The organism is Pseudarthrobacter arbutini, assembly GCF_054510915.1.
Map to the genome: position 1 here is coordinate 1 of NZ_JBTNDQ010000001.1, position 57,362 is coordinate 57,362.

Here is a 57,362-nt window from a genome sequence, read left to right on the forward strand (position 1 = left end):
TCATCAAGGTCGTCTGGGGCCGGGAGTGGGATGACCTGCTCACCAAGGACGCCGACGGCTCGCTCGTGAAGATCATGAACGAGACCCCGGACGGTGACTACCAGACCTACAAGGCAGAATCCGGCGGGTTCGTCCGCGAGCACTTCTTCGGCAAAACCCCGCAGACCAAGGACATGGTCGCGGACCTTTCCGATGACGAGATCTGGAACCTCAAGCGCGGCGGCCACGACTACCGCAAGGTCTACGCCGCGTATAAGGCAGCCACCGAATTCAAGGGCAAGCCCACCGTCATCCTGGCCAAAACGGTCAAGGGCTACGGACTCGGACCCCACTTCGAGGGCCGCAACGCGACCCACCAGATNGGTCACCGACGAGCAGCTGGAGAAGGACCCGTACCAGCCCCCGTACTTCCACCCGGGCACAGATGCGCCGGAGATCCAGTACATGATGGAACGCCGCGACCAGCTGGGCGGTTCTGTTCCTGAGCGCCGCTCCAAGCACCAGGAGATCGCCCTCCCGGAGGCAAAAACGTACGAGGTTGCCAAGCGCGGTTCCGGGAAGCAGCAGGCGGCCACCACCATGGCGTTTGTCCGGCTCCTCAAGGACCTTATGCGGGACAAGAACTTCGGCAAGCACATCGCGCCGATCATCCCCGATGAGGCCCGCACGTTCGGCATGGATGCGTTCTTCCCCACGGCCAAGATCTACAACCCCAAGGGCCAGAACTACCTGTCCGTGGACCGGGACCTGGTCCTGGCCTATAAGGAATCGGCCCAGGGCCAGCTGATCCACCCCGGCATCAATGAGGCCGGAGCCGTCGCGGCGTTCACCGCCGCCGGAACCGCCTACGCCACCCACGGCGTACCGCTGATCCCGGTGTACGTGTTCTACTCCATGTTCGGTTTCCAGCGCACCGGCGACGCCTTCTGGGCCGCCGGGGACCAGATGGCCCGCGGGTTCATCATCGGCGCCACCGCCGGGCGGACCACGCTGACCGGCGAAGGCCTCCAGCACGCCGACGGCCACTCCCCGCTGCTGGCCTCCACGAACCCCGCAGTGGTCACGTACGACCCCGCCTACGGGTACGAGATGGGCCACATCATCCGGGACGGCATCGAGCGTATGTACGGGCCCGATTCGGCTGACCGGAACCTGATGTACTACATCACGGTCTACAACGAGCCCATCACGCAGCCCGCAGAACCCGAAGAGCTCGACGTGGAAGGTGTCCTCAAGGGCATCTACCTCCTGGCTCCGGCGAAGATCGACGGTCCCCGGACCCAGATCCTGGCCTCCGGCGTCTCGGTTCCCTGGGCCATCGAAGCCCAGCGGCTGCTCGCCGAGGACTGGGGCGTCTCCGCCGACGTCTGGTCCGTCACGTCCTGGAACGAACTGCGCCGCGACGGCATGGCCGCCGAGGAAGAGGCGTTCCTGAACCCGGGCAAGCCCGCCCGTGTTCCGTTTGTGACCCAGCAGCTTGCCGGTGCCACAGGACCCGTGGTTGCGGTCTCGGACTACATGAAGGCCGTCCCGGACCAGATCCGCCAGTTTGTGCCGAACGAGTTCGCCACGCTGGGTGCGGATGGCTTCGGCTTCTCCGACACCCGCGCAGCTGCCCGCCGCTTCTTCAAGAACGACATCCACTCCATCGTGGTCCGTTCCCTGGAACTGCTGGCGCGCCGCGGCGAAGTTGATGCCCAGGCCCCGGCCCAGGCCATCGAGAAGTACAAGCTGCACAACGTCAACGCCGGTTCCACCGGCAACGCGGGCGGCGAGTCCTGATGACCTCCCGCTGACCTGCTGTCAGCGGAAATGAACGACGACGGCGACCCTCACCGAAAAGGCGAGGGTCGCCGTCGTCGTCCCCTGCCTCTCTGGACAGGAGGCAGCCTGTGATGCAGGTCCAACAACGTTGTAGCCTTTGCACAAATGGAGCTTGCCGGGCAGGCACCGTATGCTCGTAGGATGCCAGAGCCAACCACCCCGCCCGTGAAGCGCAAGCCGTCCTCGCGTAGCATGACACCGGAGAAATCCGAAACCCTGAAAAAACTCCGGGCAAGCGTGGGCCAGCTCTCCACCACCACCCTTCGGCAGCTGGAAAAGTCGCTGCCATGGTATTCGCGGCTCAGCTCCGACGAGCGCTCGGCCCTGGGCATGGTGGCGCAAAACGGCATCGCAGCGTTTGTCACCTGGTATGAGCGGCCCAGCTCACCGTCGTGGATCCTCACCGACGTTTTTGGGACGGCCCCCACCGAGCTGACGCGCTCCATCAGCCTCCAGAAGGCGCTCCAGCTCATCCGCATCGTGGTGGAAGTGGTGGAAGACCAGGTGCCGGTCATCGCCCCGGAAGCTGACCAGCCCTCCCTCCGCGAGGCGGTGCTGCGGTACTCACGGGAAGTGGCCTTCGCGGCGGCAGACGTGTACGCGCGGGCGGCCGAGTCCCGCGGTTCCTGGGATACGCGGCTGGAAGCGCTGATCGTGGACGCCATCCTCCGTGGCGAAAACACGGACGCGCTGCGGTCCCGGATCGCCGCGCTGGGTTGGAAGGCACAGGAGAGGTTCACCGTGATGGTGGGCAATTCGCCGTCTGAACCCAGTGCCAGCTACGTCAGCGAACTGCGCCGCCTGGCAGGCCGCTACGCAGAGGATGCGTTGGTGGGCATCCAGGGCGACCGGCTGATCCTGATCCTTGGCGGCGTCCAGGACCGCGAGACCGCATACCTGAAACTCAGCGAAATGTTCGCCCCCGGCCCGGTGGTCTACGGTCCGGAAGCCGGCTCCCTGCTGGAGGCCAGCGGCTCAGCGCAGTCTGCCTTTGCCGGCCTGACCGCGGCAAGGGCGTGGCCCGCCGCTCCCCGGCCCGTGGCCGCCGATGACCTGTTGCCGGAACGCGTCATCTCCGGTGACGAAGCGGCGCGACGCTCCCTGGTGAAGAACATCTACCGTCCGCTTGTCGCCGCCTCCAACGGGCTGGTGGAGACCTTGGGCACCTACCTGGAGTTGGGCCATTCCCTTGAGGCGACCGCCCGCGAATTGTTTGTCCACGCCAACACCGTCAGGTACCGGCTTAAGCGCGTCTGCGACGTCACAGGCTGGGATCCGCTGCTCCCCCGGGAGGCGTTTGTGCTGCAGGCGGCGTTGGTTGTCGGGCGGCTGTCGGCGCCGCCAAAAGCCCCGGCGGAGCGTCATCCGGCGCGGAATCAGCCGTGAGTCGTTGTAGACTTCCTACAATCTGACCCCTTGAGCTTGGTGCAGTGAAACACCGCTGGATGACCCCGTAATTTGGAAAGCTGGATACGTGCTTGCAATAGTCTGCCCTGGACAGGGCTCACAGACCCCGGGTTTTCTGACCCCTTGGCTGGAACTGCCTTCGGTAGCAGGCCATCTGGCCTCCCTCAGTGAGATCGCAGGCATCGACCTGACAGCCCACGGGACCACCTCTGACGAGGACACCATCAAGGACACCGCCGTTGCGCAGCCCCTGATTGTTGCCGCCGGGCTGGTGGCCGCAAAGTCGCTGTTCGACGTCGAACTCGGCACGCTTCCTGTGATCCTTGCCGGCCACTCCGTCGGTGAAATCACAGCCTCGGCCCTCGCCGGCGTGCTCACCGAGCAGGAAGCCATGACGTTCGTCCGTGAACGCGCCAACAGCATGGCCGCCGCCGCTGCCGTGACCCCCACCGGCATGAGTGCCGTGGTGGGCGGGGACCCTGCAGAGGTCCTGGCCGCCATCGAGGCTACCGGCGCGACACCGGCCAATGTCAATGGAGCGGGCCAGACCGTGGCAGCCGGAACCTTCGAACAGCTCAAGGCCCTGGCGGACAACCCGCCGGCGAAGGCGCGGGTCATCCCGCTGAAAGTGGCCGGGGCGTTCCACACCTCACACATGTCCCCCGCCGTGAGCGCCCTCGAGTCGCTCAAGCCGGGCCTCAAGCCGCAGAAGCCGCAGGTGCCCCTGCTGTCCAACTTTGACGGCCGGGAAGTGACCGACGGCGGCGCCGCCGTCGAGAGCCTCATCGCGCAGGTCTCCCGGCCGGTCCGCTGGGACCTCTGCATGGAAACCCTTGTGCAGCGCGGCGTCACCGGTGTCATTGAGCTGGCCCCCGCCGGCACCCTGGCCGGGCTCGCCAAGCGCGGCATGCCCGGCGTCAAGACCGTTGCAGTCAAAACCCCGGACGACCTCACGGCCGCACTGGCACTCTTCGCAGAACTGGAGGGAAACGCATGAGCGTTCCCACGCTGAAACAGGTTCCCGTAAACGAATACAGCCGCATCATCGGCCTCGGCGCATTCCGGCCTGACGTCATCGTCACCAACGACGACGTCTGCCAGTGGATTGATTCCTCGGACGAATGGATCCGCCAGCGGACCGGCATCGTGACCCGGCACCGGGCCGCTGCCGACGTCAGCGTCATCGATATGGCCGAGGGCGCTGCCCGGGAGGCCCTGCAGCAGGCAGGCATCGAAGCCTCCCAGCTGGGTGCAGTCATCGTTTCCACCGTCACCCACCCGTACGCCACGCCGTCAGCTGCCGCCGCGCTGGCTGACCGCATCGGTGCGACGCCGGCTCCGGCCTTCGATATCTCGGCCGCTTGCGCCGGGTACTGCTACGGCATCGCCCAGGGTGATGCCTTGGTCCGCTCGGGCACGGCCACCTACGTGCTGGTGGTCGGTGCGGAGAAGCTCTCCGACGTCATCGACAACCGGGAACGTACCATTTCCTTCCTGCTGGGCGACGGCGCGGGCGCTGTTGTCATCGGCCCCTCGGACACCCCCGGCATCGGACCCTCGGTGTGGGGTTCGGACGGCAGTAAGTGGGACGCCATCGGCATGACGCGTTCCATCCTGGATGTCCGGGACCTCAGCATGGCCGCCCGCCAGTCCGACGAGCCCGGCGACTTTGCCCTGCTCGAAGAAGCGCAGGAGCTCTACCCCACACTCCGCCAGGACGGGCAGACCGTCTTCCGCTGGGCGGTCTGGGAAATGGCCAAGATGGCACAGCAGGCTTTGGAGGCCGCGGGCGTCAAGGCTGAAGACCTCGTTGCGTTCATCCCGCACCAGGCCAACATGCGGATCATCGATGAGATGGTCAAGAAACTGAATCTTCCTGAATCGGTCACCGTGGCCCGGGACATCGCCGATGCCGGAAACACCTCGGCGGCCTCCATCCCCCTTGCCACCCACCGCCTGCTCAAGGAAAACCCTGAGCTCAGCGGCGGCCTCGCACTCCAGATCGGCTTCGGCGCCGGGCTGGTCTTCGGTGCCCAGGTAATCGTCCTTCCTTAGGAACGCCCCATACAGGCCGCATCCGCGGACTGCACCGTTTCCGGCATCCCCTGCCGGCAATAACAAGAAAAGGAGCCATCAATGGCTAGCAACGAAGAGATCCTGGCCGGCTTGGCTGAAATCGTCAACGAAGAAACCGGCCTTGCCCCCGAGGCTGTGGAACTGGACAAGTCCTTCACGGAGGACCTGGACATCGACTCCATCTCCATGATGACCATCGTGGTCAACGCCGAAGAGAAGTTCGGCGTGCGTATCCCGGACGAAGAGGTCAAGAACCTCAAGACCGTGGGCGACGCCGTCAGCTTCATCGCAGGCGCACAGGCCTAGCCAAGGCTTCAGCCCCTTAAGGCTGACTGGACTGCCGGTCCGTGCTCAGGCCGGACCGGCAGTCCACCACATTTTTTCGGCAGCCAGCTGCCCCACACGCGGGACCCCGCCGGACAACCGGATACGGCCTGCGCACCGACAGAGAGTGATCCAATGACACGCAAAGTAGTCATTACCGGTCTGGGTGCCACCACGCCCATCGGCGGCGACGTACCCACCATGTGGAACAACGCGCTGAAGGGGGTCTCCGGTGCCCGCACGCTCGAAGACGAATGGGTCGCCAAGTACGAACTGCCGGTCCACTTCGCCGCCCGCTGCTCCACTCCCGCCTTGGAGGTCCTTAGCCGCGTTGAGGCCAAGCGGATGGACCCCTCCACCCAGTTCGGCGTTATCGCCTCCCGTGAAGCCTGGGCCGATTCCGGCATCACCGAGATTGACCCCGACCGCCTTGCCGTTGCCTTCGCCACCGGCATCGGCGGCGTCTGGACCCTGCTGGACGCGTGGGACACGCTGAAGGAAAAAGGCCCCCGCCGCGTCCTGCCCATGACGGTGCCCATGCTGATGCCCAACGGCGTCGCAGCAGCCGTCAGCCTTGACCTTGGCGCCCGTGCTGGCGCCCATACCCCCGTTTCGGCCTGCGCGTCGGGCACCGAGGCCCTTCACCTGGGCCTGGAGCTGATCCGCTCCGGCAAGGCCGACGTCGTGATGTGCGGCGGCGCCGAGGCGGCCATTCACCCCATGCCCCTGGCCGCGTTCTCGTCCATGCAGGCGCTTTCCCGCCGCAACGATGACCCCCAGGGCGCCTCACGCCCCTACGATCTGGGCCGCGACGGCTTTGTGATGGGCGAAGGCGCCGGCGCGCTGGTGCTTGAGGCTGAGGAGCATGCCATTGCCCGCGGCGCCCGCATCTACGCCGAACTGGCCGGCACCTCAGTGACGGCCGACGCTTACCACATCACCGCCCCGGACCCGCAGGGCCTGGGCGCCACCCGCGCGCTGAAGGCAGCCATGTTCGACGGCCGGATCCAGGCCGAGGACGTTGTCCACGTCAACGCGCACGCCACCTCCACTCCCGTAGGTGACAAGCCCGAGTACACGGCGCTCCGCGCATCGCTGGGGAACCACATCGACAACGTCGCAGTGTCCGCCACCAAATCGCAAATGGGCCACCTTCTGGGCGCGTCCGGTGCCGTGGAGGCAGTACTCACCGTCCTGGCCGTGTACCACCGCAAGGCCCCGGTCACTATCAACCTGGAGAACCAGGACCCGGAGATCCCGCTCGACGTCGTCACGTCGGCGAGGGATCTGCCGGCAGGCGACATCGTGGCGCTGAGCAACTCGTTCGGCTTCGGCGGCCACAACGCCGTGATCGCTGTCCGCAGCATCTAGCAGCAGCGCGGGAACAGCAAGTACCGCAGACGAAGCAGAGGCCCCGCCATGTGGCGGGGCCTCTGCTTTTGCTATGGAGCGCCGCCTTCCGATCCGGCACGGCTGCTGCCGGGACAGCGGACAGGAAGTAAGTACGACGGCGTGATGTCCGACGGCGGTCAGCCCACCTGGTGCAGCCAGCGGACCGGTGCGCCCTCGGCTGCGTGGCGGAACGGCTCAAGTTCCTCGTCCCACGCCTCACCCAAGGCCAGGGAAAGCTCGTGGTACACGGCGGAGGGATCGCCGGCACCCGATTCGTAGGCGTAACGGATGCGGTCCTCTGAGACCATGATGTTGCCGTGGACATCCGTCGTGGCGTGGAAGATTCCCAGTTCGGGGGTATGCGACCAGCGGCCGCCGTCAACTCCCTGGCTCGGCTCTTCAGTGACCTCGTAGCGAAGATGGGCCCAACCGCGAAGTGAGGATGCCAGCAGCGATCCGGTGCCCGGGGTTCCTGTCCAGGAGAGCTCGGCGCGGAACATTCCGGGCGCGGCAGGCTGAGGGGTCCACTCTAGATCCGTCCGCTTGTCCACGACGGATCCAATGGCCCACTCAACGTGCGGGCACAGTGCTGTAGGGGCTGAGTGAACAAACAGCACACCGCGGGTCATTGCAACAGACATTCCATCCTCCATAGCTGTAGGTACGTCTTCCCCAACGACCTCTGCCAGGATGAAACTGCCCGGTGCTGTACGTTCCAGCGGCGGTGTTCCCTGATTATTAAGCTGTGTCCGGACTTGCGGGTGACGCGCGAAGCGAAATAGCTTCAAGCGAAACTTGAAAGTTGCCGGACGTGACTCTTATTGTGCCGTACGCCGCGTAATTACGCCAGTGCGATTCGCCATAGGTGACACGGTCCTGGAATTACCCCGCGTTGGCGGTAATCCCTGGCTCTCAGGCCCGGGGATGGGCCTGCTGGTAGCTGCTCCGGAGCCGTTCAACGGACACATGGGTGTAGATCTGCGTGGTGGCGAGACTGCTGTGGCCCAGTATTTCCTGGACCGCACGAAGATCCGCCCCGCCATCGAGCAGGTGCGTTGCCGCAGTATGCCTCAGCGCGTGCGGGCCGGTCGCCGAGGTGTCGCCCAAAGCTTCGAAGAGAGCATTCACCACGGTCCTGACCTGGCGCTGGTCAACACGGTTTCCTCTCGTGCCCAGGAAAAGCGCCGGTCCGCTGTGGCCGGTGGCCAGGAGCGGCCTGGCCCTGCGGAGCCAGTCGTCCACGGCCACAGCGGCCGGGACCCCATAGGGAACCGTCCGTTCCTTGTTGCCCTTGCCGACCACCCGCAGGGTCCGGCGGTCCGGGTTGAGATCGTCCACATCCAAGGCGGCCAGCTCCCCCACCCGCAGCCCCGTGGCGTATAGGAGCTCCACCATTGCCCGGTTGCGCACCGGCACCGGCGACCCGTCAGCCGCGGCTTCCGCAAGGCTGTTCAGCAGCCTGAGGAGTTGCTGGGACTGCAGCACCCCCGGCAGTGACTTTTCCGCTTTGGGAGCCCTGAGGCGCAAGGCAGGATCGGTCTCGATAAGCTCTTCCCTCATGGCCCACGTGGTGAACGAGCGCGCAGTGGCCGATCTCCGCGCAAGGGTGGCCCGGGATATCCCGGCCTGGCTCTGCGCCCCCAGCCAGCGTCGGAGGGTGCCCAGCTCGAGGCCGGGCAGATCCGTGACACCCTCGGAGGCGGCGTACGCCAGGAGGCTTCGAAGATCGGACAGGTATGCCCGAAGCGTATGCCCGGACCGGGCCCGCTCGGCGGTCAGGTATCTGCCGAAGTCTGCAAGTGCCTGCTCAAGCGCCCGGGACAGTTCCTGATTCTGCACTGTTCCACTGTCCCAGAACTCCGCGGGAATCCCGTGCCGGACACAGGCAACTACGCTAATTCCTTGGCCCTTTTCCAGCCGCCCCTTTCTGAAGCTGCGAGCCCCAGCAGGCCTAGCCTGCCCAACCCGGCCCGCACGGAGTCCGCACTGAGGCCGGCAACTGCGCAGAGCTTGTCCACGGACGTGGTGGACCGCAGCGGCAGGGCGTCCAGAAGGATCAGGTCCTCCAAGGTCAGTCCGTCATGGTCGGCCGCATGCGCTGTCCCGGGCGCCGCAAGCCCCACGCCGCTTGGGGATGCCAGTTCGGCGATCTCCGCCGCGTCAGTCACGCAGACAGCCCCGCCATCCCGGAGCAGCCGGTGGCAGCCGGCGGAGTTGGCGCTGTGCACGGACCCCGGCACAGCTCCCACCGCGCGGCCAAGCGTCTCCGCGTGGTGGGCCGTGTTCAGCGCACCGGACCGCCAGCGCGCTTCCACCACCACCGTCACTGCGGCCAAGGCCGCGATCAGCCTGTTCCGTTGGAGAAAGCGGTAGCGGGTGGGCGCCGACCCTGGCGGCACCTCTGCGAGCACCGCTCCCTGGTTGCAGACCGCCCTCAGGAGATCCTCGTTGCCGGACGGGTAGAACCGGTCCACACCGCCAGCCATCACCGCGATGGTAGGCACCGCCGCTGATCCCCCAGCCAGTGCTGCCCGGTGCGCGTGGGCGTCGATGCCGTACGCGCCCCCGGAAACCACGGTGAAGCCCCGCTGAGCCAAGGAGTAGGCGAGGTCCCCGGTCACCGAGGCGCCGTAGCTGGTGCTGTCGCGGGACCCCACCAGCGCCACGCTCCGGGCCGGACCGGGAAGCTCCTGTTCCAGGCCCCGCCACCAAAGACAGATGGGCTCCTGCATCCCAAGGTCCCCGAGCTGGGCAGGCCAGAGATCATCCGACGGGATAATCAGCCGGCCGCCAAGGCGTGCCATGGTGGCCAGGTCACGCTCGGGCGCCAGATCCGGAATGCGGGGAGCCCAGCGTTTGAGGGAGGCAGCCATCCCCGCCCAGCTGGTTCCGGCGCCGTTGTCCGCCAGCAGTCCGGTGATCTCCCGCTCCAGTGCCGGGCCGGCGGCCGCCTGGCCCGTGGCGATTTTCAAGGCGTCGGGTGCGCCGGTGGCCTGTACTAGGGCCAGTCCGGCCGCGTCCTGCGGTTCCATGAGCCGCGACAGGGCGGCCCGGGCGATCCGTTCGTTGTCCATGTGGTTTCTTCCTTCACGCAGCTGCCGAGGCAGCCTGCCGGAGGCCAAGGGCCTGGCCGATGTCGTTCGTGTCGGGCATGTCGCGCTGCGACAGGTCCGCCAGGGTCCAGGCCAGCCGGAGAACCCTGTCATAGCCCCTGGCGGTCAGCACGCCCCGCTCCAGTGAGTGGTCCAGGATCCGCGTGGCGCCGGCCGGCAGCCGCAGGGCGCCGCGCAGAATCCGGCCGTGCACCTGCGAGTTCGTTTCCATTCCCAGCGGCCGCAACCGTTCGGCCTGGCGCCGGCGCGCGTCGCCTACCCTCCGTGCCACGGCGGCTGTGTCTTCTTCGGCGCCCGCCTGGCCGAAGTCGGCCAGTGACACGCGCTCCACCTGCAGCTGGATATCCACCCGGTCCAGCAGCGGACCGGACATTCTGGCCACGTAGCGGCGCCGCATCATAGGCGTGCACGTGCAGTCCAGGCCTTTGCCCGAAGCCTTGCCGCAGGGACAGGGATTGGCGGCAAGGACCAGCTGGAACCGGGCAGGGTAGGCTGCCGTTCCTGCCGAGCGGTGAATGACCAGCTCCCCGCTCTCCAGGGGCTGGCGAAGGGCATCCAGGACGCGCCGTTCGTATTCCGGGGCCTCGTCCAGGAACAGGACACCGCGGTGCGCCCGCGACGCCGCACCCGGGCGCGGCAACCCCGATCCCCCGCCGATAATGGCGGCGGCTGTAGCCGAATGATGCGGGTTTTCGAACGGCGGCCGCCGCACAAGCTGAGCGGCGGATGAGGGAAGGCCGCAGAGGGAGTGGATGGCAGTGACTTCCATGGCCTCGTTGTCGGCAAGGTCCGGCAGGAGACCGGGAAGTCTTTCGGCCAGCATGGTCTTGCCCGCACCCGGAGGTCCGGTCAGGAGCAGGTGGTGGGCGCCGGCAGCGGCCACCTCGAGTGCACGTCTGGCTTCGCCCTGGCCGGAGACGTCGGCCATGTCAGGAACGGCCTGGGCCCCCGGTTCGGAGTCCCCGTGACCGGCCTCGTCCTCCGGCTCGAAGTCCAGTGCGAGCTCTTGCGGGTCTGCACCGAAATCGAGCGCCAGCCGCGCCAGCGTGCGGTACCCCTTGACGTTGGCTCCGGGGACCAGCGATGCTTCGCCGAGGTTGGCGTGCGCGACCACCACGTCCGGATAGCCGGCCTGCACCGACGCCATCACTGCCGGCAGGATGCCGCGCACCGGCCGTAGCCGGCCATCCAACCCGAGTTCGGCGATGAAGACGGTCCGGCCGGTGGGCTTGATGTCATTTGCGGCCCTCAGGACTGCCATGGTCACGGCAAGGTCGAAGCCGGAACCGCGTTTGGGCAGCGACGCAGGGATGAGGTTGGCCGTGATCTTTCGCCGGCTCAACGGAATTCCGGAATTTTTGGCCGCGGAACGTATGCGTTCCTTGGCCTCGTTGAGGGCGGCGTCCGGGAGGCCCAGGATCACGAATGCCGGCAGGGTCTGGCCAATATCGGCTTCTACCTCGACGATGTACCCGTTCAATCCCACCAGCGCCACGGAGTAGGCCCGGCCCAGCGCCATCTACCCCACCCCCTTGAGGTGTTCCACCAGGGGTTCGCCGCCGCCGTCGTCCACCACGGCAATGACGTCCACGCGCCGTAGCGGCATCCGCAGCTCCCGGTCCCGGCACCATGCCGAACCAAGCCGATGCAGCCGGGCGAGTTTGTCCGGCCCTACAGCTTCGAACGGGTGCCCGTAGTCCAGGGAACGGCGGGTTTTCACCTCTGCGATGACCAGGGCGTCGCCGTCCAGGGCCACAATGTCTATTTCACCCTCGGTGCAGCGCCAGTTGCGTTCCACCACCAGCATGCCGAGCGATTCAAGATAGCCGGCCGCGAGTTCCTCGCCGCGCCGGCCCAACAGGTCTTTGGATTTCATTTCTACCTCCGCAACCAGCCTGCAGTGGCAGGACAGCGGAGGACAGCAGGCTATTCGCGTATGTGGGCAACCCGGGAAAACCGCCCCAATACAGCGGGCTGTGGAGGAGCAGTGGGCCGGCGTCAGTTGCCGAGGTCAGCGTCCTTCGGCAGGGCGAGTTCCTCGTTGCGGGGCAGTTCTTCGACGTTGACATCTTTGAACGTCAGGACACGGACTGTCTTCACGAACCGTGCCGAACGGTACACATCCCACACCCAGGCATCCTGGAGCGTCAGATCGAAGTAGACCTCGCCGTCGGCGCTTCGGGCCTGCAGGTCAACGTGGTTTGCGAGGTAAAAGCGGCGTTCGGTCTCGACAACGTAACTGAAGAGCCCGACAACATCGCGGTATTCACGGTAGAGCTGCAGCTCCATGTCGGTTTCATAGTTTTCAAGATCCTCTGCACTCATGCTTCCATCTTGCACCATCCAGGGCGCCGCAGTCGCAGCGTCCGCGCCGCATGAGCCCCACACCAGTACGGCAGGCACTGGAGCGGCACGGAATCAGAGTTCGCCGCCCAGAAGGTTCCAACTCACACGGTGGTACGGTGTGGCTCCGGCGGCGCGGAGCGCGTCCCGGTGAATTGCCGTGGCGTAGCCTTTGTTGACGTCCCAGCCAAACTCGGGGTATTCACCGTGCAGGCCGCGCATCTGCTCGTCGCGTTCCACCTTCGCAATCACACTGGCTGCGGCCACGCTCAGGCACTGCATGTCCGCCTTGATCTTGGTGTGGACCGGGGCAAGGCACGCGAAATCCACGGGTGGCTCGTCAAACAGGGAAGGCTGCCCGGCGGGCGAGAGCCAGTTGTGGCTGCCATCGAGCAGCACCACATCTGGGCTGATGCCGGCCGCAAGGATGTCCTGCCAGGCGCGCGTACCGGCCAGCCGCAGCGCAGCAATAATGCCCAATGCGTCGATCTCCCGCGCGGAAGCGTGCCCGACGGCGGACGCAACACTCCAGCGTCTGACCAGCGGTTCCAGCCGTTCCCGTTCGGCGGGGCTGAGGAGCTTGCTGTCCCGCACACCGGCCAGGGGCTTCTGGGTGTGGAGGTCCACGACGGCGATTCCGACGCTCACCGGTCCTGCCAGCGCCCCCCGTCCCACTTCGTCCACGCCGGCCAGGTAACGGGCGCCCTGCGCTTTGAACGTCCGCTCATGCCGGAGCGTCGGTGCTTTGGAGCGGACCCCGTCCGTCTTGCGGGCTGGAGCCTTGGACTCGGTGGCCGGTATCACTGCGGACACCCCTAGCCTCCCGCAGGCACATTCCGGAAGACGGCCGGATAATTGTCAAGGACAGTGATCCTGTTCAGCGGCCATGCGATGACGGCGGCTTTGCCCTCTACGTCCACGAGGTCGATGAATCCGCCATTGGATTCCAGGTGCGAGCGGGAATCCGCGGAGTGGTTCCGGTTATCGCCCATGACCCAGACCTTTCCTTCCGGAACAACGACGTCGAAAGCACGGATCTGCGGTTCCTCAGCCCCGTTGACATAGGTTTCATCAATAGGAGATCCGTTGATGGTCAGTTTACCGCCGTCGTCGCAGCAGATCACCTTGTCACCGGGAAGCCCGATGACACGTTTGACGAGGTGCTGCTCGGAGTTGTCCGGCAGCAGTCCCACAAATGTCAGGCCGTCCTGGACCCAGGTGAAAGGTCCGTTCGGTTCCTCCGGTGCGGTGCTCAGCCAGCCCTTGGTGTCACGGAAGACCACAACGTCGCCGCGTGAGAGGGAAAACGGCTCCGGAACCAGCAGGTTCACGAAGATGCGGTCGTTGACGTCCAGGGTGCTGACCATGGACTCGGACGGAATATAGAACGCGCGGAACAGGAACGTCTTGATCAGGAAGGACAGCACCACGGCGATCACCACTACCGTGGCAACCTCCTTCAGCCAGACAAAGAGCTGGCTGGGGGCGGCGGGCTCGGAAGTCGGTGCCGCGGATCGCCTGCCGGACTGTGGCGCCGACGGGCTGCCATCCGCCACGCCGTCCGACGCGCCGCCGCCGGAAATCGCGTTGGCGGACATACCGTCGGTGTCGGCACCGGGGGCTCCTTCGCGAGGCGGCTCAGGTGTCCGGGGATTGTTCTCGGGCATTTACTGTCCGTCCTCTGTTGTTGATCCTGCCGCTGGCGGCCGTAGTACTGCAGCAAATCTATCAAGTGGCCAAACGATCTGGACCGGCCTGCCGATGACACGGTCCATTGGCACCATGCCTCCGCCGGGCGCACCGAGCAGGCTGCGCGAATCAGCGGACGCCGAGCGGTGGTCACCGAGCAGCCAAAGCCTTCCGTCGGGCACCAAGGCGCTGAAGACCTGCGTGCTTGGGCTGTCTCCGTCGAACAGATACGGCTCCTTGAGTGCCTCGCCGTTGACGGTGATCTTTCCGTCTGCATCGCAGCAAACCACGGTGTCCCCCGGCATGCCGATGACACGTTTGACGTACGTGGTGTCACTGCCGGCCAGGCCTAGCCACTGCCCGGCCGCTGCAAGGGAATCCACAAGGGGGCCCTTCCCACTGTGCAGGGGAGCAAACGAACCCCTGCCGTCGAAGATCACAATGTCGCCCCGACGGATGGGTTCGGCACGGAAGTCTGTCCTGGAGACCAGGATGCGGTCCCCGTTCGCAAGGACCGGCTCCATGGATTCGGACGGTATGTAATAGACATCCAGCCACAGGGAACGGACCAGCCCGCTGATAGCCACGGCCAGGAGAACTGCCAGGAACGCAAAACGCCAGCCCATTCTTCTGGGCTGGCGTTTTGTCTGGTCCATGATCCGTATTCCTGGGGCGCTGTTGCGAAGGGCTCCGGCGCTGGCCTGGTGCGGCTGGGGCCTGCTTTGTAGGTCCCTGGGGACTTACTTCTTGGGCTGGAAGTCGCGCTTTTCCTTGATCTTCGCAGCCTTGCCGCGCAGGTCGCGCATGTAGTACAGCTTCGCGCGGCGCACGTCACCCTTGGAGACGACCTCGATCTTGTCGATGATCGGGGAGTGCACCGGGAAGGTACGCTCCACACCGACGCCGAAGGAGACCTTGCGGATGGTGAAGGTTTCGCGAAGACCGTCGCCGTGGCGGCCCAGGACGAAGCCCTGGAATACCTGGACACGGGAGTTCTTGCCTTCGATGATGTTCACGTGAACCTTGAGGGTGTCACCCGCGCGGAAGACAGGAACATCGGTGCGCAGCGAGGCTGCATCTACGGAATCGAGAATATGCATAATTGCACTCCTGGTGAACGCCACAGGTCATTCACTTTGGGTCACGGCGGGCAAGCCCGGAAGTACCGGAAATTACCGCCGAAAATTAAGTGGGGCCGATTCCTTCACTGGTTGAAGGTCCCGGGGTGTCCAGCTGTTGGTTGCGCTCCCCCTGTGGCAGGTGCGGACCCAGCAGACACAAAGACTAATTTTGCCACACTCGCGGGCCTACAGCCAATCGCATTGGACCACAGACGCTCCGGTTCAGGTTGAGGCGTCGGTTCCGGTGTCCGTGCTGGTACCGGCCTGCCGCCGCGCCAGGAGGTGACCGTCGACGACGTCGTACCCGAGGTCGGCGAAAGCCGTCCGGTCGGCACGTGGCAGCTTCCCGGCGTCGAACGCTTCCAGCAGGTCCGGACGGCGTTCCGCCGTCCGCCGGTACTGCTCGTGGCGGCGCCACTGCGCGATCTTCCCGTGGTTGCCGCTCAGCAGCACTGCCGGGACATCCCGGTCCCGCCAGCTGGCGGGCTTGGTATACACGGGGTATTCCAGCAGCCCGTCCGAATGCGACTCCTCCACCAGGGAATCAGGGTTGCCCACAACGCCCGGCAGCAGCCTGCCTATGGCTTCGACCATGGCCAAAACGGCCACTTCGCCGCCGTTCAGCACATAGTCACCAAGGCTCATGGGGCGCACCGTGAAGTGCTCTTCCGCCCACTCGATGACACGCTCGTCGATGCCCTCATAGCGGCCGCAGGCAAAAACCAGCTGGTCCTCTTCTGCGAGCTCATGGGCCAGGGCCTGGTTGAAGCGCTCCCCTGCCGGAGACGGGACGATCAGAACCGGTTTGGCGGGCTCGGCCGCCGTGGCCTCGGCGCCCCGTGCGGCTTCGCCGGCTCCGGCGACAGCAGCTGCGGCAACGGCAGCCAACGCCTGCGCCCAAGGCTCAGGCTTCATCACCATGCCGGCGCCGCCGCCGTACGGGGTGTCGTCCACTGAGCGGTGCTTGTCGGTGGTGAAATCACGCAGGTCATGGACGCGCAGGTCCAACAGGCCGTCCTGGCGGGCCTTGCCAATGAGCGAGAGCTCCAGGGGCGCCAGGTACTCCGGGAAGATACTGACGACGTCGATTCTCATCTACGCGTTTTCCTCCGCTTCACCAGGGCCGGCTTCGCCGTCGTTGACCTCAAAGAGACCCTCCGGCGGCGTCAGCAGGACGAAACCATCGGCCACATTGACCTCCGGAACGATCTGCTCCACAAACGGGACAAGGATTTCCTTGCCGTCCGGCGTTTCAACAACGAGCAGGTCCTGGACGGGCAAGGTGTGCAGGGCGGCGATCTTGCCGACCACCTGCGACCCGACGCGCGCCTCGAGCCCTACCAGTTCGTGCTCGTACCAGCCTTCGTCGTCGTCCTCGTCCAGCTCTTCGGTTTCGATGAAAAGCTTGGCGCCGCGCAGGGTCTCTGCCTGGTTGCGGGTCTCGATTCCTTCGAATGCGAGCAGCAGGATGTCCTTGTTCCAGCGCGCACCCTCAACAATGAGCGGGCCAGCCGATGCAGGCTCCACCACAAACTCGGTACCGGGAACAAACCGGTCCCCCGGAGCGTCGGTCAGCACCTGGACCGTCACTTCGCCGCGGATTCCATGCGGTTTGCCGATTCGTGCCACCTGAAGCTGCATCTGTTCCTCTGTTTCGGTTGTGGATTCTCCACGGTCTTGTGGTGAAAGCACTCCGGCCCCTCCACCGTTGCTGGTGGAAGGGCCGGAGCAAAAAACTGATGTTGCCGAGCGCTTAGCGGCGGCGGTCGGTGTCGACGACGTCGACCCTGACCGGCTCGCCGTCTGCCAGTGCCGCCACAACGGTGCGCAATGCCCGTGCGGTGCGGCCCTGGCGGCCGATCACCCGTCCCAGGTCATCCTGATGAACACGAACCTCGAGGGTGTCCCCGCGGCGGTTGTTCTTCGAGCTGACCTTGACATCTTCCGGCGAATCAACGATTCCCCGGACGAGGTGTTCGAGCGCTTCTGCCAGCAATCTACTCAGCCTCGGTGGTCTCTGCCTCGGCCGGGGCCTCGGCTGCGTCAGACTGCTTCGACTTCTTGGTGATGGCTTCCGGGATGATCACGGAACCCTTTTCCGGGGCAACAAAGGCAGCCTTCGGAGCTTTGGTCTTCAGGGTGCCTTCCTGGCCCGGCAGGCCCTTGAACTTCTGCCAGTCACCGGTGATCTTCAGGATCGCGGCAACCTGCTCGGACGGCTGTGCGCCGACGCCGAGCCAGTACTGGGCACGGTCCGTATCCACCTCGATGTATGAGGGCTCTTCGGTGGGGTGGTACTTGCCGATCTCTTCGATGGCACGGCCGTCACGCTTGGAGCGTGCGTCCATGACGACGATGCGGTAGTACGGTGCGCGCATCTTGCCAAAGCGCTTAAGGCGAATCTTTACGGCCACTTTTGTGGTCACTCCTGTTTCAGAAAAGGGGTGAACCGACGTTCTGCACCCGTGGGGCGGGCCATACTTGAGGGTTCGAAGGACAGGATCCGGACGCGGAGAGAGGGGCCACGCAGATCGAGTACCTGTTTATTGTGCCAGATCAGCGTCCGGATTTCGACTTGACACGTCGGGATGGGGCAGCCGGGCGGACCCGGCGGGCCACGGCCGGCCTACGACGACCAGACATACACGCCGGTGCGTGCGGCGTCATCGACGGAGTTGGCAAGCTCAGCGAACTGCTGGACATACGTCCGGGCCTCGGCTGCGCCGAACGGCATGTCATCCTGGGCGGCCCACTTTTCAGCGACGTCGTCCAGGACATTGCCTTCGCCTTCAGTCTCGTAGCTGAGCAGGTCGGCGAGCGCACGCACCATGGCCCGCGGGACCCCGAGGAGGGAATCACTGGCCACGTCAACCATGGCCAGTTCGTAGTCCGCGCCACCGGCGTGCACCGCAACGCCGGCAAGATCGCCAAGCTGCTCGATTTCGAAATCGCTGATTCCGGGAATCCGCAGGGCCTGGCCCGCCGGGGAGCCGCCTGCGTCCAGGACGTCCGCCCGCTTCAGTGCGGCATCGTGAGTGGAAACAAAAATTTCAGTGAAGCCCATGGGAACAGCCCTCATTCCGTCGACGGTGCGGCCTGGAAGGGCAGCAGCAAGTGCCGCCCCGGCCGTTCAGAATCAGCCTAGTACAAGGCAGGCCGCACATTTGGCATCCGCACTCAGCGGACGGCGACACGGATATTGTTGCGCCACGGGTCCTCGAAGCGAAGCTCGGCGCCCGTGTGGTGCGAGGCCACGCCGGCGACCTTCAGGCGGTCGGCGAGCGCTCCGACGTCATCCCCGGAAGGGACCTCGATGAGCACTTCGCCGAGGCCCAGGGTGTTCTTGCGGGGACCGGCTCCGCGGCTGTTCCAGACGTTCATGGCCATGTGGTGGTGATACCGGCCCGCGGAGACAAACAGTGCCTGCCCGTGCCACCCGGCTGTCTTTTCGAAGCCCAGCGTACCCACGTAGAAATCGTGCGCTGACTGGACGTCGCCCACCCGGAGGTGGACGTGGCCCACGCCGGCTTCGCTGGCCCGCTGGCCGGCCACGGATTCCTGGGTCAGGTGCTGCTCGAGGTAGCGCTGCGGCGGCAGTGCCAGGCTGTCCATCACTACATCCTTCCCGTTCCAGGACCAGTTTTCGCGGGGCCTGTCCCAGTACAGTTCGATGCCGTTGCCTTCCGGGTCATTGAAGTAGAAGGCCTCGCTGACGAGGTGGTCGGCGCTGCCGGTGAAGGATCGGGGTTCGTACTGGGCGGCGGTGGCTACTGTGGCGGCCAGCGAAGCCTGGTCGTCAAACAGCAGTGCGGTGTGGAACAGCCCGGCCTCTCCCCTGCCCGGCAGATTCAAGGACGGAGCGGCCGCGAGATGGACCAGCGGGCGTTGAAGGCGGCCAAGATAGACGCCGCCGTCCTGTTCCGCGACGACCTCCAGGCCGAGCGCACGCTGATAGTAGTCGGTCATCAGCTTCATGTCGCCCACCTTGAGCATCACCGTGCCCATGGAGAGGTCGGCAGGAAGGAGATCCCGGCTGGTGGCTTCTGCAGTCATGTGAACACTCCCGGTCCGTTGGCCTTCTGATGGAAGGCGGCTATGGTTCCAATTTACTTGAAGCTTCAATTTAATTCAAGTGTCGGAGCAGACAGATTGCGACCGCTTTCCGGTGATTGCTGTCACCAGTCCACCCTCGGCCTGTGGTAGCTTCGACTTGACCACACGGGAGCCCTTGCAGGGGCTGAGATCGGGCTGACGCAGCCTGCGACCGTTGAACCTGTCCGGGTAATGCCGGCGAAGGAAGTGAGTATTCATTGAATACACAAGAAACACAGCTCATCCCTGCCCAAAATGGGGCCGACGTGGATCAAACGCTCCAGCCTGAAACCCAGTCACTGAAGTCCCACTCGCTGGCGTTTATCAACGATGAGGCCACCGGGATCCGGGTACCCGTGACCGAGATCGCCCTCGAACCGTCGCCAAACGGCGAGGCGAACGGGCCTTTCCGGACCTACCGCACGGCGGGACCGGGCAGCGATCCGGTGGTGGGCCTCAACCCGTTCCGCTCAGAGTGGATCGCAGCCCGCGGAGACACCGAGCCCTACAGCGGCCGGGAGCGGAACCTGCTCGACGACGGCAAGTCGGCCGTGCGCCGCGGCGCAGCCTCTGCGGAATGGAAGGGCGCGCAACCGGTCCCCCGCCGCGCCGTCGAAGGCAAGACCGTCACCCAGATGCACTATGCGCGGCAGGGGGTCATCACCCCCGAAATGCAGTTCATCGCCCTCCGCGAAAACTGTGATGTGGAACTGGTCCGCAGCGAGGTGGCGGCTGGCCGGGCCATCATCCCCAACAACATCAACCACCCGGAATCCGAACCGATGATTATCGGCAAGGCCTTCCTGGTGAAGATCAATGCCAACATCGGCAACTCGGCCGTGACCAGCTCCATCGCCGAGGAAGTGGACAAACTCCAGTGGGCCACGCAGTGGGGGGCTGACACGGTGATGGACCTGTCCACCGGCGATGACATCCACACCACCCGGGAATGGCTCATCCGCAACTCTCCTGTGCCCATCGGTACGGTGCCCATCTACCAGGCGCTGGAGAAGGTCAACGGCGAGGCCAACGCCCTGACGTGGGAGATCTACCGGGACACGGTGATTGAGCAGTGCGAGCAGGGCGTGGACTACATGACCATCCACGCCGGTGTGCTGCTGCGTTACGTGCCGCTGACGGCCAACCGCGTCACCGGCATCGTCTCCCGGGGCGGCGCGATCATGGCCGGCTGGTGCCTGGCCCACCACCAGGAGAACTTCCTGTACACGCACTTCGACGAGCTGTGCGAGATCTTCGCCAAGTACGACGTCGCGTTCTCCCTGGGCGACGGACTGCGCCCGGGAGCGACGGCGGACGCCAACGACGCCGCCCAGTTCGCCGAGCTGGACACCCTGGCCGAACTGACCCAGCGGGCGTGGGAATTCGATGTGCAGGTCATGGTGGAAGGTCCCGGGCACGTCCCGTTCCACCTGGTGCGGGAGAACGTGGAACGCCAGCAGGAACTCTGCAAGGGCGCCCCGTTCTACACGCTGGGGCCGCTGGTTACTGATATTGCCCCGGGCTATGACCACATCACGTCCGCCATCGGCGCCACGGAAATCGCCCGGTACGGCACGGCGATGCTTTGTTACGTCACGCCCAAGGAACACCTTGGCCTCCCGAACAAGGACGACGTGAAGACCGGTGTGATCACCTACAAGATCGCCGCCCACGCAGCAGACCTGGCCAAAGGCCACCCCGGCGCCCATGAACGGGATGATGCCCTGTCCAAGGCCAGGTTCGAGTTCCGCTGGCGCGACCAGTTCGCGCTGTCCCTGGACCCGGTCACGGCGGAGGCCTTCCATGACGAGACGCTGCCCGCCGAACCGGCCAAAACCGCCCACTTCTGCTCCATGTGCGGCCCGAAGTTCTGCTCCATGAAGATCAGCCAGGACATCAGGGACGAATACGGTTCCGCCGATTCGCAGGCGGCCATCGCCGAGGCCTACAGCGGGATGCGCGAAAAGAGTGCGGAGTTCCTGGCCGCCGGCGGGAAGGTCTACCTCCCCGAGCTTCGGATCCCGGCCGGGAGCTGACGGCTCAGGAAGCCTGAACCGAGCGTGACCTGCCGACGTCGGCGATGAAGGACCGGATGGCACGGTCACCTTCGGCAGAGTCCTGGGGCCGGTGTCCTCCCGCAGCGATGCGGTGCAGGGCACCGGTTTCCTGCAGATATCCGGCGATCTCCTCGTAGAGCGGTTCCCACCCACCCGTCAGGACCATGGTGGGGACGCCCGGAACTATGTGCAGCGGGGCCTCCCAGGACGGCGCCTGCAACCGGAGCCGGCGCGCCGACCGTTTTTCCTCCGGCGTGGCGGGCTCCTGCAGGTCCGCCGCGAACATTCGCCGCACGAACTCACGCTGGAAGTCTTCATCGCTGAGCTGGTGCCGGACGTCGAACAGCGGTTGCATCAGGGCGCGGTGTGCGGCCGTGGCCGGCAGTTCGGCGGTCAGGGACATGCACGCCGGTTCTACCAGCGTGAGGGAATATACCAGCTCGGGGCGTTCGACGGCAGCCATCATGGCCGCGATCGCGCCCTCGGCGTGGGCAACAACATGGCCCCCAGCGGCCCCGCGGCCGTCATCGGCAAGTGAGCGCAGGATGATGGCGGTGTCTTCGGAGAACGAGGACTCCACGGGTTCAGCGACGGGGTCAAAACCGTGCCGCCGCAGGAACAGGGCGTCGTACGTCAGCGCCATGCCGTGCTGGCGCAGCCACGCCGCGGCACCGAAAGGTCCGGCGCCGTGCACGAACACTACCCGCTGTTTGAACATGACCCAACCCTATTCCACGGCACCGACATCCCAATTGGGCAGGAGCCAGTGTCGTTACGAGTGCCGTGCCCACAACGACGCCTTCTGCTACCCAGTCGGGAGGGGTGGTTACTTGCCGAGGAACTTGTCGAATCCCTTGGGCAGGTTCAGCTGCGACGGGTCGAAGTCGCCGCCCTGCTGGCCGAACGCTGCCCCCGTGGGGAGCGCCTTCGCCGCGCCGGCCCGCCGGGCCTCGGCGTCCTTCAGCTCCTGGGCAGCCTTGGCAGGGTTGCCTGAGCGGGCCTTCTTCTTCGGGGCGTTCTTGCCGCCCTTCCGCGCACCGCCGGGGCCGCCCATGCCAGGCATCCCGGGCATTCCGGGCATGCCGCCGCCCTGGGCCATCTTCTTCATCATCTTCTGGGCCTGGCCGAAGCGCTCCAGCAGGCCGTTGACCTCGGAGACATGCACGCCGGAACCCCGGGCAATGCGTGCCCGGCGGGAGCCGTTGATGATCTTCGGGGCGACGCGTTCGTGCGGCGTCATGGAACGCACGATCGCTTCGACACGGTCGATCTCGCGCTCGTCAAAGTTCTCCAGCTGCTCGCGGATGTTCTGCGCACCGGGCATCATCATGAGCATCTTCTTCATGGAGCCCATGTTGCGGATCTGCTGCATCTGGGAGAGGAAGTCGTCCAGGGTGAAGTCTTCCTGGTCGGCGAATTTCTTCGCCATCCGGGCGGCTTCGTCCTTGTCCCAGTTCTTTTCGGCCTGCTCAATCAGGGTGAGGACGTCACCCATGTCCAGGATGCGGGAGGCCATGCGGTCCGGATGGAACAGCTCAAAGTCATCCACGCCTTCGCCGGTGGAGGCGAACATAACCGGCTTACCGGTGACCGACGCAACCGAGAGTGCGGCACCGCCGCGGGCGTCGCCGTCGAGCTTTGACAGCACGATTCCGGTGAAGTTCACACCCTCGTCAAACGCCACAGCCGTGTTCACGGCGTCCTGCCCGATCATGGCGTCGATCACGAACAGCACTTCATTGGGGACGATGGCGCGGCGGATCTCGCTCGCCTGCTCCATCATCTCGGCGTCAACACCGAGGCGCCCGGCGGTGTCAACAATCACGACGTCGTGCAGCTTCTGGCGCGCTTCCTCAACGCCGGCGCGGGCGACGGCGACCGGGTCACCGGCGGGGTGCTCCAGTTCCGAAGTGGCTCCGGGGTGCGGCGCGAAAACGGGCACGCCGGCGCGGTTGCCGACAACCTGGAGCTGGGTGACGGCATTGGGCCGCTGGAGATCACATGCCACCAGCAGGGGGCTGTGGCCTTGGGCCTTGAGCCATTTGGCGAGCTTGCCCGCCAGAGTGGTCTTACCGGCACCCTGGAGGCCGGCCAGCATGATGATGGTGGGACCGGTCTTGGCAAGGCGAATCCGGCGGGTCTCGCCACCGAGGATCTCTACGAGTTCCTCATTGACGATCTTGACGATCTGCTGGCTGGGGTTCAGCGCCCCCGATACCTCTGCCCCGAGGGCACGCTCGCGGACGCGGGCCGTAAACTCACGCACCACGGGCACGGCGACATCGGCATCCAGGAGGGCGCGGCGGATCTCCCGGACTGTGGCATCGACGTCGGCCTCAGTGAGGCGGCCCTTGCCACGGAGATTCTTGAAGGTTGCTGTCAACCGGTCAGAGAGTGAATTGAACACGCGCCGCGCACTTCTTTCAGTGGATTTACAGGGGGGACTCGACTATCTAGGGTACCAAGTCGGGCTTGCCGGATGGCATGCTGGCAGGGTGACCAGCCAAACAAGTGTAAAAACCATGCTCATTCTGGGTGCCTCAGGCGATCTGACCGGCCGCCTCCTGCTCCCGGGACTGGCCCGGCTGGTGGCGAGCGGCCGCGCCGATGGCCTGACCCTGGTGGGCGCCGGCTCCGATGCCTGGACGCCGGACCAGTGGCGGGCCAGGGTCCACGAAGCCTTCGCCCCCGCCGCGGAGGCCGCCGACGCGGCTGGCAAGAAGGCACTCACCGCCTTGGCGGAAGCTACCCCCTACCACCAGCTGGATGTTACGGCGGACGGAGCCCTGGCGGCATTGTTGGCAGGCGTAGAAGGCCCCACCGCGATCTATTTTGCGCTGCCTCCCCATGTCAGCCAGCTGGCCTGCGAGTCCCTGCACCGCGGCCAGGTTCCGGCCGGAACACGGCTGGTGATGGAGAAGCCGTTCGGCGCAAGTGTTGCCTCGGCCCGTTCCCTCAATCACACACTCGCCGCGCTGGTGCCGGAGGACCACATTCACCGGGTGGACCACTTCCTGGGCAAGGCGACGGTGCTCAACATCCTGGGCCTGCGCTTTGCGAACAATTTCCTTGAACCCGTCTGGAACCGCGAGCATGTGGAGAAGGTCGAGATCATCTTCGACGAGGACCTGGCACTGGAGGGAAGAGCACGGTATTACGACAACGCCGGTGCCCTGCGCGACATGATCCAGAGCCACCTGCTCCAGATCATGGCCCTGATGGCCATTGAGCCGCCGGCCACCATCGGGGAGCGGGACCTCCGGGACGCCATCGCCGCCGTGCTCCGCGCCAGCAGCATCAGCGCGCCGTACGCGAACTCCACCCGCCGGGCCACGTATACGGCGGGTTCGATTGCCGGCCGGAACGTCCCGGACTACGCGCAGGAAGAAGGGGTGGACGCAGCCCGCGGGACAGAGACCCTGGCGGAAGTCCGGGTGGACATCGACAACTGGCGCTGGAAGGGGGTCCCGTTCATCCTGCGTTCGGGCAAGGCCCTCGGGGTGAAACGCAAGGAAGCCGTGGTCACGTTCCGCCCTGTCCCGCATCTGCCGGCAGGATTTACCGGCGTGGACTCCCCCAACCAGCTGCGGATCGGGTTCGGGCCGGATACCCTGGCGTTCGACGTCGACGTGAACGGCCCCGGCAGCATCTTCAGCCTGAGCCGCACAACGCTGAATGCGGAGCTCAGCGCTTCTGAATTGCTGCCCTATGGCGAAGTGCTGGAGGGCGTCCTGAGCGGCGACCCGCTGCTCTCGGTGCGCGGCGACACCGCGGAGGACTGCTGGCGGATTCTTGAACCGGTGCTGAAGGCCTGGCAGCGGGGCACGGTGCCGCTGGAAAAGTACGACGCCGGTTCGGCCGGACCCGCCGGATGGCCGGGTTCCGCGCCGGCTGGCTAAGTGCTGGCTGGCTGAACGGCGGCTGAGTAGGCCAGAACAAACGGAGCGGGCAGGGAGCCTTTCGAGGTTCCCTGCCCGCTCTTTCGTTTGGAACAGTCTGCTTTGCCGATCAGTCAGCTTCCGGAACTGCTAGATGGCGGCGACGCCGCGTTCTCCCGTGCGGACCCTGACTGCTTCGAAGACGTCCACGGTCCAGACCTTGCCATCGCCCGCGCGGCCCGTGTTGGAGCTGGCGATGATGACGTCCAGGATGTCATCTGCCTGTTCGTCCGTGGCGAGGACTTCAACCCGGATCTTGGGCAGGAGGTCCACGTTGTATTCAGCTCCGCGGTAAACCTCTGTGTAGCCTCGCTGGCGGCCGTAGCCGCTGGCCGCGCTGACCGTCAGCCCCTGGACGCCGTAGGACTCCAGGCCTTCCCGGATGGCTTCGAGCTTCTCCGGGCGGACGATAGCTGTGATCAGTTTCATGCTTCCACGCTTTCCTTGCCAGCTGCCGGTTCGGTCTTCTTGGCGCCGGCTGCTCCGCCGTCAGCGGCCGTTCCCTTGCCCGTGATCAGTTCGTGGAGCGGCTGGAAGCTCCCGCCGTGGCCGCCCACTCCGAACTCGTACGCCGTCTCGGCGTGCAGGCTGAGGTCAACACCAACAACTTCCTGCTCCTGCGAGACGCGGAAGCCCATGGTCTTGTGGATGGCGTAGGCGATGATCGCCGTGAGGATTGCCGAGTACGCGATGGCGATGCCTGCTGCTGCGAGCTGGGCCCAAAGCTGGGCCGGACCGCCGCCGTAGAAGAGGCCGCCGCCCACACCGTCGGTGGGGAGTGCGATGAAGCCCAGGGCAACCGTTCCGATGACGCCGGAGACCAGGTGCACGCCCACAACATCCAGGGAGTCATCGAAGCCCCAGCGGAACTTGAGACCGACGGCCAGGGCCGAGGCGACACCGGCGATGACGCCGAGGCCCAGAGCGCCCACCGGGCTGACGTTGGCGCAGGCCGGGGTGATGGCGACCAGGCCGGCAACCACACCGGAGGCAGCACCAAGTGAGGTGGGGTGGCCATCGCGGATGCGTTCGGTGACAAGCCAGCCGAGCATTGCCGCGGCCGGGGCTGCGAGGGTGTTGACCCAGATCAGGCCGCCCTGCTCAGCAGTGGTGGCGGCGCCGCCGTTGAAGCCGAACCAGCCGAACCACAGGATGGCTGCACCGAGCATTACGAACGGGATGTTGTGCGGGCGGTGGTTCGGGTCCTTGCCGAAGCCGCGGCGGTTGCCGATGATCAGGACCAGTACGAGGGCTGCCACACCGGCGTTGATGTGGACCACGGTGCCGCCGGCGAAGTCGATGGCCGGGCCGAGGGCCTGGCCAATGGCGCCTTCCGGGCCGAAGAGGCCCCCGCCCCAGACCATGTAGGCCAGGGGGCAGTAAACGAGGGTGACCCAGACGGGGACGAAGACGGACCAGGCGCCGAACTTGGCACGGTCAGCGATCGCGCCGCTGATGAGGGCGACGGTGATGATGGCGAAGGTGGCGGCGTAGCCTACCTTGATGAGCCCGTCCGGGGTGGTGATGCCTTCAAGGCCGAAGGTGGCAAACGGGTTCCCGACAATCTGCAGGAAGCCCTCGCCGGAGCTCATCGAAGCGCCCCAGAGGACCCAGACCACGCCGACCATGCCGATGGAGATGAAGCTCATCATCATCATGTTCAATGCAGCTTTGGCGCGCGTCATGCCGCCGTAGAAAAATGCCAGACCTGGTGTCATGAACAGCACGAGTGCTGCTGCCACCATGAGCCATACGTGACCTGCGGTAAGTTCCATGGTGCACGTCCTCCCTATGATCGATGCTGCGGAGTGCTCCGCCTTACTAACGCCTTTTGCGTCCTGCATCGAGTCTGTCGCTGCCGTGTTTCGCCCGCGGAGGATTTACATTGCCGGATTGTTACAACAACCTCCCGGAAGTAAATGGTGCATATCTGGCTTGTTACGGTTATGTTTCACCACTCCCGCCGGCCACCGGCTGCCTACCTTGCAAGGATCCCCGCCCCATGACGGCAACATCACGCGTGAGCCGCGCCACAACACGGATCTTGTCCGTTATCCGCCCGCAGAGGCCCGCGCTTCCGCGCGACATCAAGGTGATGCTCGCTGCGGCGTTCCTGATTGCACTCGGTTTTGGTCTGGTGGCACCGGTCTTGCCCCAGTTCGCCACCACTTTCGACGTCGGGGCAACGGCCGCCGCCGTGATCGTGAGCATCTTCGCCTTCATGCGGCTGGTGTTCGCGCCGGCGGGCGGGGCCCTGATCGGCCGATGGGGTGAGCGGCCCGTATATGTGGCGGGGCTGCTGATCGTGGCGGTATCAACGGCGGCGTGTGCTTTTGCCCAGGACTATTGGCAGCTGCTGGTCTTCCGGGGGCTCGGCGGCGTGGGCTCGGTGATGTTCACGGTGGCCTCCATGGCCCTTGTGGTGCGGCTGGCGCCGCCGGAAAGCCGGGGCAGGGTATCCGGCGCTTACGCGTCCGCGTTCCTGATCGGCAGCGTCCTGGGCCCGGTGGTAGGCGGACTGCTCGCCGGATTCGGCTTGCGGGTGCCGTTCCTTTGCTACGCCGCCGCGCTGATCCTTGCTGCCGCGGTGGTGCAGACCCAACTCAGCCACGCGCCGTCCGCGGACCGGTCCACAGTGGGCCGCGCCCCGGACATGCGCTTCGCCGAGGCCTGGGGAATTGGTGGGTACCGCTCGGCGCTGCTGTCCAGCTTCGCCAACGGCTGGGCCACATTCGGTGTGCGGATGGCCACCGTCCCGCTGTTTGCCGTTGCTGCGCTGGGTGCCGGTCCCGAGGCCGCCGGCCTTGCGCTGGCCGTTTTCGCCGCGGGCAATGCCGCCGCACTGACGTTCTCCGGCCGGCTGGCGGACAGCCTGGGCAGGCGGCCGTTGATGGTCGTGGGGCTCCTGGTCGGCGGGCTCGCCACGGCCGCCATCGGCTTCACGTCCCACCTGGGCTGGTTCCTCGCCGCATCGGTTGTGGCCGGGGTGGGGTCCGGCCTGCTGGGACCTGCCCAGCAGGCCGCCGTCGCGGATGTCATTGGCAATGAGCGGTCCGGCGGGCGGGTCCTGGCGGTCTACCAGATGACCTCGGACGTCGGGGCCATTGCCGGACCGGTGCTGGTGGGCGTCCTGGCGGACCGGCTGGGCTACGGCTGGGCATTCGGCGTCACCGGCGGTGTGCTGGTGCTCGCGGCGGCCTGCTGGTCCGTGACACGCGAGCCGCTGAAACGCAGCGAGGGGTGAGGTCCCGCTGCTAAAGCCTGTGCTTAGCGGCGGGACCTCACCCCTCGTTGGTGTCGACCCGGTGTAGACCCGGTCCCTAGTTCAGCAGGGCGTCGACAAAGCTCTCAACTTCGAACGGAGCCAGGTCATCGGCGCCTTCGCCAAGACCGATCAGCTTGACCGGCACGCCGAGTGATTTCTGGATGGCCACCACGATGCCACCCTTGGCGGTCCCGTCCAGCTTGGTCAGGACGATGCCGGTGATGTTCACTACCTCGGAGAAAACGCGGGCCTGGTTCAGGCCGTTCTGGCCGGTGGTGGCGTCCAGCACCAGCAGAACCTCATCCACCTCGGCCAGCTTCTCGATGACGCGCTTGACCTTGCCGAGTTCGTCCATGAGGCCGGTCTTGTTCTGCAGGCGGCCCGCCGTGTCAATCATGACAACGTCGACTTCCTGCTCAATGCCCGCCTTGACGGCCTCATAGGCGACGGACGCCGGGTCCGCGCCGTCGACGTCGGACTTCACGGTGGGAACACCCACACGCTGGCCCCACGTGGCCAACTGCTCCGCGGCTGCCGCACGGAACGTGTCCGCCGCGCCCAGCAGGACGTCCTTGTCCTCGGCAACGAGCACGCGGGCGAGCTTGCCTACGGTGGTGGTCTTGCCCACGCCATTGACGCCTACCACCAGCACGACGGCCGGCTTCTCCGCGTGCCGGTCGGTGCGCAGGGCGCGGTCCATCGTGGGATCCACGAGCTTGATCAGTTCCTCGCGGAGCAGTGCCTTGACCTGCTCAGGGGTCCTGGTGCCGAGCACTTTCACGCGCTCCCGCAGTGCGTCGACCAGCTGCATGGTGGGTTCAGTGCCGAGGTCGGCCAGCAGGAGGGTCTCCTCCACTTCGTCCCAGACGTGTTCATCGATCTTGTCGCTGGACAGCAACGCAAGCAGGCTCTTGCCGAGGATGTTGTTCGACCGGACCAGGCGCTCACGGAGGCGGGTCAGACGGCCGGCGACGGGAAGGGGCGTCTCAACCTGGATGGTTTCCAGGCCCGCCACGTCATCAGGTACATCGGTGACTTCGAGGTCTTCGAGGTCGACGCCGGCGGGAGCGTTTCGCTCGGCCGGAACCACCGGCGCGTCCTCGAGCAGTGTTCCCCCGCCTTGCGGGGTGGCGGGATCGTTGGCGTCGCGCGTCCCGGGGTACTGGGTGATGTTCTTCCGCGTCTTCAACAGGACCGGGATCAGCCCGCCAATAACCGCCAGGGCAGCAACAATGGACAGAATAATGGGGAGGATGTCATTCACCCCCCTAGCTTCTCACAAACGCGGCAGGCGTTCGGGGCTGCCACCTGCGCGGACGTTATACGTCGGCGCCCAGCCGCTGGCTGATGACCGTGGACACGCCGTCCCCGCGCATGGTGACGCCATACAGCGCATCAGCCACTTCCATGGTCCGTTTCTGGTGGGTGATCACGATCAGCTGGCTGGACTCACGGAGCTCTTCGAAGATCGTGATGAGCCGGCCGAGGTTGGTGTCATCAAGGGCCGCTTCAACCTCGTCCATCACATAGAACGGCGAGGGGCGGGCCTTGAAGATGGCCACCAGGAGGGCGACGGCGGTGAGCGACCGTTCGCCTCCTGATAACAACGATAGGCGCTTGATTTTCTTGCCGGCAGGTCGCGCTTCGACTTCTATTCCGGTGGTGAGCATGTCCGAAGGGTCTGTCAGGACCAGCCGGCCTTCGCCGCCGGGAAAGAGGCGCTCAAACACGTGGACGAACTGGTCCCGGGTGTCCTCAAAGGCCTCGGTAAAGACCCGCTGGACCCGATCATCCACTTCCTTGATGATGTCCAGCAGATCCTTACGGCTGGATTTCAGGTCCTCCAACTGGGTGCTGAGGAACTGGTGGCGTTCCTCCAGGGCCGCAAACTCCTCCAGCGCCAGCGGGTTGACCTTGCCCAGGGCTGACAGGTCCCTCTCGGCTTTCCGGAGGCGCTTCTCCTGCTCCTCGCGGACAAAGGGCTTGCCTTCGGGGACCGGTGTGCCGTCGTCGTCCACGGGTGTCCGCAGTGCCGCCCATTTGTCCCCGCTTTCCTCCGCGGGGTCGGGCACGGGAACGTCCGGGCCGAAGTCCGCCACCAGCACGTCGGGGCTGATCCCGAGTTCCTCGATGGAACGTGTTTCCAGGGCTTCAATCCGTGCCCGCTGCTGGGCGCGGGCCAGTTCGTCCCGGTGAACCGAGTCGGTCAGCTCTGCCAGTTCGCGGGCCAGCGCATCATTGGTTGTCCGGGTCGCCAGCAGCGCACGGTCCCGCTCTTCCCGGTTCTCTTCGGCGAGGTCACGTTCATGCCGGGCCAGCTCAACAGAAACATCGATGAACCGGATTGCCAGCTCCACCGCAGCGGAGACGGCGGCCGCCCGTCTGGCCTGGATCCGACGGCAGCGCGCCCGTTCGGCTGCCTCTTCACGCGCCCGTCGTTCGGTGGCCGCTGCCCGCTCCAGCGAGAGAGCCCGGTTGCGGGTGGCGGTCAGCTGCTCTTCGGTGCTGCGCAGCGAGAGCCTTGCGTCCATCTCCGCAGACCTGGCCAGCGATGCGGCCAATGCGAGCGCATCGCGCTGTTCGGTGGAGGGTTCCTCTTCGGCGGGCGCCTCCTGCGCCGCAGCCAGCCGCGCCGCAACGGCGGCGAGCGCCTGTTCCTCGGTAACAACATTGGCCTCGGCCCTGGCCAGCGAAGTGGCCAGCCTGTCGCTTTCGCCGACGGCGCTGCGCAGGATGGAGTTCAGGTGGCCGAGCTTTTCGGCCACGGCCGCGAGCCGGGCGTCAGAATCGTGCAGGCGGTCCAGGGCAGCTTCTGCCCTCGTCCGGGCCTCGGCGCGCCGGACCGCGGCGCCGGCCAGGGCGAACCTGTTCCGTTCCAGATCCGCGGTGACACCGGCCAGCCGGGCCTCAGCGTCGTCCACGGCGGCCTGCACCTCAAGCAAGGACGGCGCCTTCGCCGAGCCTCCGGTCACCGTGAGGGCGGTAAACACGTCCCCGGCCCGGGTCACGGCTGTCAGGTCCGGGCGTTCGGCAACCAGCAGCCTCGCACCATGCAGGTCTTCAACAACTGCCACCCCGGTCAGGAGCGCGGCCACGGCGGGTGCGGTCACGCCTCCGCCGGATGCCAGGTCCACAGCCCAGCGTGCGCCTGCCGGCAAGGGTCCGCCCGTGCCGGAGTTTGCGTCCCGCATGGGCACAGCAGACGCCAGCAGCAGGGAAGCACGCCCCGCATCGTCGTCCTTCAGAAGTTGCACCACGACGGCGGCCACGGCTGGATCCCGGACCACTATCGCTTCGGAGGCGTCGCCCAGTGCCGCGGCAATAGCCGTCTCATAACCCGGCTGAATGGTGAGGCCCGAGGCAAGCGTGCCCACAACGCCATCCAGCCCGGAGTTGAGGGCGTGCGCCGCGCCGTCTTTTCGGTTAAGGCCGAGCTGCAGTGCGTCCCGTCGGGCCACGAGGGCGTCACGTTGGCGGACGGCTTCTCCCCCTGCGGAGGTCAGATCGGCAATGTCCTGGACGACGGCGTCGAGCTCTGCGCTGGCGTCCTCGTAGTCGGCGTCGAGGCTTTCCTCCCCCTCTTCGACCCCCGCCACCTGGGTTTCCAGGGCGGTGAACTCCGACTGGGCGCGGCGGCGGCGTTCCTGTCCGGAGGCGAGTGATTCCCGCAGCCTGCCCAGTTCGGCCTGCGCTGATTCAACCCGCGATCTTGCCGCACCAACTTGTCCGGCAAGTTTCGCCAGGCCCTCGCGCCGGTCCGCTGCGGCCCGCAGGACGGCAGTGAGCCTTTTTTCCTCGGCAGACGCCTCGAGTTCGGCCCCGGTCTTCGCAGCCGTCGCTGAGTCCAGCGCGCTGCGCCGGTCCAGGATGTGGCGCTCCAGCTCCGTCAGCTCGTCCCGGACCCGGACGGCCTGCCGTTCCAGCTGCTCAGGATCCCTGCCCGAGTACGGTTCAGCATCAACAGCGCCCAGCAGCCGGCCGCGTTCCTGGGCCAGCGAGCCCAGCGAACGGAGCCGTTCCCTGGAAGCGGAGAGCCGGTACCAGGTATCCCGCGCGGCGTTGAGCTTTGGCGTGGCCTCGGCGGCGAGCTGTTCCACAGCTGCCTGCTGGCAGCGCCCCTCCTCCAGCTGCTGCTCCACTACGGCACGGCGGGCCTTCAGCGCCGTTTCGTCAGCCACGTCCCGCTCGAGTGAACTCTGCTGCTGGACGAGGTCGTCGGCCAACAGCCGTGCGCGTGCGTCCCGGACATCGAACTGGACCCGCTGGGCGCGGCGCGCCACATCAGCCTGCTTGCCGAGTGGTGTGAGCTGGCGCCTGATCTCCCCCGTCAGGTCGCTCAGCCGTTGCAGGTTCGCCTGCATGGCCTCAAGCTTGCGGACCGTTTTTTCCTTGCGGCGGCGGTGCTTGAGGATCCCGGCCGCTTCCTCGATGAAGCCGCGGCGGTCCTCCGGAGTGGCGTGCAGGACCTTGTCCAGCTGTCCCTGGCCCACGATGACATGCATTTCCCGGCCCATACCGGAATCCGAGAGCAGTTCCTGGATGTCGAGCAGGCGGCAGCTGGCGCCGTTAATGGCGTATTCAGAGCCCCCGGCGCGAAAGAGGGTCCGCGAGATGGTGACCTCGCTGTATTCGATGGGCAGCGCCCCGTCAGTGTTGTCGATGGTCAGGGACACATGGGCCCGGCCCAGCGGCGGCCGCCCGGAAGTCCCGGCAAAAATGACGTCCTCCATTTTGCCGCCGCGGAGCGTTTTGGCTCCCTGCTCCCCCATCACCCAGGAGAGGGCGTCCACCACGTTGGACTTGCCGGAACCGTTCGGCCCCACCACTGCCGTGACTCCGGGCTCAAAATCGAAGGTCGTGGCCGACGCAAACGACTTGAACCCACGGACGGTAAGGCTTTTGAGGTGCAAGGTGTTTCTGGTCTCCTGAATGGCTGAAGCGGCTGCTTTGCTGCCCCAAATCTACTGCGTCCCTGCGGGTTTCCACGGATTTCCGGGTGTCTGTCCCTGCACCGGGCAGCGCCCGATCATGGCCGGCAGGGCGACGGCGGCCTACCAGCGGCCGTTGCGCGGGCGCGGCTGACAGACCGGGCAGGTGTAGGACGAGCGGTTCATGAACAGCTCGCGGCGGAGTATGGAGTTAATCCCGACGGCGGCGCAACGGCTGCAGGGTTTCCCTTCCCGCCCGTAGGCGTTCAGGGAGCGGTCGAAGTAACCAGAGGCCCCGTTGACGTTGACGTACAACGAATCAAAGCTGGTACCGCCGGCAGCAAGTGCGTCCAGCATGACTTCGCGCGCGCTGGTGATGAGCCGTTCCGCGTCGCCGCGTCGCAGCGTATCGGTGGGCCTGGCGTAATGCAGTTTTGCCCGCCACAGGGACTCGTCGGCATAGATGTTGCCGATGCCTGATACGAGACCCTGGTCCAACAGTGCGCGTTTGAGGCCCGTCTTGCGCTTCCGCAGCCGGCTGTAAAAAAGGTCAAAGGAAAACGCCGGGTCCAAGGGATCCCGGGCGATATGGGAGGCTTCCTCGGCGATCAACGCAACGGGAGATTCCGCCTGGCCGCCCGGGCCGCCGTCGTCCGTGGGAACCATGCCGGTGACGAACAGGCCGCCGAAAATCCGCTGATCCACAAACCGGAGCTGTTCAGGCATATCAGCCACGGGACTCAGGCGCAGCCTGACCTTGAGGTGTTTCTCGTCCGGCACATCGCTGTCCTGCATCAGGAGCTGGCCGCTCATCCCGAGGTGGGCCATGAGTGCGACGGTCGACGTGCCACTGGCGCCGGGTGTCTCACTCAGCGGCATCCAGAGGAATTTTCCCCGGCGCACCACGTCCACGACCGTGGCACCCTGGAGGTTGCCTCTGAAATCCTCGGCGCCCAGGGCATGGCGGCGGAGCGAACGCGGGTCCAGCACTTCCACCGATGTGATGGTCCGGCCGCGGACCCAACTCACCAGTCCGCGGCGGACTACTTCGACTTCAGGCAGTTCGGGCACGGCTCAGCCTAGACGCTGCGGGAGGACTCTGGTGATGCGCCCTCCGCCGCTGGGGCCACGGCGGCTCCCGCGCTTGGGGAGAGCTGCCGCCAGGCGTCCGCGGCAGCTTCCTGCTCCGCTTCCTTCTTGGAATGGCCTGATCCGTTGCCGTACGGTTTGCCACCGATGTTCAGGACAGCTGTAAAAGTACGGGCGTGGTCCGGCCCGGTCCCCTCAACGGCGTAGTAGATAGTGCCCATCTGCCGGCTGGCTGCCAGTTCCTGGATGCTGGTCTTCCAGTCCGTGCCGGCGCCGAGTGCGCCCGCATCCCTAAGGAGCGGCCCAATCAGGCGCATGACCAGCTGGCGGGCAGTCTCAATGTCGTTGGACACGTAAGTGGCACCAATGAGTGCCTCCATGGTGTCCGCCAGGATGGAGGCCTTGTTCTTGCCCTCGGTGAGCTTTTCGCCCTGCCCCAGGTAGATATAGTCCCCGATGCCCAGGCTGCGGCCGATGCCGGCGAGGGCGCGCGTGCTGACAACCGCAGAGCGGCGTTTGGCGAGGTCGCCTTCGGGCAGTGTGGGGTTGTCCCGGTACAGGGCATCGGTCACGGAGAAGCCCAGGATGGAGTCGCCCAGGAATTCGAGCCGCTCGTTGGTGGGGATGCCGCCGTTTTCGTAGGCGTAGGAACGGTGTGTGAGAGCAAGACGAAGCGTCCCGGCGTCAATGGAGACACCGAGACGCTTCAGAAGCTCTTCAGTTGAAGACATCATGTCAGCCCAAGCGGCCGATTAGACGTCTGCTACCTTGCGGCCCTTGTACTCAAGGAACAGCGCGGTGCCAGCCGAGTCGGTAACGACCTTTGCCTGGTGCGGCAGGCTGTAGGTAACCTGGCCGTTTTCGACAGTCTTCACCAGGTGGGGGGCAGTTGCCTTCCACTGGGAGCGGCGGGCGCGGGTATTCGAGCGAGACATTTTCCGCTTCGGGACAGCCACGGCTAACTCATTTCTCTCTAGACAAACACGTACAAATCAGTTTTGCCGGTCAGGCTTAGCCAAGTCGGCTAGGGCAGCCCAGCGAGGATCTACGATCTCGTGGTGATGCCCCGGCTCGTCTTCCAGGCGGACTCCACATTCGGAGCAAAGGCCCTGGCAGTCTTCCCGGCACACCGGCTGGAACGGCAGCATGGTTACAACTGCGTCCCGCAACACCGGCTCAAGATCGATAACATCGCGCTCGACTCGATATTGCTCTTCTTCGTCTTCTTCGTCCGACAGCACAACGCCCTCGTAGAAGAAAAGTTCTTGCACATTGACCTCAAGGTCATACGCAAGGGGATCCAGGCATCTGCCGCATTCGCCTTTTACTTCGGCGACTGCGGTTCCTGATACCAGGATTCCTTCGTGTACGGCCTCAAGCCTCAGATCCAGCTCGATGTCCGAGCCTTCCTGAACGCCAATGAGTGCCACACCAAGATCACTTGGTGCGGGTACATGTTCCTTCAGTGTCCGCATGCTGCCCGGGCTGCGCCCGAGATCCTTGACGTCGAACGCCAAGGGCGAACTAGCATCTCGTTTAATGAGAACTCCTGTTGAACATATGACCGACGTACCATCTTAGCCTGAAGAACCGCAGGGACTCAAACCAGGCGACGGACGGCCGTCGAAGTACCGGACTAGCCTACCCTCTTGGCGGCTGATCCGGCGCAGACCCGCCCGCGAGCAACCTTTTATGTACCGACCGGGGCACATAGTCGGACACGCTGCCACCCAGACCGGCCACCTCTTTGATCAGGGTGGATGACAAATGCAGGTAGTGCGCCTCCGCCGGCAGGAACACCGTTTCCACGCCGCTGAGCTGGCGGTTCATCGTGGCCATCGGAAGTTCGTAGTCGAAGTCTGAGGATGAGCGGAGACCTTTGACGATCGCGGAGACACCGCGCTGGCGGCAGTACTCGGCCAGGAGACCGTCGCCCACCGGTTCCACCACAATGCCTTTGAGGGATGCCAGGGTTTCGCGCGCCATATCCAGACGGTCCCCCAGACTGAACATGTACTTCTTCGCATAGTTGGTCGAAACCGCCACGATCACCTCATCGAAGAGGCCGGCGGCACGGGCGATGACCTCGAGATGGCCGTTGTGAATGGGGTCAAAGGATCCGGGGCAGACAGCGCGTCTCATGCACCGAACCTACCGCATGGGACGGCCGGGATACCATGACTGGATGCATCCACCACGGGACCTTTCCATGCCCACCGTGCCTGCCCCGTGGCAGCGCACCGCCTCAGGCGCCAATCTGCTGGGACCTGCCGGCCAACTGGGCGTCACCATCTTCGAAGAGATGACCACGCTGGCGGCGCAGACCGGCGCCATCAACCTCGGGCAGGGCTTTCCTGACGAGGACGGACCGCGGGAAATCAAGGCGGCAGCGATGGCCGCCATCGAAGCCGGGGCCAACCAGTACGCGCCCGGCAAGGGCATCCTGGAACTGCGTGAGGCCGTGGCTGCCCACCAGGAGCGGTTCTATGGGCTGGCCCCGGACCCGCACACAGAGGTCATCATCACTACCGGCGCCACAGAGGGGATCGCCGCAACGTTGCTGGCGTTCGTCGGCCCTGGCGATGAGGTGCTGACGTTCGAACCGTTTTATGACTCGTACGGCGCCGTCATCGGCCTGTCAGGCGCCACTCACGTCACCGCCCCGCTGCTGGCTCCCGACTTTTACCCGGACATGACGGCCATGGAGGCGGCCTTCACCGACCGCACGAGGGTGGTGCTGTTGAACAACCCGCACAATCCCACCGGTGCCGTCTTCCCCCGCCATGTTCTGCAGCGCGTCGTTGAGCTTGCCGCAAAGCATGACTGCCTCATCATCACCGACGAGGTGTACGAGCACCTCACCTTCGGCGCCAGGCACATTCCTGTCGCCACCCTGCCGGGTGCAGCGGAGCGGACCATCACCATCTCGTCCGCCGGAAAGACCTTCTCCTTCACTGGCTGGAAGATCGGTTGGCTGACCGGCCCGGACCATCTGGTGGCGGCTGTCCGGACGGTCAAGCAGTTCCTGACTTACAGCTCCGGTACACCGTTCCAGGCGGCCATTGCGACCGGCCTCGCACTGCCGGATGAGTTTTACCAGGGCGTTGCGGCCACTCTCCAGAAAAAACGGGACATCCTCAGCGAAGGCCTTCGCGCCGCAGGATTCGACGTTTACACGCCGCAGGGAACTTATTTCGTCAACGTGGACACCGCACCCCTTGGCATTGGCGACTCCGTGGACCTGGCCCGCAGGCTGCCCGGACTGGTGGGAGTGGCCGCGATCCCCGTCCCCGTCTTCTGCCACCCGGAGGGCGCGGAACGGACACGGAGCCTGCTCAGATTTGCGTTCTGCAAGAAAGTGGAGCTTCTCGAGGAGGCCGCCGCCAGGCTGGCGACCCTCAGCGGAAAGCTCTGATGGCGGAGCCCGGCGGCACGCGTTCCACGCGGTTCCTGCGGACCACGGGACAGCACGCGTCCATCGAGCCCGATGCTTTCACCGACGGCGGCTACATCCTGAGCATCGGCGGGGCCGAGCAGTCCCATGTTAACCTGGCGCATCCTGAGGAGATCTTCTACGAGTACCTGCGACGGATCGGCCACATTGTGGACCTCGCCGCTCCCGAAGGCCGGCCAATCACCGCGCTCCATCTTGGGGCCGGAGCCCTGACCCTTGCGCGCTACATCCAGGCGACGAGGCCCGGATCCGTCCAGTATGCGGTGGAGCTGGAACGCGAGCTCCTCGACTTTGTCCTGCAGCAACTCCCCCTGCCTGACGGTACCGACCTGCACACCGTCATCGGCGATGCCCGCGACGCCCTGGCGGACCTGGACCCGGCACTTCAGTTCGACGTCGTGATCCTGGACATCTTCTCCGGACCGGAAGCCCCGGCCCACATCGCCTGCCAGGAGTTCTACCAGGAGGCCCGTGCACGCCTTGCACCGGAAGGCATGCTGATCGTCAACGTCGGCGATGGACCCGGCCTGACCCTGGTACGAAGCCAGGCCGCCGCCATGCGCCGCGCCATGAACGACGTGGCGGCCTTCGCCGAAACCGGGATGTTCGCGGGCCGCTACCCAGGCAACATCATCCTCGCCGGAACGCAGGCGCCCTGGCCCGAAGCCTGGACAGCCGAACTGACGGCACGCGGCCCCCACCCCGCGGAGGTTCTCGCCGGCGTGGACCTGGATAAGCTGGCCGGCTGAGCCGCGGACTCCCCGCGTCCCAGGCGTCCCGGGCCGGGCCCTAAACCTGCTTCGGCGACTGCTCCTCAAAAACAACGTCCGGCGTGATGGCGTCCGGCACAAATGGCTCCGCGAACCAGAGCCGCGTTTCGCCGTACTTCTTCTCGGCAAACCGTTCCAGGCCGGCGGGCCAGAACGGCTCCGGTGAACGCGAGGACCGCTCCACCACTACCACGGCCGCCGGAGCCAGATGATCGGCGAGTTTGCCCAGCACCGCCGACAGGGCAGGGTCATCCAGCGGATAGGGCGGGTCCAGGAACACCAGGTCCCAGCTGGCCGTCTCCGCCGTGCGCTCCAGGAAGGACTCCACCTTGGACCGGTGGACGGTCACTGCCTTGCGTCCCAGCACGCCGTTGATCAGGTCCGCGTTGCGTTGGCACACGGAACTGGCCTTGGCATCGAATTCCACGAGGTCGACGGCCTCAGCGCCCCGGCTGCCGCTCTCCACGCCCAACGATCCGGACCCTGCGTACAGGTCCAGGACCCGTGCACCGGCAATGATCCCGAAGGCGTCGAGCCGGGAGAACAGTGCTTCCTTCACGCGGTCGGTAGTGGGCCTTGTCAGGGAGCCGGGGACGCTGACGAGGGGGGTCCCGCCTGCGTCGCCCGCGATGATGCGGCTCATGGCCGCCTCCTATCCGCGCTCAAGGAACGCCTCCTTCTCGGGGTTCAAGTACTCGTCAATGGCCTCCGCCAACCGCGGATGCCGCGCCAGGGCTGGATCCGAGCCCACAATTTCCTGGGCGTCCTGGCGCGCCTGCGCAATGATGTCCTCGTGTTCCAGCACGCGCAGCAGTTTCAGGGTGGAGCGGCCGCCGGACTGCGACGCGCCCAGGATGTCGCCCTCGCGGCGCAGCTTCAAATCCTCCTGCGACAGCTCGAAGCCGTCGGTGGTTGCCGCCACGGCATCGAGCCGGCGCCGGCTCGGGTGCCCGCGTTCGAGGTTGGTGACCAGCAGGCACGTTCCGGGAAGCCCGCCACGGCCCACCCGGCCGCGCAGCTGGTGCAGCTGGGAAATGCCGAAGCGGTCGGCGTCGAGGATCACCATCAAGGTGGCGTTATGGACGTCGACGCCGACTTCGATAACGGTGGTGGAGACCAGGAGCTTGGTCCGGTTGGCGGTGAAGTCGGCCATCGCGGCGGACTTCACCGCGGTGTCCAAACGGCCGTGCATCGGCCCAAGGGGCACACCGGCCAGGGCCGGCTCCTGCTGGAGATGTTCGACGACGGCGGTCACCGACGCGAGCTCCCGCCCACCGCCATCGCTCGCCAGGTCAGCGGCGGAAGGTTCCGCTTCCCCCGGGCTGAAGTCGCCGTCGTCGTCCGTTCCGATCCTGGGGCACACCACGTACACCTGGTGCCCGGCGTCGATCTCCTCGCGGGAACGGGACCAGATGCGGTCTGCCCAGCCGGGGTTCTCGGCGAGGCCCACCACATGCGTGGAAATCGGCGCCCGGCCGGCCGGGAGCTCGTCCAGGACGGACGTTTCGAGGTCGCCGAAGACCGTCATGGCCACGGTGCGTGGAATGGGCGTGGCCGTCATGACCAGCAGGTGCGGCGGTTTGTTGGCCTTTGACCTGAGGACGTCCCGCTGCTCCACACCGAACCGGTGCTGTTCGTCCACGACGATCAGGCCAAGGTCGTAGAACGCGACGTTGTCGCTGAGCAGCGCGTGCGTGCCGATCACAATCCCGGCGGCGCCGGATGCGGCGTCCAGCATGGCCCGTTTCCGGGCGCCGGTGGGCATGGAGCCGGTGAGGAGGGTGACCTGCACCGCCCCTTCGGCCAGGCTGCCCAGCAGCCCGTCCGCGGACAGCATCGGGTCGCGGGACAGGGGGCCCAGGGTCCGCCGGATGGATTCGAAGTGCTGGGCGGCGAGGACCTCGGTGGGCGCCAGGAGGGCCGCCTGCCCGCCGGCATCCACTACCTGCAGCATGGCCCGCAGCGCGACGATGGTTTTGCCCGAGCCGACCTCACCCTGCAGCAGCCGGTTCATGGGGCTGTCCTGCGCCAGCTCCGTGGCCAGCGTTTTTCCGACGGCGGCCTGGCCGCCGGTGAGCGTGAAGGGCAGCTGCCTGTCGAACGCCGCCAGCAGCCCGTCGGAGGCCGGGCGCCGTGCCGTGGCTTCCTCGGCCGCAAGCTGGGCACGGCGCCGCGCCAAGGCCGCCTGCAGGACCAGGGCCTCCTGGTAGCGCAATCGCTCCTGGGCCTTCATCCAGTCAGCCTGCGATTCCGGCCTATGGATGAGCCGGTAGGCCTCGGCCACGGGAAGGAATGTCTCCCTACGGGCCACCGCCTCCGGCAGCGGATCCGGCAGGGCATCCAGATCCACCGTTTCCAGGAGCGTGGCGATGACTTTCTGAATCGACCAGCTGGTGAGCTTTGCGGTGGCCGGATAGACCGGGATGGGCATCGCGGCGAGCTTTTCGGGGTCCATGGCCGGCATGTCCGGGTCCTCGTCGAGGAGGTGGAAGTCCGGGTTGGTCAGGCCCAGGGACGCTCCGTAGCGCGTCACCTTGCCGGAGAACATCACCCGCCGGCCCGGCAGGAGCTGCGCCTGTGCCCGGTGTCCGCTAAAAAAGGTGATCTTGAGAGTTCCGTGCCCGCTGCCGGGGCCGACCGCGGAAAGGCGCGGACGGCCGTGGGAGGCGGCGTCGTCGGTGATCACCACGTCCGTGATGGAACCACGGCGCGTATGCATCTTGCGCGTGCTGTTGGAGAGCACGCGCGCAAAAAGCGTGACCTCTTCATCCAGCGGCAACTCGCTGATGGGCGTCAGTTCACCGCGGTTCAGGTAGCGGCGCGGGAAGTAGTTCAGGAGGCCGCCGACTGTGGCGATGCCCAGGTGCTTCTCAATGGCCGACGCTGACCGCTTTCCGATCAGGCGTTCCAGGCCCAGGTCCAGTTCAGCGCTCATGCCCACTGGAGTTCACCGGAGCTGGTTCGGGTTCGCGGGCCAGGGCGAGTTCGCTGACCGAAATGTCGCTGGGCTCGCCGAGGGAACGGATCAGGGCGACCGCGGGTGCGGCGTCGGGGACGTGGACGTGGACGCGCCACCGGTAGCTGCCCTCAGCATCGGCCATGCTGTCCACCTGGCTCATGATGACGGACTCGCCGACCTCGTCGAGCCGCTGGCGCAGTGTGGCCGCGCTGAGCGGCGAAAGGCTGATGGTGCACATGACCTCAACGCCGTCATCAGCCGGCATATCAGCGTGGATGTGGGGGTCCTGGACGTCGAAGCCGTGCAGCCCGTCGAGGAGTTCGCCCTGCAGCTCCTCGCCAAGAACGGCGGAGCGGAGGCAGTCGAGGATGAGCAGCATACCAACGCCCCCGGCATCGACCACATGCGCGGCTTCAAGGGCCGCCAACTGGCTCTCGGTGCTGACTACTGCTTTCAGCGCGCCGTTGACGGCAGCGTCGAGGGCTTTGCCCAGGGCTTGGTTGCTGTCGTCGCCGTTGTGTCCAGCGTCCACTGCCGCGGCGGCCCGGGCCGCGGCTTCCATCACCGAAAGCATGGTTCCGGGGACGGGGTCGCTCAGCGCGGACCAGGCCCGGATCTGGGCGCGGTTCAGCGCGGCGGCCAGGAGGGTTGAGGTCAGTCGGGTGTGACCGGCCAGGGGCTCGGCCGCGGCGCAGAGAAAGACTGAGAAGAGGGTTCCGGAATTGCCGCGGGCCTGCTCCATCGCTGCCCTTCCGGCACGCGCCAGCACCGCTCCGACATCCGCCTGGCCGGCGTTAGCCGGGACTGCCGCGCCTTGGCCCGCAGGGCCGGTGTGCAGGGCACGGGCGGCCGCCCGAACGGTCAGGTAAAGGTTGGTGCCGGTGTCACCGTCCGCCACGGGGAAGATGTTGATGGCATTGAGGCGGTCGCTGTGGTTGGCAATGGCGGTTTCAGCCTTGTCCAACCACCGCTTCATCGCTTGCGCGTTGGCGGCAACCTTAGTCTGCAAAGTGATCCCATCCCCCGGTGCCAACGGCGTGGCCCGCAATTGTGACGCCCGGAAGTGTGGCGCTTCCCAAGGCTTGTACTGAGCCTATCGCAGTGAATCCGGCAGGCAGCTGAACGCCGGCCGGGAATGTGGCCAGCAGCCCGTGGTCCTCTCCCCCGCCCAGCACCCAGGCCATGGGGTCAGCGCTGAGAAGGTCCGACGCCGGACGAAGGGCTTCCGCGAGAGGCTTCAACGCCGCGGGGTCAAGGTCAAGGACGACGCCGCTGGCGGCGGCGAGGCGGCCGCCGTCGCGCACCAGGCCGTCCGATATATCCAGCATGGCAGTGGCTCCGGCTGACCTGGCCAGCGGCCCCGCGGACAGTGGCGGCCGTGGCCTGCACTGCACTTCCACGAACACCCGCTCCGCGGGCGCCAGGGATTGCACAGCAGCCTCTGCTTCCAGGAGCGCAAGCCCGGCCGCGGCCCGGCCCACCGTACCGGCCAGGGCCACAACGTCGCCGGCACGGGCCCCCGACCGCAGGACCGCGTTGCCGCCAGCCAATGAGCCCAGCACGGCGACCGTCACGGAGATTTCCCTGCCGCGGCCCAAATCGCCCCCCGCCACCGAACAGTCTGTTGCCCCGAGTTCCCGGATTCCCGCAGTCAGGCCGTCGGCCAGGTCCGCCACCCAGCTGACAGGCGTGTCGGGCGGCAACGTCAAGCTCACCACCAGCGACGTGGCCACGCCGCCCATGGCGTTGATATCGCTGAGGTTCTGGGCCGCCGCCTTCCAGCCGACGTCGAAGCCCGTGGTGCGGTACCCGCTGGGCCATTGGAGCCGGAAGTCCTGGTCCTGCACCTGGGTATCGATGCTGATTATTGTCCTGCCATCCGGAGCGGCGATAATGGCGGCATCGTCGCCCGGGCCAAGCAGGGTTGCCGAACCGTGCGTTCCGGCCATTTCCAGCCGCGGAAAGATCCGGGCCAGCAGTTCGGCTTCGGACAGCGCGGCGACAGTCAGCGTTTCTTCAGTCAACGGAATTTCAGGCACGCCCCTACGCTACAGCGCGGCACCGACATTGCTGGTCCGCCCCTTGTTGTGGAGTTCCCCGCGACGGGCGTCCGGTCCTTCCTGCGTCCCGCTCCATACGGCGGCGACGCTAGGCTGGATGGATGCGCAATCCCCGTTTTCCCTTGCCTGTCCGCGTGTCCGGAATCCTGCTGACCGCGGCCCTCACTGCAGCCGCTTTGTCCGCCTGTGCCCCGACGGTGGATGTCACCGCCGCAGGCGACGCGGCGAACCCGGCCTGCGCTCCGATGATGGTGGCCCTTCCGGACGCCATCGGCGATGCTGCCCTGAGGAAAACCAACAGCCAGGCCACCGCCGCCTGGGGGGACCCGTCTCAGGTGATCCTGCGCTGCGGCGTCAACGTTCCAGGCCCGACGACGGACCGGTGCGTGAGTGTCAACGGCATCGACTGGGTTATCAAGGAGGGCGATCCGGTGTGGACGCTGACTACCTTCGGCCGCGAACCCGCCACGGAAATCCTGATGGATCCGGAGAAGATCAGCTCCGCAACCGTCCTGGCGGATCTTTCCGCCTCAGCCGGAAAGATCCCGGCCAGCCGGAACTGCGTGGGTCAGGAAGACCTGCAGAACCTGCCGTCCAGTAAATAGGTCTCGGTGGTGGGCCCACGCCGGCAGGGTTCCCTGGCCGAAGCGGAGCGAGGTTAGGGTCCCGGTGGTGGGCCCACGCCGGCAGGGTTCCCTGGCCGAAGCGGAGCGAGGTTAGGGTCCCGGTGGGGACGGTCAGCGCAGGCCGGTCTTCCGGTTCAAGGCCAGATGGATCAGCTCATCAATCAGGTCCGCGTAGTTCAGGCCTGATGCTGCCCACATCTGCGGGTACATGCTTTTGGGCGTAAACCCGGGCATGGTGTTGATCTCGTTGATGATCAGTTCGCCGTCGGGCGTGTAGAAGAAGTCCACTCGGCTCAGGCCTTCCGCACCCACAGCGTCGAAGGCAGCTGCGGCGAGTTCCCGGACCCGCACGATGGCTTCCTCGGGAATGTCGGCGGGGCAGCTCAGCGCGGCGGCGTCGTCCTCAACATACTTCGCGTTGAAGTCGTAGAATTCGTGCGTTCCGGCGGCGACGGAAATTTCGCCCGGCATGGACGTCCGGGGGGAATCGGTCCCGCGTCCTTCCAAGACCGCGCACTCAATCTCACGCCCTACGATGCCAGCCTCGATGACCAGTTTGAGGTCGTGGCGCCGGGCTTCCTCGACGGCGGCGTCGAGTCCCTCGAGCGAGTCCACTTTGGAGATCCCCATGGACGAACCCGCCCGCGCCGGCTTGACGAACACGGGAAAGCCGAGCTGGTCCACCTGCTTGCGGACGGCCTCCGCGTCCTTGACCCACTGACGGTCCGTGACGGCGATGTAGGGCCCCACGTGCAGCCCGGCGGCCTCGAACACAACTTTCATGTAGTGCTTGTCCATGCCCACAGCCGACGCAAGCACGCCGGCGCCGACGTAGCGCGTGTCGGACAGTTCCAGGAGCCCCTGGATGGTGCCGTCCTCGCCAAAGGGACCGTGGAGAAGGGGAAACACAACGTCCACCGTCCCGAGTTCCTGCGGTACCTGGTTCGGTGAGGCGACGATCAGCTGGTGCTCGCCGCCGATCTCGGCCAGTGTCACCGTTTCCGACGACGGCGGGACCTCCGGCAGCGACGACGCGGACAGCGACCACTGGGCGGTATCCCCCGCAGCCAGCACCCACTGCCCCGACTTGGCGATGCCGATGGGGATGACATCGTACTTGTCTTTGTTGATGGCGCCCAGGACGCCGGCGGCGGTCACGCAGCTCACGGCATGTTCACTGGACCGGCCACCAAAAAGGACCGCGACGCGGGGTTTGGCCCGGGGGGCGGAGTCCGCTGCGGTCAGGTTATCGTCGGACATCAGTAATCGCCTTCGGGTTTCAGGTCCCGGGCCAGCAGCAGCGGCCCCAGTTGGTCAACGGACAGTTTGCCGGCCAGGACGGCTACGACGGCGGCAGTGATGGGCATTTCGACGCCCAGTTTCCCCGCAAGTTCATGCACAGCCTGGCCGGATTTGATGCCTTCGGCTGTTTGTGTCATCTGCTGCGCCAACTGCTCAAGGGTAAGTCCCTGGCCCAGCATCCGGCCGGCCGTATGGTTTCGCGACAGAGGTGAGGAACACGTCGCCACCAGATCCCCCAGGCCCGCCAGCCCGGCCATGGTCCGTGCCTCGCCACCAAGGGCAAGGGCGAGCCTGGATGTTTCGGCCAAGCCCCGGGTGATCACGGAGGCCTTGGTGTTGTCCCCCATCTGTTTACCTTCACAGATGCCCACGGCCAGCGCTATGACGTTCTTGACGATGCCGCCAATTTCCACGCCGACGACATCCGCCGTGGTGTACGGACGGAAGTACGGTGCGGTGCAGCTCCTCGCGATCCAGCCCGCGGCCGCCGCATCGGAACAGGCCACCACAGAAGCAGTCGGTTCCTCCCGGGCGATCTCCATGGCCAGGTTGGGACCGGAAACCACGGCAATGCGGTCCTTGGGAATCCCCAGTTCGTCGCTGATCACCTCACTCATCCGGGAGTCCGTGCCGAGCTCCAGGCCCTTCATCAGGGACACCACCATGGCGTCAGCGGCGATTAGCGGCTTCCATTCACGGAGCTGGAGTCGCAGTGACTGTGCAGGAACGGCCAGGACCACCAGGTCCGCGCCCGCCAGCACCTCGCTGACGTCTGTGGACGCTGTGATGCTGGGCGGCAGCTCTGTGTCCTTCAGGTACTGGACGTTTCGGTGCGTGCTGTTGATCTGCTCCACCACTTCGCTGCGCCGGCCCCAGATCCGGATGCTCCGCTGTTCCCCCGCTGCCCGAGCCGCATCGGCGAGGATCTTGGCGAACGTGGTACCCCAGGAACCGGCGCCCAGGACGGCGACAGACCGGGCGGAACCCTGACGGCTTCCGTCAGCCATCAGGTGGCATCCGCGGCGTCGTCAGGATTTTCCCGCACAACGAAGCGACCGTGCGTGGCTTGATTGTGCTTGGAAGGGTCCCAGCGTTCAGCGGGCGGCTCCTCCCCGCGGATGTCGGCCAGCAAACCGGTCACGGCATCCATGATCTTCTCGGTAGCCGCGGTCAGCGTTGCTTTGTCCAGTGGCCGGCCCATGAACTGGCTGAGGTCAACGGGCTTGCCCACCATCACCCTGGACGTCCTGCGCGGGAAAAGGTGGAACCGCTTCGCATAACGCGGGAACACCTCATGGGCGCCCCAGTGCGCGATCGGTACCACGGGAATGCCGCCTTCCAAGGCAAGGCGGGCAGCGCCGGTGTGGCCCTTCATCGGCCACAGCCCAGGATCGCGGGTGAGTGTGCCTTCGGGGTAGATGATGATGGCCCCGCCGTCCGCCACAATCTCCTTGGCGAGCTGCAGCGAGCGGTTCGCTCCCGCCGTCGAGCGTTCCACCGGGATCTGCCGGGTGGCCCGCAGGACCGCGCCCAGGACGGGAACCTTGAACAGCCCGGCCTTCGCCAGGAAGTGCGGGGCGCGGTTCTGGTTGTAGAGAATGTGCCCCACGATCAGCGGATCGATTTCCGTGCAATGGTTAGGCGCGGCAATAAACCCGCCGGCGGGGAGGTTCTCGAGGCCTTCCCACTTCTTGTTCATCATTGCGTTCAGCACCGTGCGCACTATGGCCGCGACCACAACGAATGTGGCCTGGCTCTTGGCCGTTTCCTTCACGTACCCACCGCTACTTTGTCGAGGTGATGTCGAAGTCGGCGCCGAGGCCGGACAGCTTTTCGGTGAAACGTTCGTAGCCGCGGTTGATGATGTCGATCCCGGTCACGCGCGACGTGCCCGAAGCGGCCAGCGCCGCGATCAGGTGGCTGAAGCCGCCACGCAGGTCCGGTACGTCGATGTCGGCGCCCTTGAGCTGGGTGGGACCGGAGATGACGGCGGAGTGGAGGAAGTTGCGCTGGCCGAAGCGGCACGGCACGCTGCCCAGGCACTCGCGGTGCACCTGGATGCTGGCTCCCATCCGGATGAGCGCATCGGTGAAGCCGAACCTGTTTTCGTAGACGGTCTCATGGACGATCGAGACGCCTTCGGCCTGGGTCAGTGCCACCACCAGCGGCTGCTGCCAGTCGGTCATAAAGCCGGGGTGCACATCCGTTTCCAGGACCAGCGGGTTGAGCTTGCCGCCCCGGTGGTAGAAGCGGATGCCGTCCTCGCCGATGTCCATGCCGCCGCCTACTTTCCGGTAGGTGTTCAGGAACGTCATCATGTCCCGCTGCGAGGCGCCCTCGACGAAGATGTCACCGCGGGTCACCAGTGCTGCCGAAGCCCACGACGCCGATTCGTTGCGGTCCGAGAGTGCGCGGTGGTTGTAGCCGCCCAGGTCCCGGACGCCTTCAATGCGGATGGTCCGGTCGGTCTGGACGCTGATGATGGCGCCCATCTTCTGCAGCACTGCGATGAGGTCGATGATCTCCGGTTCCGTGGCGGCGCCGGAAAGCTCCGTGATCCCTTCGGCGCGGGTGGCGCTGAGCAGCACCTGCTCCGTGGCACCCACCGAGGGGTAGGGCAGATTGATCTTGGCGCCATGCAGGCCCTTGGGCGCAGAGATGTGAATGCCGCCCGGGCGCTTTTCCACCACGGCGCCGAACTGGCGGAGCACGTTCAGGTGGTAGTCGATGGGCCGGTCACCGATCTTGCAGCCGCCAAGGTCCGGAATGAAGGCCTCACCGATCGCATGGATCAGGGGTCCGCAGAGCAGGATGGGGATCCGCGAATCACCGGCGTGGGCATCGATCGCCGTGCTCGGGGCGGTTTTGGCCGCCTTCGGATCCAGGGTGAGGTCACCGCTGACGGGATCCTTGACCACCGTCACTCCGTGCAGCTGCAGGAGCGAGGTGACAACCTCGACGTCCTTGATCTCCGGAACGTTCCGCAACACCGACGGCTCGTTGCCCAATAATGCTGCCACCATGGCCTTGGGAACAAGGTTTTTGGCCCCCCGGACGCTGACGCGGCCTGTAAGCGGGACTCCGCCGCGGATTGTCAGAACACTACTCATATACCGGTTTCCTTACGATTACTCGCCCCAAAATCCTTACAAAGGCTCCAGCTAAGCATAGGAGGTTGCGTTACCGAACCGAAATACGGGCGCCGAAAGCCTCCGGCGCGGCGCCGTACAGGCGGCTCCGTCCGGGGCGGGAAATTCCGCGCTCCCGCTCAGGAAAGGCGGGCCGGAAGCGTTGTGGGCCTAAAGGCCGGACGGGTGGCCTCGAAGGCAGTGATGTCCTCTTCGTGCTGGAGTGTCAGGCCAATGTCGTCCAGGCCCTCCAGGAGGCGCCAGCGCGTGTAATCGTCGATTTCAAAGGGTGCCACGATGGTGCCGCAGATGACAGTCTTAGAGACGAGATCAACGGTGACTTCGGTGCCGGGAGCGTTCTCGAGCTCTTTCCAGATCAGCTCGATGTCGTCCTGGGCGAGCTCAGCGGCCAGCAGACCCTGCTTGCCGGAGTTGCCGCGGAAAATATCGGCAAAGCGGGACGAGAGGACCGTCTTGAAGCCGTAGTCCTTCAGGGCCCAGACGGCGTGTTCACGGGACGAACCGGTGCCGAAATCCGGGCCCGCCACCAGGACGGAGCCGGCGTTGAACGGCGCCTGGTTCAGGATGAAGGCCGGGTCCTTGCGCCAGGCGGAGAACAGTGCGTCCTCGAAGCCGGTGCGGGTGATCCGCTTGAGGTAGACCGCGGGGATGATCTGGTCCGTGTCAACGTTGCTCTGGCGCAGCGGCACGCCGATGCCGGTGTGAGTGGTGAACTTTTCCATGGCGGCCTCCTAGGCTGCGTCGGTGCGGATGGCGGCGGATTTGGGAGCCGGATCGAGGTCCGACGGCGAACTCAGGGTGCCACGGATGGCCGTGGCCGCTGCCACCACCGGCGATACCAGGTGAGTGCGGCCTCCCTTGCCCTGCCGGCCTTCGAAGTTTCGGTTGGACGTCGAGGCGCAACGCTCGCCCACCTCCAGCTGGTCCGGGTTCATGCCCAGGCACATCGAGCAGCCGGCGAAGCGCCACTCGGCGCCGAAGTCCTTGAAGACCTTGTCCAGGCCTTCGGCCTCTGCTTCCAGCCGCACGCGGGCCGAACCGGGCACCACCAGCATCCGGATGTTGGGGTCCTTCTGGCGCCCGCGGATGATGTCCGCAGCGGCCCGGAGGTCCTCCATGCGCGAGTTGGTGCAGGAGCCCAGGAAGACCGTGTCCACCCGGATGTCTTTCATGGGCGTACCGGCGGTCAGTCCCATGTACTGCAGGGCGCGTTCGGCGGCAGCCTTGGCGTTTTCGTCGCCGAAGTCCTCCGGGGACGGCACCCTGGCGGAAAGCGAAACACCCTGGCCCGGGTTCGTGCCCCAGGTGACGAACGGCTCCAGCGTGTCGGCGTCCAGGGCCACCTCGACGTCGAACGTGGCGTCGTCGTCGGTCCTCAGCGTGTTCCAGTACTCGACGGCGGCATCCCATTCGGCGCCCTTTGGCGCGTGCGGGCGGCCATTCATGTAGTCGTAGGTGATCTGGTCCGGGGCCACCAGGCCGGCGCGGGCACCGGCTTCGATGGACATGTTACAGATGGTCATGCGGGCTTCCATGGACAGCGCGCGGATGGCGGAACCGCGGTATTCCAGGACGTAGCCCTGGCCTCCGCCAGTGCCGATCTTGGCAATCACGGCCAGGATGATGTCCTTGGCGGTAACGCCCGGGCGCAGCGTGCCTTCGACATTGATGGCCATGGTTTTGAACGGCTTCAGGGACAGCGTCTGGGTGGCCATGACGTGCTCCACTTCGGACGTGCCGATGCCCATGGCCAGGGCACCGAACGCGCCATGGGTGGACGTGTGGGAGTCACCGCAGACAACGGTCATGCCAGGCTGCGTGAGGCCAAGCTGCGGGCCAACCACGTGCACAATGCCCTGTTCCGCGTCGCCGAGCGAGTGCAGGCGGACGCCGAACTCCGCGCAGTTGTTGCGCAGCGTCTGGATCTGCGTGCGGCTGGTGAGATCGGCAATGGGCTTGTCGATGTCCAGCGTGGGAGTGTTGTGGTCCTCCGTGGCGATGGTGAGGTCCGGGCGGCGCAGCTTGCGGCCCGCCAGGCGCAGGCCCTCGAAGGCCTGCGGAGAAGTCACCTCATGGACAAGGTGAAGGTCAATGAAGAGGAGGTCGGGCTGGGCATTGGCTCCTTCGCCCTCGCCTTTGCGCACCACATGTGCGTCCCAGACTTTCTCGGCCAGTGTCTTTGCCACGGCCATCTCCCTTCACTGCTGTTTGGCTGTTTGGTTCCACTGAACCAGCACGGCTGCATTTTGTGCCAGCCCAAAGATTTGCATCTCAGATAATGAGACGGCAATATCATTACATGGACAATTCTAGTGGAGTCGGCGTCATTGATAAAGCGGCCCATGTGCTTGATGCATTGGAGGCCGGACCCACCACGCTGGCACAGCTGGTGGCCGCCACGGGCCTGGCCCGGCCCACCGTGCACAGGCTCGCCCTGGCCCTGATCCATCACCGGCTGGTAAGCCGCGACATCCAGGGCCGGTTCGTCCTCGGCAGCCGCCTGGTGGAGCTGGCCTCCGCCGCCGGCGAGGACCGTCTCATCGCTTCTGCCGGGCCGGTCCTGATGCAGCTGCGCGACGCCACCGGCGAAAGCTCCCAGATCTTCCGCCGCCAGGGCGAATGGCGTATTTGTGTCGCCTCCGCGGAACGCCCCATCGGCCTGCGCGACACCATCCCCGTCGGCACCAAGCTTTCCATGAAGGCCGGCTCCGCCGCCCAGGTGCTGCTCGCCTGGGAAGACCACGACCGGCTTCTCGAGGGCCTGCAGGCCGCCCGTTTCACGCCCACCGTGCTGGCAGGCGTACGACGGCGGGGCTGGGGACAGAGCCTCGGCGAACGCGAGCCCGGGGTCGCCTCAGTCTCGGCACCGGTCCGGGGACCGTCCGGACGCGTGATCGCCGCGGTCTCGATCTCCGGCCCCATCGAGCGGCTCACGCGCCAGCCGGGCCGCCTCCACGCCGAGGTGGTTTGCACCGCCGCGCGGATCCTCACCGAGGCCCTGCGCAAGGGCAACGACTGAAGGCTCGCCTCCGTCCAGTCCTGGCTGCCCCGGCTAGGCTGTCGGCATGAAAAGCTACGCAGTCTTCCTCCGCGGGATAAATGTCGGCGGGATCAACATCAAGATGGCGGACCTCAAGACTGCGCTTGCATTGCAGGGGTTCGCGGACGTCAAGACACTGCTGGCCAGCGGCAATGTGGTGCTTGCCAGCGACGAGGATCCTGCCGCGGTCAAGCAGACGTTTGAAACGTGCCTGCGTGACGCCTTCGGCTACGACGCCTGGGTGGTTGTCCTCACGGCACGGCGGGTCTCCGAACTCGTGGCGGCCTGCCCGTATCCGGCAGACGACAAGGCAACGCACACCTACATCACGCTGGCATCGGACACCGCCATGCTCGATGAGCTTGAAGCCGCCGGCGCAGCCTTTGAAGGTACCCAGCAGAAACGGCTCGGCCCGGAGGCATTGGCCTGGCTGGCTCCAGCCGGCGGGACGTTGGACAGCCCGTTCAGCAAGATTTCGTCCAAGGCCAGGTTCAAGGCAACCACTACCACCCGGAACCTGCGGACGCTGATCAAGGTCAGGGACGCCGCAACCGCACTGGCGTAACTACCTTAGTTTCCGCCCGCAACCTTCAGTGCGGCGTTGAAGGACGCGAGCCTGCTGACCTCAATTTCAACCGGCTCCACCACGAAGTCCCGGGCAACTTCGCCCACCGCTGCCCGCAGCCGTTTCCTGGCCCGGGCTGCGCGCGCCCTCGCGGCCCCTGACCCAATGAATTTTCCAGTCAGCGCCAGGAAGATCCCCAGCACCACACCGCCGCCAATCAACAGCGTCGGCACCGGCCAGCCCTCCACCTTCGGAACCTCCGGCACGGGCAGCTGGAGATAGCCGAGCCCGGCCAGCCCACCCAGCCAGCCCAGGCCGCCCAGGACTGTCAGCAGCGCGAGCCACTGGACCACGTTGAACACGCCCCACCACCAGGACTTCCGGGACGCCATCAGGTCCGTGCCTGCGATGGCCTGGTCCAAGGCATCCGGCAACGCCTCCCGCCCTTCCCGGGCAGCACCCCTGATGGCGGCACGCCACGGTCCGGGTGCGCCCGCACTCGCCGCATCCGCAAACTCACGGACAGCAGCATCCGTCCGGGCACGTTCCGGGGCGCCCGCGGCCGGGAGCGAGGTCCGGTTAAGCTGGGACGGAGAAGAACTTCTCAGATTGAGCCGGCGGAGCGGATCAGGCCGGAACCGCACCAGCCATCGCGTCACCGGCCACCCCGTGCGGCGCGTCGACTCGATGCGGTAGGACCGCGCAACTGCGTCCACCACCACGGGCACGTTGGCGGCGGTTGCCAGCTCATCGGTGAGCCGGGATCTCGACGCCGGCCTGACACCGGCGGCTTCGCCGGCGCCGGCGGCTTCCCGGAGTTGCCCCGAGGCCCGCGAAACGTCCGCGGCCAGCCGCTGCGAAAGTGCCTGGCGCTGCACCACCACACCGCGGATGGCGCTCCGGACCTTGTCCACGCCGGTGCCCTTCAGGGCGGATGCGCCCAGGACCTGAACCTTGCCCAGCCCGTCGCGGGCAAGGATCCCTTTCAAGGACTCCAGCACAGGCTGCACGTCCCGTTCGGGCAAGCGGTCCACCTGGTTGAGGACCACCAAGGTCACGGCACCATGGGCGGACAGGGGCGCCAGGAAATCGTTGTGGACCGCCGCATCGGCGTACTTTTGCGGATCCAGGACCCAGACCAGGACATCAACCAGGCCAACCATGCGCTCCACGATCTCGCGGTTCGCGGCCCTGGTGGAATCGAAGTCCGGCAGGTCCAGCAGGATCAGCCCCGTGCCCTCGTCCGCGAAGCCTGCCACTGGCTCCGCATGGTGGCGGTTGCCCACCTCAAGCCAGTCCAGCAACGGCTCGCTGCCGTCCGCTCCCCAGACACCAGCCAAAGGTTCCGACGTTGTGGGGCGGCGGGCGGCCGCCGTCGCGATTTCAGCGCCGCTGACCGCGTTGAAGAGTGACGATTTTCCGCTGCCGGTGGCACCGAAGAACCCAACAACGGTGTGATCAGCCGACAGTGACCGCCGGGAGCTCGCGCGTTCGAGGAGCTGGAACACCTCCTCGAGTGCAGCATCCGGCAAGACGCCTTCGGCGAGTTCGCGGGCATCATTGAGGGCTTCGAGCCTGCGGTCCAGCTGCGACGCTTCACGGGCTACGCTGTGGCGGCTCATGCCTTGTCCGCCAGCCGGGCCAGGGCAGCGGCGTGGTCGGTCAGGATCCGGCCGGTGTCCGCGCCGCCCTCCGGCAGGCGTTGGATGAATTTCTCCTGCTCTGCCTGCAGCAGCCGCTGGCAACGGGCATGGAGGTCATCCCGCGCAGTCTGCGCCAGTCGGCGGACCGCGTCTTCGCCGAACACTGCCTCAAGCAGTTTCTGGCCGACGACGGCGGTACCGCCCGCCACGCCGATCTCCAGCCCGGTGAGGCCGGCGGTCATGGAAAACACCACGATCATCAGTGCGGCACCCAGCCCGTTAATCCCGAAGGAAAGCCATCTGGCCTGCGTTCGCTTGCCCTGCCCTTCCGTACGGATCAGTTCCATCAGGCCGGCCTGCCAGGCCCTGATCTCCGCTGCGGCCGCATCGGCAAAGCCGGGGCTGGTGCCGGACAGATCCTCCGTCCCCAGGAGCTCGCGGCCGGCCGGGTCCGAGCGCCACCGCTGGTCTGTTTCTTCGCCGGCGTTGGCAGCCTCATCCAGGATGACGGCCTGCAACCCCGTTTCGATGGCGGCCTCAACCCGGACGGCCGGCGTCGGCTCGCCCCGGAAGAACGCTCCCACGCGGTCCCGCAGCCGTCCGATGTTCTGCTCCAGCGCCCGGAAGAATTCCCCTGTTCCGACGAAGTCCTGCCAGCGCGCCAGTACTTCGCCACGGAGGAGGGCGCCGTCCTTTGTTGCGTCCAGGATCCGGGCCCCGGCATCGCGATAGGCGGCCTCAGCGCCTGCACGGAGCGAGGCCGCGGCACGCTCCTGCCCCTGGACCGCGTGCGCCACGGCACCGACTCGCCCGGCCAGCGCCTTCACCGTCCCGTTGAGGGTCCGGCGGGCAATTTCGGACCGCCCAGCGGCGTCGGCTGCAAGTTCCTGCAGCCAGCGCCGCAGCGGCTCCACGGCGCTCGTTGGCAGCATGCCAAGATGGTCCAGGTCCGTCTCCGGCACAATGAACAGTCCGGCATCGCCGAGGCCTTCCTGCCGCAGCAACGCGCGGAGATCGGCACTGACTTCGGCTTCCGCCTCCGCCGGCACACGGTCCAGGACCACGGCCACCATGATGTCCCGCGAGGACGCGTCCAGGAGCAGCTTCCACGGGACCGCGTCTGCGTAGCGGTTGGCAGTGGTCACAAAAACCCAGAGGTCCGCGGCGGCCAGCAATTGACCGGCGAGCCGGCGGTTGTCGTCGGAAATGGAGTCGACGTCGGGAGCGTCAAGCAGCGCGATCCCCTGCGGAACAGCCTTGTCCGCCACCAGCACCAGGGAGGAAATGGCCTCCGCATCGGGTGTTGCGCCGGCCCGGCTGGCCGGGACGGGTTCCGTGGAAACAGTCCCCCGGATCCGGTTGAGGGTGGGCAGCACACGGTGGCCTTCGAACCAGCCGGCATCGGCCGGGTGGTGCAGCAGAATGGGCTGCCGGGTGGTGGGCCTGATGGCGCCGGAGCGTGTGACCGGGTGCCCCACCAGGGCGTTGACCAGCGTTGACTTGCCGGCGCCCGTGGAACCCCCGACGACGGCAAGGAGTGGTGCGTCCAGGCTGCGGTACCGCGGCAGGATGTAGTCGTCCAGCTGGGCGACGGCGTTCCGCGTGTCCTGGCGCGCCTGTTCCACGTCCGCAAGGGCGAGCGGCAACGACACTGCGGACAGATCCCCACGCACGGCCTCAAGCAAGGCCACGGCTGGCTCCGACGCCGCGTCGGGCCGGCCCGGCTGCGTTCTCGGTGCGCGCTTAGGCGGCGGAGGCTGCGTGGGACGAAGCCCGTCTGAGGAGGTCACAGGATCATCATGCCAGCTGTGCCGGCTTTTCCACCGGGCCCCGGTTTTGTCCTATAACCCGCAGCGCAGCCTCCACAACGAAAAAACGGCCCCGGGCTGATGCCCGGGACCGTTCGTTGGTGACCCCAGCGGGATTCGAACCCGCGTTACCGCCGTGAGAGGGCAGCGTACTAGGCCGCTATACGATGGGGCCGCGTACTTCCAGGAAGTTTTCACTTCCAACCGGCGCCAGGCCGGTTTGCTAAGTGAGTATTTCATACACTCAGCGCGCGTTTCAAATCGGCGAACCGATCTGAAACCACTGATTTGCCGCGGTTAGCCTGCGACCAAACAGAGCTGGGATACCAGGACTCGAACCTAGAATGACGGTACCAGAAACCGTAGTGTTGCCAATTACACCATATCCCAATGATACTTTCGGGCCGGAGTTTCGGGCTTCAAGCCGTGCTCCGTGCGCCTCAGCACGAGAAATTACTTTACCCGAGACTTTGGGCTGGCACAAATCGGCACCGAAGACCCAAGTTCTGAACCCTTGCCAGATCACCCGGAATAAGTTTACTCTCGGTAAGTTACCCGAGAGTAACCACCCTCTGCCTTTGCTGCAGGCACTTCGGAATTTAGTTTTGCGTCCGGACTGCCGCCCCTGGTCCAGGTGGGTGGCCGGCAGATTTCACACTGCCGGCAAACCGTCGAGAGGACCCACCGTGACACAAAGTCGTGCCGCCGCGCCCACCAAGACCCGAACCCGGGCACAGCAGCTTGCCATCGCCGTCCTGGCCCTGATGCTGATTGCTTTGCTTGGGTTTTACACCCTGGTCACCGGCAGGATCACCGACGGATCGGCCAAGCTGATGGACGGTGCGGGCCAGGCCTCGGCCGGCGCTGAGCAGCTCAGGGACGGCGCCGGTCAGCTGGCGGCCGGTGCGGGCATGGCAGACACCGGTGCCGGCAAGCTCTCCTCCGGCGCCGACAAAGTCTTCCTGGGTGTCAGCGAGAAGCTGGCCCCGGGCGCTGAAAAACTGCAGTCCGGTGCAGACCAGCTCGCCGCCGGCGCTGTCAAGATCGAAACTGACGTCAACAACAAGCTCGCGCCCGGCGTGTACAAAGTGGACGACGGCGCCCGAAAGCTCGCCGCCGGAGCCACCCAGCTCGCCGCGGCACTGACGCCTACGGCCGCCGGAAATGCCGAGAACAACCTGGCGGACGGCGCGACTGCGCTGGATGCGGGTGCGGCCCGTCTGGCCTCCGGGACGGGCGAGCTGGCCGCCGGAACGGCCCAGTTGAAAGGCTACCGGGGAGCGAACAACTCCCCCGAAGCAGGCACCGGCACGGCGGCCTTGGCACAG

At 66.0% G+C, this 57,362-nt stretch carries 53 protein-coding genes, 2 tRNA genes, 1 pseudogene and 1 riboswitch (1 of these 57 running past the window's edge); of the genes and pseudogenes, 15 read left to right on the forward strand and 41 right to left on the reverse strand.

The features are described 5' to 3' along the window. The 6 genes and pseudogenes from ACX80V_RS00005 to ACX80V_RS00030 all read left to right on the forward strand — a co-directional run. Positions 1–1,782 (forward strand): annotated as a pseudogene (locus ACX80V_RS00005) (transketolase-like TK C-terminal-containing protein); the annotation flags it as partial. A gap of 183 nt (positions 1,783–1,965) precedes the next feature. Then, a complete protein-coding gene (locus tag ACX80V_RS00010; RefSeq protein ID WP_056349053.1) occupies positions 1,966–3,210 on the forward strand; it encodes a PucR family transcriptional regulator in 1,245 nt (414 codons plus the stop codon). A gap of 88 nt (positions 3,211–3,298) precedes the next feature. Further along, on the forward strand, positions 3,299–4,228 hold the full coding sequence (locus tag ACX80V_RS00015; RefSeq protein WP_485841494.1) for an ACP S-malonyltransferase: 930 nt from the start codon (positions 3,299–3,301) through the stop codon (positions 4,226–4,228). Beyond that, entirely contained in the window at positions 4,225–5,286 is a 1,062-nt protein-coding gene (locus ACX80V_RS00020) for a beta-ketoacyl-ACP synthase III (RefSeq protein ID WP_248760169.1), read from the forward strand. Before ACX80V_RS00015 ends, ACX80V_RS00020 begins: the two co-directional genes overlap by 4 nt. A gap of 81 nt (positions 5,287–5,367) precedes the next feature. Then, entirely contained in the window at positions 5,368–5,613 is a 246-nt protein-coding gene (locus ACX80V_RS00025) for an acyl carrier protein (RefSeq protein ID WP_009359314.1), read from the forward strand. 153 nt (positions 5,614–5,766) lie between these two features. After that, entirely contained in the window at positions 5,767–7,002 is a 1,236-nt protein-coding gene (locus ACX80V_RS00030) for a beta-ketoacyl-[acyl-carrier-protein] synthase family protein (protein ID WP_485841495.1), read from the forward strand. Between the two features lie 158 nt (positions 7,003–7,160). Here ACX80V_RS00030 and ACX80V_RS00035 read toward each other — a convergent pair whose 3' ends face one another. The 16 genes from ACX80V_RS00035 to ACX80V_RS00110 all read right to left on the reverse strand — a co-directional run bounded on the left by ACX80V_RS00035 (position 7,161) and on the right by ACX80V_RS00110 (position 19,342). Continuing rightward, complete coding sequence (locus ACX80V_RS00035) at positions 7,161–7,664, reverse strand: DUF3145 domain-containing protein (RefSeq protein WP_056349065.1); 504 nt, start codon at positions 7,662–7,664, stop codon at positions 7,161–7,163. 271 nt (positions 7,665–7,935) lie between these two features. Then, the gene (locus ACX80V_RS00040) at positions 7,936–8,862 is read right to left on the reverse strand and encodes a tyrosine recombinase XerC (protein ID WP_485841496.1); all 927 of its coding nucleotides are present in this window, start codon (positions 8,860–8,862) and stop codon (positions 7,936–7,938) included. Between the two features lie 50 nt (positions 8,863–8,912). Further along, positions 8,913–10,097, reverse strand: a complete 1,185-nt coding sequence (dprA, locus tag ACX80V_RS00045) for a DNA-processing protein DprA (RefSeq protein ID WP_252601570.1) — start codon at positions 10,095–10,097, stop codon at positions 8,913–8,915. A gap of 13 nt (positions 10,098–10,110) precedes the next feature. After that, positions 10,111–11,655: a YifB family Mg chelatase-like AAA ATPase gene (locus ACX80V_RS00050; protein WP_485841497.1), complete on the reverse strand. Its 1,545-nt coding sequence runs from the start codon at positions 11,653–11,655 to the stop codon at positions 10,111–10,113. Then, a complete protein-coding gene (locus tag ACX80V_RS00055) occupies positions 11,656–12,012 on the reverse strand; it encodes a YraN family protein (RefSeq protein ID WP_111909355.1) in 357 nt (118 codons plus the stop codon). It abuts the gene before it with no gap. A gap of 122 nt (positions 12,013–12,134) precedes the next feature. Next, positions 12,135–12,461 carry a DUF2469 domain-containing protein gene (locus ACX80V_RS00060; protein WP_056349080.1) on the reverse strand — a complete coding sequence of 109 codons (327 nt, stop codon included), beginning with the start codon at positions 12,459–12,461 and terminating at the stop codon, positions 12,135–12,137. A gap of 93 nt (positions 12,462–12,554) precedes the next feature. Next, the gene (gene rnhB / locus ACX80V_RS00065) at positions 12,555–13,283 is read right to left on the reverse strand and encodes a ribonuclease HII (RefSeq protein ID WP_485841754.1); all 729 of its coding nucleotides are present in this window, start codon (positions 13,281–13,283) and stop codon (positions 12,555–12,557) included. Between the two features lie 11 nt (positions 13,284–13,294). After that, the gene (gene lepB / locus ACX80V_RS00070; protein WP_485841498.1) at positions 13,295–14,146 is read right to left on the reverse strand and encodes a signal peptidase I; all 852 of its coding nucleotides are present in this window, start codon (positions 14,144–14,146) and stop codon (positions 13,295–13,297) included. Further along, the gene (gene lepB / locus ACX80V_RS00075) at positions 14,147–14,824 is read right to left on the reverse strand and encodes a signal peptidase I (RefSeq protein ID WP_485841499.1); all 678 of its coding nucleotides are present in this window, start codon (positions 14,822–14,824) and stop codon (positions 14,147–14,149) included. 84 nt (positions 14,825–14,908) lie between these two features. After that, complete coding sequence (gene rplS / locus ACX80V_RS00080; protein WP_056349088.1) at positions 14,909–15,268, reverse strand: 50S ribosomal protein L19; 360 nt, start codon at positions 15,266–15,268, stop codon at positions 14,909–14,911. Positions 15,269–15,511: 243 nt separating this feature from the next. After that, a complete protein-coding gene (gene trmD / locus ACX80V_RS00085) occupies positions 15,512–16,384 on the reverse strand; it encodes a tRNA (guanosine(37)-N1)-methyltransferase TrmD (protein WP_485841500.1) in 873 nt (290 codons plus the stop codon). Then, positions 16,385–16,930, reverse strand: a complete 546-nt coding sequence (gene rimM, locus ACX80V_RS00090) for a ribosome maturation factor RimM (RefSeq protein ID WP_485841501.1) — start codon at positions 16,928–16,930, stop codon at positions 16,385–16,387. Between the two features lie 112 nt (positions 16,931–17,042). Then, on the reverse strand, positions 17,043–17,285 hold the full coding sequence (locus ACX80V_RS00095; protein ID WP_056349097.1) for an RNA-binding protein: 243 nt from the start codon (positions 17,283–17,285) through the stop codon (positions 17,043–17,045). A 1-nt stretch (position 17,286) separates the two neighbouring features. Further along, on the reverse strand, positions 17,287–17,703 hold the full coding sequence (rpsP, locus tag ACX80V_RS00100; RefSeq protein WP_056349101.1) for a 30S ribosomal protein S16: 417 nt from the start codon (positions 17,701–17,703) through the stop codon (positions 17,287–17,289). Between the two features lie 212 nt (positions 17,704–17,915). After that, on the reverse strand, positions 17,916–18,353 hold the full coding sequence (locus ACX80V_RS00105) for a hypothetical protein (protein WP_248760155.1): 438 nt from the start codon (positions 18,351–18,353) through the stop codon (positions 17,916–17,918). Positions 18,354–18,466: 113 nt separating this feature from the next. Then, positions 18,467–19,342, reverse strand: a complete 876-nt coding sequence (locus ACX80V_RS00110) for a VOC family protein (RefSeq protein ID WP_485841502.1) — start codon at positions 19,340–19,342, stop codon at positions 18,467–18,469. A 155-nt stretch (positions 19,343–19,497) separates the two neighbouring features. Then, a riboswitch (TPP riboswitch) is annotated at positions 19,498–19,605 on the forward strand. Here ACX80V_RS00110 and thiC point away from each other — a divergent pair. Next, on the forward strand, positions 19,600–21,417 hold the full coding sequence (gene thiC, locus ACX80V_RS00115; RefSeq protein WP_485841503.1) for a phosphomethylpyrimidine synthase ThiC: 1,818 nt from the start codon (positions 19,600–19,602) through the stop codon (positions 21,415–21,417). It overlaps the preceding riboswitch by 6 nt. A 4-nt stretch (positions 21,418–21,421) precedes the next feature. Here the strand turns inward: thiC and ACX80V_RS00120 are convergent, their stop codons facing one another. Next, positions 21,422–22,156 carry an alpha/beta fold hydrolase gene (locus ACX80V_RS00120; protein WP_485841504.1) on the reverse strand — a complete coding sequence of 245 codons (735 nt, stop codon included), beginning with the start codon at positions 22,154–22,156 and terminating at the stop codon, positions 21,422–21,424. Between the two features lie 108 nt (positions 22,157–22,264). Further along, positions 22,265–23,845, reverse strand: a complete 1,581-nt coding sequence (ffh, locus tag ACX80V_RS00125) for a signal recognition particle protein (RefSeq protein WP_056349117.1) — start codon at positions 23,843–23,845, stop codon at positions 22,265–22,267. A gap of 88 nt (positions 23,846–23,933) precedes the next feature. On the opposite strand from ffh, the gene ACX80V_RS00130 reads away from it, so the two are divergent. Next, positions 23,934–25,337 (forward strand): glucose-6-phosphate dehydrogenase, encoded by a 1,404-nt coding sequence (locus tag ACX80V_RS00130; RefSeq protein WP_485841505.1) that lies wholly within the window; start codon positions 23,934–23,936, stop codon positions 25,335–25,337. A 129-nt stretch (positions 25,338–25,466) separates the two neighbouring features. Here the strand turns inward: ACX80V_RS00130 and ACX80V_RS00135 are convergent, their stop codons facing one another. Further along, on the reverse strand, positions 25,467–25,805 hold the full coding sequence (locus ACX80V_RS00135; RefSeq protein WP_056349123.1) for a P-II family nitrogen regulator: 339 nt from the start codon (positions 25,803–25,805) through the stop codon (positions 25,467–25,469). Further along, entirely contained in the window at positions 25,802–27,151 is a 1,350-nt protein-coding gene (locus ACX80V_RS00140) for an ammonium transporter (protein WP_485841506.1), read from the reverse strand. Before ACX80V_RS00140 ends, ACX80V_RS00135 begins: the two co-directional genes overlap by 4 nt. Positions 27,152–27,378: 227 nt before the next feature. On the opposite strand from ACX80V_RS00140, the gene ACX80V_RS00145 reads away from it, so the two are divergent. Continuing rightward, positions 27,379–28,620 (forward strand): MFS transporter, encoded by a 1,242-nt coding sequence (locus ACX80V_RS00145; protein ID WP_485841507.1) that lies wholly within the window; start codon positions 27,379–27,381, stop codon positions 28,618–28,620. A gap of 76 nt (positions 28,621–28,696) precedes the next feature. Here the strand turns inward: ACX80V_RS00145 and ftsY are convergent, their stop codons facing one another. The 7 genes from ftsY to coaD form a co-directional block, all read right to left on the reverse strand. Next, positions 28,697–29,905 (reverse strand): signal recognition particle-docking protein FtsY, encoded by a 1,209-nt coding sequence (gene ftsY, locus ACX80V_RS00150; RefSeq protein WP_485841508.1) that lies wholly within the window; start codon positions 29,903–29,905, stop codon positions 28,697–28,699. Between the two features lie 55 nt (positions 29,906–29,960). Then, a complete protein-coding gene (smc, locus tag ACX80V_RS00155) occupies positions 29,961–33,551 on the reverse strand; it encodes a chromosome segregation protein SMC (RefSeq protein ID WP_485841509.1) in 3,591 nt (1,196 codons plus the stop codon). A 141-nt stretch (positions 33,552–33,692) separates the two neighbouring features. Continuing rightward, positions 33,693–34,640: a bifunctional DNA-formamidopyrimidine glycosylase/DNA-(apurinic or apyrimidinic site) lyase gene (gene mutM, locus ACX80V_RS00160; RefSeq protein WP_485841510.1), complete on the reverse strand. Its 948-nt coding sequence runs from the start codon at positions 34,638–34,640 to the stop codon at positions 33,693–33,695. 8 nt (positions 34,641–34,648) lie between these two features. After that, positions 34,649–35,389, reverse strand: a complete 741-nt coding sequence (gene rnc / locus ACX80V_RS00165; RefSeq protein ID WP_485841511.1) for a ribonuclease III — start codon at positions 35,387–35,389, stop codon at positions 34,649–34,651. Positions 35,390–35,410: 21 nt separating this feature from the next. Further along, positions 35,411–35,614: a 50S ribosomal protein L32 gene (gene rpmF, locus ACX80V_RS00170; RefSeq protein WP_009356569.1), complete on the reverse strand. Its 204-nt coding sequence runs from the start codon at positions 35,612–35,614 to the stop codon at positions 35,411–35,413. A 36-nt stretch (positions 35,615–35,650) separates the two neighbouring features. Beyond that, positions 35,651–36,175 carry a YceD family protein gene (locus ACX80V_RS00175; RefSeq protein ID WP_082576166.1) on the reverse strand — a complete coding sequence of 175 codons (525 nt, stop codon included), beginning with the start codon at positions 36,173–36,175 and terminating at the stop codon, positions 35,651–35,653. A gap of 124 nt (positions 36,176–36,299) precedes the next feature. Continuing rightward, complete coding sequence (gene coaD, locus ACX80V_RS00180; RefSeq protein WP_058932102.1) at positions 36,300–36,800, reverse strand: pantetheine-phosphate adenylyltransferase; 501 nt, start codon at positions 36,798–36,800, stop codon at positions 36,300–36,302. Positions 36,801–36,843: 43 nt separating this feature from the next. Between coaD and ACX80V_RS00185 the strand changes: the two genes are divergently transcribed. After that, on the forward strand, positions 36,844–38,073 hold the full coding sequence (locus tag ACX80V_RS00185; protein WP_485841512.1) for an aminotransferase class I/II-fold pyridoxal phosphate-dependent enzyme: 1,230 nt from the start codon (positions 36,844–36,846) through the stop codon (positions 38,071–38,073). Next, positions 38,073–38,861: a spermidine synthase gene (locus ACX80V_RS00190; protein ID WP_485841513.1), complete on the forward strand. Its 789-nt coding sequence runs from the start codon at positions 38,073–38,075 to the stop codon at positions 38,859–38,861. The genes ACX80V_RS00185 and ACX80V_RS00190 overlap by 1 nt, the downstream gene beginning before the upstream one ends. Before the next feature lie 40 nt (positions 38,862–38,901). Here the strand turns inward: ACX80V_RS00190 and rsmD are convergent, their stop codons facing one another. Genes rsmD through thiL form a run of 4 tightly spaced genes read right to left on the reverse strand, consistent with a single transcriptional unit; the run spans position 38,902 to position 43,880 of the window. Beyond that, complete coding sequence (rsmD, locus tag ACX80V_RS00195) at positions 38,902–39,525, reverse strand: 16S rRNA (guanine(966)-N(2))-methyltransferase RsmD (protein ID WP_485841514.1); 624 nt, start codon at positions 39,523–39,525, stop codon at positions 38,902–38,904. Positions 39,526–39,534: 9 nt separating this feature from the next. After that, a complete protein-coding gene (locus ACX80V_RS00200) occupies positions 39,535–41,817 on the reverse strand; it encodes an ATP-dependent DNA helicase RecG (RefSeq protein ID WP_485841515.1) in 2,283 nt (760 codons plus the stop codon). Beyond that, positions 41,807–42,817, reverse strand: a complete 1,011-nt coding sequence (locus tag ACX80V_RS00205) for a DAK2 domain-containing protein (RefSeq protein WP_485841755.1) — start codon at positions 42,815–42,817, stop codon at positions 41,807–41,809. The genes ACX80V_RS00200 and ACX80V_RS00205 overlap by 11 nt, the downstream gene beginning before the upstream one ends. 22 nt (positions 42,818–42,839) lie before the next feature. Beyond that, positions 42,840–43,880: a thiamine-phosphate kinase gene (thiL, locus tag ACX80V_RS00210; protein WP_485841516.1), complete on the reverse strand. Its 1,041-nt coding sequence runs from the start codon at positions 43,878–43,880 to the stop codon at positions 42,840–42,842. Between the two features lie 122 nt (positions 43,881–44,002). On the opposite strand from thiL, the gene ACX80V_RS00215 reads away from it, so the two are divergent. Beyond that, positions 44,003–44,506: a DUF3515 domain-containing protein gene (locus ACX80V_RS00215; RefSeq protein ID WP_485841517.1), complete on the forward strand. Its 504-nt coding sequence runs from the start codon at positions 44,003–44,005 to the stop codon at positions 44,504–44,506. Between the two features lie 132 nt (positions 44,507–44,638). On the opposite strand, the gene ACX80V_RS00220 is transcribed toward ACX80V_RS00215, so the two are convergent. From ACX80V_RS00220 to leuC, 6 genes are all read right to left on the reverse strand, one after another. Further along, a complete protein-coding gene (locus tag ACX80V_RS00220) occupies positions 44,639–45,787 on the reverse strand; it encodes a D-alanine--D-alanine ligase family protein (RefSeq protein ID WP_248760124.1) in 1,149 nt (382 codons plus the stop codon). Beyond that, entirely contained in the window at positions 45,787–46,836 is a 1,050-nt protein-coding gene (locus tag ACX80V_RS00225; RefSeq protein WP_485841518.1) for an NAD(P)H-dependent glycerol-3-phosphate dehydrogenase, read from the reverse strand. The genes ACX80V_RS00220 and ACX80V_RS00225 overlap by 1 nt, the downstream gene beginning before the upstream one ends. Further along, positions 46,836–47,603: a lysophospholipid acyltransferase family protein gene (locus tag ACX80V_RS00230; RefSeq protein ID WP_485841519.1), complete on the reverse strand. Its 768-nt coding sequence runs from the start codon at positions 47,601–47,603 to the stop codon at positions 46,836–46,838. The genes ACX80V_RS00225 and ACX80V_RS00230 overlap by 1 nt, the downstream gene beginning before the upstream one ends. A 10-nt stretch (positions 47,604–47,613) precedes the next feature. Continuing rightward, positions 47,614–48,939: a UDP-N-acetylglucosamine 1-carboxyvinyltransferase gene (gene murA / locus ACX80V_RS00235; RefSeq protein WP_056349177.1), complete on the reverse strand. Its 1,326-nt coding sequence runs from the start codon at positions 48,937–48,939 to the stop codon at positions 47,614–47,616. 158 nt (positions 48,940–49,097) lie between these two features. Beyond that, complete coding sequence (leuD, locus tag ACX80V_RS00240; RefSeq protein WP_485841520.1) at positions 49,098–49,700, reverse strand: 3-isopropylmalate dehydratase small subunit; 603 nt, start codon at positions 49,698–49,700, stop codon at positions 49,098–49,100. Between the two features lie 9 nt (positions 49,701–49,709). Further along, the gene (gene leuC, locus ACX80V_RS00245; protein WP_485841521.1) at positions 49,710–51,164 is read right to left on the reverse strand and encodes a 3-isopropylmalate dehydratase large subunit; all 1,455 of its coding nucleotides are present in this window, start codon (positions 51,162–51,164) and stop codon (positions 49,710–49,712) included. Positions 51,165–51,277: 113 nt separating this feature from the next. Between leuC and ACX80V_RS00250 the strand changes: the two genes are divergently transcribed. Further along, a complete protein-coding gene (locus tag ACX80V_RS00250; protein ID WP_485841522.1) occupies positions 51,278–51,997 on the forward strand; it encodes an IclR family transcriptional regulator in 720 nt (239 codons plus the stop codon). A gap of 46 nt (positions 51,998–52,043) precedes the next feature. Beyond that, the gene (locus tag ACX80V_RS00255; RefSeq protein WP_485841523.1) at positions 52,044–52,583 is read left to right on the forward strand and encodes a DUF1697 domain-containing protein; all 540 of its coding nucleotides are present in this window, start codon (positions 52,044–52,046) and stop codon (positions 52,581–52,583) included. A 5-nt stretch (positions 52,584–52,588) separates the two neighbouring features. Here the strand turns inward: ACX80V_RS00255 and ACX80V_RS00260 are convergent, their stop codons facing one another. The 4 genes from ACX80V_RS00260 to ACX80V_RS00275 all read right to left on the reverse strand — a co-directional run bounded on the left by ACX80V_RS00260 (position 52,589) and on the right by ACX80V_RS00275 (position 56,424). Further along, positions 52,589–54,205 (reverse strand): GTPase, encoded by a 1,617-nt coding sequence (locus ACX80V_RS00260; protein WP_485841524.1) that lies wholly within the window; start codon positions 54,203–54,205, stop codon positions 52,589–52,591. Continuing rightward, positions 54,202–55,917, reverse strand: coding sequence for a dynamin family protein (locus tag ACX80V_RS00265; RefSeq protein ID WP_485841525.1), 1,716 nt, complete (start codon positions 55,915–55,917; stop codon positions 54,202–54,204). The genes ACX80V_RS00260 and ACX80V_RS00265 overlap by 4 nt, the downstream gene beginning before the upstream one ends. A gap of 216 nt (positions 55,918–56,133) precedes the next feature. Then, positions 56,134–56,209, reverse strand: a tRNA-Glu gene (locus ACX80V_RS00270). A 143-nt stretch (positions 56,210–56,352) separates the two neighbouring features. Next, a tRNA-Gln gene (locus ACX80V_RS00275) sits at positions 56,353–56,424 on the reverse strand. A gap of 296 nt (positions 56,425–56,720) precedes the next feature. Between ACX80V_RS00275 and ACX80V_RS00280 the strand changes: the two genes are divergently transcribed. Continuing rightward, a protein-coding gene (locus ACX80V_RS00280) for a hypothetical protein (RefSeq protein WP_485841526.1) crosses the window boundary here: on the forward strand, positions 56,721–57,362 show its start. It continues 753 nt past the right edge of the window; only the first 642 of its 1,395 coding nucleotides appear in the window; it begins with the start codon at positions 56,721–56,723; the stop codon falls past the right edge of the window.

Coding starts and splice junctions, on each gene's coding strand:
- ACX80V_RS00060 (WP_056349080.1), bottom strand. CDS start 12,461: ATGAGTGCAGAGGATCTTGAAAACTATGAAACCGACATGGAGCTGCAG.
- ACX80V_RS00135 (WP_056349123.1), bottom strand. CDS start 25,805: ATGAAACTGATCACAGCTATCGTCCGCCCGGAGAAGCTCGAAGCCATC.
- dprA (WP_252601570.1), bottom strand. CDS start 10,097: ATGGACAACGAACGGATCGCCCGGGCCGCCCTGTCGCGGCTCATGGAA.
- trmD (WP_485841500.1), bottom strand. CDS start 16,384: ATGAGAATCGACGTCGTCAGTATCTTCCCGGAGTACCTGGCGCCCCTG.
- ACX80V_RS00220 (WP_248760124.1), bottom strand. CDS start 45,787: ATGTCCGACGATAACCTGACCGCAGCGGACTCCGCCCCCCGGGCCAAA.
- ACX80V_RS00050 (WP_485841497.1), bottom strand. CDS start 11,655: ATGGCGCTGGGCCGGGCCTACTCCGTGGCGCTGGTGGGATTGAACGGG.
- rnc (WP_485841511.1), bottom strand. CDS start 35,389: ATGTCTTCAACTGAAGAGCTTCTGAAGCGTCTCGGTGTCTCCATTGAC.
- ACX80V_RS00030 (WP_485841495.1), top strand. CDS start 5,767: ATGACACGCAAAGTAGTCATTACCGGTCTGGGTGCCACCACGCCCATC.
- ACX80V_RS00260 (WP_485841524.1), bottom strand. CDS start 54,205: ATGAGCCGCCACAGCGTAGCCCGTGAAGCGTCGCAGCTGGACCGCAGG.
- ACX80V_RS00185 (WP_485841512.1), top strand. CDS start 36,844: ATGCATCCACCACGGGACCTTTCCATGCCCACCGTGCCTGCCCCGTGG.
- murA (WP_056349177.1), bottom strand. CDS start 48,939: ATGAGTAGTGTTCTGACAATCCGCGGCGGAGTCCCGCTTACAGGCCGC.
- rsmD (WP_485841514.1), bottom strand. CDS start 39,525: ATGAGCCGCATCATCGCGGGCGACGCAGGCGGGACCCCCCTCGTCAGC.
- ACX80V_RS00250 (WP_485841522.1), top strand. CDS start 51,278: ATGGACAATTCTAGTGGAGTCGGCGTCATTGATAAAGCGGCCCATGTG.
- ACX80V_RS00225 (WP_485841518.1), bottom strand. CDS start 46,836: ATGGCTGACGGAAGCCGTCAGGGTTCCGCCCGGTCTGTCGCCGTCCTG.
- rplS (WP_056349088.1), bottom strand. CDS start 15,268: ATGCATATTCTCGATTCCGTAGATGCAGCCTCGCTGCGCACCGATGTT.
- ACX80V_RS00105 (WP_248760155.1), bottom strand. CDS start 18,353: ATGGGCTTCACTGAAATTTTTGTTTCCACTCACGATGCCGCACTGAAG.
- coaD (WP_058932102.1), bottom strand. CDS start 36,800: ATGAGACGCGCTGTCTGCCCCGGATCCTTTGACCCCATTCACAACGGC.
- ACX80V_RS00140 (WP_485841506.1), bottom strand. CDS start 27,151: ATGGAACTTACCGCAGGTCACGTATGGCTCATGGTGGCAGCAGCACTC.
- lepB (WP_485841498.1), bottom strand. CDS start 14,146: ATGCCCGAGAACAATCCCCGGACACCTGAGCCGCCTCGCGAAGGAGCC.
- ACX80V_RS00010 (WP_056349053.1), top strand. CDS start 1,966: ATGCCAGAGCCAACCACCCCGCCCGTGAAGCGCAAGCCGTCCTCGCGT.
- ACX80V_RS00120 (WP_485841504.1), bottom strand. CDS start 22,156: ATGTTCAAACAGCGGGTAGTGTTCGTGCACGGCGCCGGACCTTTCGGT.
- ACX80V_RS00205 (WP_485841755.1), bottom strand. CDS start 42,817: ATGAAGCGGTGGTTGGACAAGGCTGAAACCGCCATTGCCAACCACAGC.
- ACX80V_RS00145 (WP_485841507.1), top strand. CDS start 27,379: ATGACGGCAACATCACGCGTGAGCCGCGCCACAACACGGATCTTGTCC.
- ACX80V_RS00055 (WP_111909355.1), bottom strand. CDS start 12,012: ATGAAATCCAAAGACCTGTTGGGCCGGCGCGGCGAGGAACTCGCGGCC.
- ACX80V_RS00110 (WP_485841502.1), bottom strand. CDS start 19,342: ATGACTGCAGAAGCCACCAGCCGGGATCTCCTTCCTGCCGACCTCTCC.
- lepB (WP_485841499.1), bottom strand. CDS start 14,824: ATGGACCAGACAAAACGCCAGCCCAGAAGAATGGGCTGGCGTTTTGCG.
- ACX80V_RS00035 (WP_056349065.1), bottom strand. CDS start 7,664: ATGTCTGTTGCAATGACCCGCGGTGTGCTGTTTGTTCACTCAGCCCCT.
- ACX80V_RS00215 (WP_485841517.1), top strand. CDS start 44,003: ATGCGCAATCCCCGTTTTCCCTTGCCTGTCCGCGTGTCCGGAATCCTG.
- ACX80V_RS00020 (WP_248760169.1), top strand. CDS start 4,225: ATGAGCGTTCCCACGCTGAAACAGGTTCCCGTAAACGAATACAGCCGC.
- leuD (WP_485841520.1), bottom strand. CDS start 49,700: ATGGAAAAGTTCACCACTCACACCGGCATCGGCGTGCCGCTGCGCCAG.
- ACX80V_RS00200 (WP_485841515.1), bottom strand. CDS start 41,817: ATGAGCGCTGAACTGGACCTGGGCCTGGAACGCCTGATCGGAAAGCGG.
- ACX80V_RS00025 (WP_009359314.1), top strand. CDS start 5,368: ATGGCTAGCAACGAAGAGATCCTGGCCGGCTTGGCTGAAATCGTCAAC.
- ACX80V_RS00190 (WP_485841513.1), top strand. CDS start 38,073: ATGGCGGAGCCCGGCGGCACGCGTTCCACGCGGTTCCTGCGGACCACG.
- ACX80V_RS00255 (WP_485841523.1), top strand. CDS start 52,044: ATGAAAAGCTACGCAGTCTTCCTCCGCGGGATAAATGTCGGCGGGATC.
- rimM (WP_485841501.1), bottom strand. CDS start 16,930: ATGCAGCTTCAGGTGGCACGAATCGGCAAACCGCATGGAATCCGCGGC.